Below are 57101 nucleotides of genomic sequence, written 5' to 3' on the forward strand. Positions count from 1 at the left end.
TTGATGCTGCGGTGGTTCCGGAAGTTGCTGCTAGCAAGGCACCGGGTTCCAAGGTTGCTGGTCACGCTAACGTGTTTGTTTTCCCAGAACTTGAAGCTGGCAACATTGGTTACAAGATTGCCCAACGGTTAGGCGGCTATGAAGCCGTTGGTCCGCTTTTGCAAGGAATGAACGCACCAGTGTCAGACTTGTCACGTGGCTGCAACGAAGAAGACGTTTATAAAGTTGCTATTGTGACTGCCGCACAAGCTGTTTAAATTGAATTTTTAAATTAAAAAATCTTGGAGCTGTCGGCAGCGTCATTGCCCCAGCTCCTTTTGAGTTAAGGAGCAGATATGACAGTTACAGTTAAAGTTTCAACACCAGAAGAGACCATGACGATCGGCCAACAAATTGCACCGTTATTGGCGCCAAAAGACATTATTTTGCTAGATGGCGACCTGGGTGCCGGTAAAACGACCTTTACCAAGGGCTTGGCAGCCGGATTAGGGATTAAGCGTAACGTTAAAAGTCCTACCTTCACCATTATTCGTGAATATCAAGACGGTCGGATTCCGCTGTATCACATGGACGTTTACCGACTGGAAGATGGCAGCGGCGATGAACTGGGACTAGAGGAATACTTCAATGGTGACGGTGTCAGCGTTGTGGAATGGTCAAAGTTTGTGGCCGATGAGCTGCCCGCTGATTATTTACGCATTGCCTTTAAGCGGTTAGATGATCTGGGTGAAAACCAGCGTGAATTAACGTTTGAGCCCCATGGTGAAAGATTTGTTGCCATGGTCAAACAATTACAGGAAAAACGTCATGGCAAATGAGCCGGAATTAACGCTTCGAAAAGCTCTGCCAACGGATGCACAGGCCACGTTAAAGTTACTCAAAATCCTCAAAACGGAATCGACCACTTTTGAAGATACCAGCGATGATGTTGATCCGGCGACTGAAAGTGAACAGATCAAACAAATTAGCAACTCCAATCAGCAGTTGTTGCTGTTAGCTATCTTAGATGGGAACCCAGTTGGATTGGTCACCATTTTGCCGACCTCGGCAAACGGAACCGGTGAAATTGGTGTCGCGGTTCTGAAACAGCATTGGCAAAAGGGCATTGGCCGGGAACTCATGTTAAGCGGCCTTGATTGGGCAGCTTTAGACAGTTCCTACGAAATTATTTCACTGACCGTGCAGGCACGTAATCAACGGGCTGTAAAACTCTATCAAGATATTGGGTTTCAGACCACGCAAAAATTACGGGTGACCACTTCAGCTGGTGAAGTAGTTGCAGCCTATGAAATGCAGTTAGCGGTGAAGTAGTTTTTTGAATTTAGCTGAAAATAAATAAGCCTAGTTACCATTTTTCTGGTAATTAGGCTTATTTTGGTGAAATCATTAGGCCAGTTTAATAAACGGTTTAATAGCTTCCTGACCAAAAGTATTGGTCTCTGACAGTAAAATGTTGGCGCAGGCTAAACTGTCGTCCAGTGCATTATGGTGGTGTTCCAGTGAAATACCTAATGCATCAGCCACGGTATTCAGCTTATGATCTGCCAGCGTGGGTAAAAATTGCCGGCTGGTTTTTACTGTGTCCAGTGTGAGGTAGGCTGGTGAAGTCATTCCGTAATGGTTTAGGGTTTGGCGCAGCACGCTGTTATCAAACTGCGCGTTGTGAGCGATCACCAGCTGTTCTGGTGTGAATAGCGATTGAATGTGCGGCCAGACCGTTGGAAAATCCGGTGCATCGGCAACGTCAGCTTCATGAATACCATGGATCTGGACGTTGCGCCAAAAAAAGTCAGTGTCAGGTTTGATCAGCGTGTAAAATTCATCGGCTACCTGACTGTTACGAACGATGGTCAGCGCCAAGGAACAAGCAGAATAGCGCTTGCCGTTAGCAGTTTCGAAATCCATTGCGACAAAGTTCAATAGTGCCACTCCTTTCAAGTCATTCAAATTATACGTGAAGGTCAGTGGTTGTCAAGACAATTGGACAGTGATCTGAACCGAAAATGGTGTCTTTAATGTCAGCAGAGGCTAACTTAGATTGGAGGGCATTACTAGTGACGAAGTAGTCGATCCGCCAGCCGGCGTTGCGATCACGGGCTTTGAACCGGTAACTCCACCACGAGTAACGGTCGGTGACATCGGGATAGAAATAACGGAAGGTGTCGGTGTAGCCACGTCCTAGTAACCGCGTGAAGGCTTCCCGTTCCTGATCAGTAAAACCAGCACTTTTATGGTTAGTTTTTGGATTACGAATATCAATTTCTTCGTGCGCCACGTTTAAGTCACCGCATAAAATGACCGGCTTCTTGGCGTTTAGCTGATCAAGGTAGTCTTGAAAGACGTCTTCCCAGCCCATGCGAAAATCAAGCCGTTTTAGACCTGTGCCCGAATTAGGCGTATAGCAGGTGACCAGGTAAAAATCCGTGTATTCTAGCGTGATCACACGGCCTTCATGGTCAAATTCATCGGTGCCAATATCGTAAGTGACGTTAATTGGATCATGTTTGGTAAAAATAGCGGTGCCTGAATAGCCTTTCCGGTCGGCAGAGTTAAAGTACTGGTGGTACCCGGGTAGCTCCAGCGTGAGCTGATCGGGTTGCATTTTCGTTTCTTGAACGCAGAAGAAGTCCGCGTCTAAGGTGTTAAAAGTAGTCATAAAATCATGCTTAACAGCGGCTCGTAGACCGTTGACGTTCCAACTGACAAATTTCACGGCAGTCAACATCCTTTCTTGATACATCATTTAATTCCATTTTAGCATTTTTCAGCGACTCTAGGCGATTGCCGGTTATGATTACAGGCGGGGAAAAGCCGGTACGAATCGAGCTAACCTTTTGTTTGTACCGGTTCGCATGGTATTATATTAATATGTAATTTAACGAAATCTGGGTATCACGAAAGGAACCTAACCATGAAGGCAAATATCATCACAACTTTTCCCCAGGTAAAGTTGCTGCAAAACGAACCTTTATCAAACTATACCAATACTAAAACGGGGGGCAAGGCGGACTACCTCGCTTTCCCAAAGAATTTAGATGAGATTCAAGCATTAATGCTTTATGCGCAAAAACAAGATCTGCCCATAACCGTGATTGGCAATGCTAGCAACTTGATCGTTAAGGATGGCGGTATTCGCGGCTTAGTCATGATCTTGACTGAGATGGATCAGATTACCGTTAAGGGTAATGACATCACTGCTGAGTCAGGTGCCTCGTTGATTGAAGTGACCAAGGTTGCGCAACAGGCTAGCTTAAGCGGGTTGGAATTTGCTGCTGGTATTCCGGGCAGTGTCGGCGGCGCGATTTTTATGAACGCCGGGGCTTACGGCGGTGAGATTAGTCTGGTAGCTGATTCTGTGACCGTTTTAACACCCAAAGCTCAGCTTAAAACCATTCCACGCGCTGATCTGGATTTTGCTTATCGCCATAGCCGCGTTCAGGATGAAGGCGATATTGTGATCAACGCGATTTTTAAATTGCAAGCTGGTGATCCAGCTCAGATTCAAGCTAAGATGGATGAGCTAAATGCCCGCCGAGCAGCCAAGCAGCCACTGGACTTGCCTTCCTGCGGCAGCGTCTTTAAACGGCCCACTGGTTATTTTGCCGGTAAGCTGATTCACGATGCTGGCCTGCAAGGTTATCAGTCTGGCGGGGCTCAGGTTTCCATGAAGCACGCTGGGTTTATCGTGAACGTTGACCATGCCACAGCGTCGGATTATCTCGCAGTCATCGCCCACGTTCAGGCAACGGTTTTAACCCAGGCTGGTGTTCATTTGGAAACAGAAGTCCGCATTATTGGTGAAGATCCCGTTTCGAATTAACGAAAGGAGATAGCTAGTTGCCGATAGTTGAAGCAGTTATTTTATTAGTTGTTTTAGTTTTAATTTCAAACGTCATCAGCCACTACCTCACCTTTATTCCCGTTAGTTTGATCCAAATTGCTTTGGGGTTAGTCATTGCTCTGTTTTGGGAAATTAAGATTCCGCTGGATACCGATTGGTTCTTGCTGTTATTTATTGCACCATTGCTATTTAATGATGGTCGGCGGTTTCCTAAACGAGAACTGTGGCAGCTTCGAGGACCCATTTTTGCAAACTCCATCTTATTGGTCTTCTTAACGACGATCGTGGGCGGTTATCTGATCTACCTGATGATTCCGCGATTGTCACTGTCAGTCAGTTTTGCGCTGGCAGCAATCCTATCGCCCACTGATCCGGTAGCGGTGCAGTCAATTTCTAAACGAGTGAAATTACCGGACCGGATTTTGCACCTGGTGAGTGGTGAAAGCTTGATCAACGATGCTTCAGGCTTGATCGCCTTTAAATACGCAGTGGCCGCAACCGTGACTGGTGTTTTCTCATTTGGTAACGCGGTTGGCGATTTCTTCTACATTAGTATCGTGGGGTTTCTAGCTGGTTTTGCTTTGATGTGGGTCATTGAATTCATGCGTGACTTTTTGAGGCGTCAAGGAATCAGTGACGTGGTGTTTAACACAGTGCTGCAGATCATGACGCCGTTTGTGATCTACGTGATCACAGAAGAGCTGTTCCATGCTTCTGGGGTGATTGCGGTGGTCACAGCTGGTGCCGTTTCACACGCACAGGAGAATCGCTTAGTTGAAGCTTCACCGGAATTGAAACTGGTCAGTGAGAAGACCTGGGATATTATCGTTTACCTCTTAAACGGTGTAGTGTTCTTGATCTTAGGTGATGAACTGCCAGTTGCGACTACGACGATCATTCACGATGTTCATTTTCATACGTTTCAAGCGGTTGCCTATTCCTTTGGCGCATGGGCGATTTTGCTGTTGATTCGGGTGATCTGGATCTACCTCTACCAAATGGTCAGTAAACCGCGCAAGCCGAGCTTCCGAGTGGCGTTGTTAGCCGGACTTTCCGGTGTTCGCGGTGCCGTAACCATGGCCGGGGTATTGTCGTTGCCGGCAGTAATTGCAACTGGTCAAGCATTCCCGCAACGAGCATTAGTCCTGTTTGTGGCAGCTGGCGTGATCATTATTAGTCTGGTAGCTGCTGTAGTCACGTTACCGTTAGTGGCACCGGATAATCCAGTACCGCTGCAGACGCGAGCCAGTTTTAACGATGAAGCGGATGAAGACGCTGAAGATGATGAAGGAGACGATCAGAACGGTGGCCAGCCCCATTCAATGAGTGAAGCCGAAGCGCGGATCTACATTATGCGACTGGCAATCAACGCTATTGAGGAACACCGGCGAATTAAAAATCAACGGGCCGCTTATGACCTGATCTTGGATTATCAGTTTATTATTCGCAGGTTAGAGTTGACCACTCGTGATGATGCACAGCGACAGCAAGTGATGGCGGATGAAATTGCGCTGCGGCAAGTTGGCTTAAAGGGTGAACAGTCGGCGCTAGATCGATTGGCTGACCATCAGCAGATTTCACCACAGGCTTATCGTTCGGCTAGTCGAGCGGTGGAACGGACGCTACGGCGAGTTACGCATCCCAATAGCCATCTGAACGTAGTTGTGTTCAGGAGCTGGTCGTCAACTTTTCACCGCACGCGACAATGGATCAAGGCGGCTGTTCATGGTTCACAGGGAAAGTCCACTGACAATGAATGGCAATTGATCGACCGTGAAAGTGCTAAAGCCGCGATCAAGGCATTATCCAAATATTTGGCAAAGGATGAAGTTGACTCGCAATCCTTAGATAAGCAGGCAATTTATCATTTAGTGGTTTTTTACCGCAACCGAATTGAACGGGCGCGTAAACATCAGCAGGTATCGCGATCAGATTATGCCAAGCAGCTTAATCGGTTAAGGGTGATTGCCCTTGGTGCAGAACGCACCGGGGTCCAGTCACTGCTTGAATCAGGAAATATTACTTGGCAGATGTCAGGTCATTTACGGCAGTATATCAATTACTCAGAAAACGTGCTGATGATGGCCACTAACGATGAGCTTGATTAATTGAAAGACTTGAATGATCTATTAAAAGGGTGCCACTAGCAACGGGATTGCTAATGACACCTTTTTTGAGTTTAAAATGATCATTTTTGCTGATCATGCTGCTCTAAGTTATCTTTGAGTGATTTATCCCGGTTAATGCCCTGCTCATTAGCCATTTGACTGTGATATGCCAAGTACACTAACCAGTAGGCGATGAGCTGAATCAGCGTCATTAAACCCACAAACACGAGCATGGTCGGTGTCCACATATGCAACAGACGACTGGTAATTAATTCAGGAGAAATAAAGAGGTAGACGGTGTGAATTCGCATAAACCGTCCCACGTAGATACCAACGGAGGACAGGAAAGTTAAGAGGAGAACTAGACCAGACTGCAACCATGAGTTACCCCTTAAGTAGCGCTGAGTAATGGTATTAGCGACGTAGTTAAGACTCCAAAATCCCAGAATGACGCAGAACAACACGCTGATCAGCAGGTAAGTAAAGTAGATCCACACGTGTAAGTTAAGCTGTAACAAGCCGTCAACACCGTAGGGATTAAGCAGTGACAGGTGGAAGAGATCGGTGAGCAGGTAGGGCGCGTTAGGGTAAAAGACTAACCATAAGAGGACCACTAGCCAGAAGAGCACACCGCTCCTGGGCCGTTCTGGGCTAAGGTGGAAACTGATTTCGATGGGTAAATAACCCAGGAAGGTATTTAAAACTAAAAAATTAAAAGGTTCATGTGCGAACTGCCACAGAAATAACAGCCACAGCACAACGAAAAGCCGGATTTGCCAGCGTGCGTGACCCGTCAAGAGATCATCCCTCCCTATTAAAATATTACTACTCAAATAATAACAGATTCCTTGAGTAGTCGCATGAATTTTCAAGTAGTTTACAAAATTCTTGAAGATTGAGTTTGCGGCAGGTTAGAAATATGCTGGTGACACCAAAAAATAGCGATTGGCGTGCTATAATATTATCTGAATAGATTTTTGGAGGGAAATTTTAAATGAATCTTGATTGGAGTAGCTTTTTGACGTGGCATAACATCGTAAACCTCCTCGATATTCTCGTCGTCTGGTTTGTTTTTTACGAGCTGATTATGCTGTTGCGAGGAACCAAAGCTGTTCAGCTGTTACGTGGTATTATCGTGATCGTTGTCGTCAAGATCATTGCGGTTTACGTAGGGTTTGGGACGGTTTCATGGTTAATGGACCAAGTGATTAATTGGGGTGTCATTGCCATGATCATTATTTTCCAGCCAGAAATTCGGCGTGGGTTGGAACACCTTGGCCGTGGGTCAGTGTTTGTCCGTAATCGGCAGGTCAATGAAGCTGAAAAGCAAATGATTGCCGCTTTGGATAAAGCCATTCAGTATATGTCCAAGCGTCGAATCGGTGCTTTAATGACGATTCAAATGGATACCGGTCTGGAAGACTATATCGAAACGGGAATTGAGTTGGACGCTAAGATCACCGGTGAACTGCTGATCAATATTTTTATTCCGAATACGCCGTTACACGATGGCGCGGTAATCATTCGGAATAATAAGGTTGCGGTAGCTGCTGCCTACCTACCGCTGTCTGACAGTAATCTGATCCCTAAGGAATTAGGAACCAGGCACCGTGCGGCAGTTGGTATTTCGGAAGTGACGGATGCCTTAACAATCGTTATTTCTGAGGAAACTGGTGAAGTTTCAATTACTAAGAATAACGAATTGTTACGTAACATGGATCAAAATGATTATTTGAAGTTCTTGAATAATGAATTGATCAAGGATCAGGAACCAGAACAACCGAGAAATCCACTGAATTGGCTAATTGATACATTCGGTCAATTCTTTAAAGGGGGTAATCGGCAATGAAGAAGATTTTCAACAGTCGCTGGACTTACCGATTGATTTCCCTTTTCTTAGCGGTTTGCTTGTTCCTGTACGTGAATAGTTCTAAGAGTACGACGAACCAGCAAATGAATAATACGGGTGGCACTAATTCCACAACGTTAACTGCCACGGAGCGAAAAACGGTTTCGGTTCAGCTCAGGTTGAACGTAGATTCCGATAAGTATTTCGTAACGGGTTATCCAGAAAAAGTTAAGGTTCATTTGCGTGGCCCAGCTGCCTTAGTTACAGCTACTGCCAATACGCAAAACTTTCGGGTCTTTGCGAATTTGACCGATCTTAAGGCTGGTGAGCATACGGTTAAGCTGAAACAGGATGGCTTGAACCGAGATATTGGGTACCAAATTGTACCAGCCAGCATTAAAGTTAACATTCAGCCACGGCAGACGGTTAACTTCCCTGTTAAGGTCCAGTATGATAACTCACGGATCGCTAAAAACTACGTCGCTGGCGATGCCACTAGTGACGTGACGAATGTCAAAGCAACTGGTCCTGAAAGTGAGATCGACCGGATCAGTAGGGTGGTCGCACAGCTTAATCTGACCCAGAATACCAGGAAGTCGGTCAACGGTGAAGCAGTCATCGAAGCCCTTGATAGGAATGGGCAGATGGTGAACGTGATTCTGACACCAGCGACGACACAGGTCAATCTGCCGGTTACGGCTAAGGGTCATTCCAAGAAAGTGCCACTGAACTTTAAGGCTAAAAATGCCAATAGTAATCAAACCTATAGTTTCAAGAGTGGTACCAAAACTATCCGGGTGTTTGGATCTGAGTCGGAATTAAATGCCATTTCGGCATTTGATGCGGATGTGGATGTTAGTGATGTTAAAAATCAAAAAACAAAAACAATTAGTTTAGATGCAGGCAGCAATAAAGTAACGGGAACGAATCCTACAAGCGTTACCGTAACGGTTGCAGCTGAAGCTAAATAAATAATTGGAAATGAGGAAAATTAAACATGAAGTATTTTGGAACTGATGGTGTACGTGGTATTGCGAATCAAGAATTGACGCCAGAACTTGCTTTTCGGCTTGGCCGAGCCGGCGGGTATGTATTGACTGAACACGCAACTGACCGCGATCAGCCGCAAGTGTTAGTTGCGCGTGATACCCGAATTTCGGGTCAGATGTTGGAAGAAGCCATTGTGGCCGGACTGTTATCAGTTGGAATCGAAGTTTTACGTCTAGGCGTCATTACGACTCCAGCCGTTGCCTACCTGGTTCGTACTCAGGGCGCCGATGCCGGTGTTATGCTGACAGCATCTCACAACCCAGTTGAAGATAACGGGATCAAGTTCTTTGGGGCTGATGGCTACAAGCTTTCCGATGATCTGGAAGACGAAATTGAAAAGTTACTTGACCAAAAAGATACCCTGCCAAGACCAGCAGCTAAAGGCTTAGGAACCGTTGAAGATTACCAGGAAGGCAGTCAAAAGTACATCCAGTTCTTGGAGCAGACCATTGATGATGACCTCTCTGGAATGCACATCGCGGTGGATTCAGCCGATGGTGCCACCAGTAATCTGGTTTCTAGATTATACGCTGATCTCGGTGCTGACTTTGACACGATCGCCACAACGCCGAATGGCCTAAACATTAACGATCAAGTTGGTTCAACCCATCCAGAACAGCTGCAGAAATTTACAGTTGAAAAGGGTGCGACCATCGGTTTAGCCTTTGATGGTGACGGTGACCGCTGCATTGCGGTTGATGAAAACGGCAATGTGATCAACGGTGATAAGATCATGTATATTTGTGGGAAATACATGTCGGAACACGGCCGGCTTAAAAAAGATACCATCGTAACTACCGTCATGAGTAATCTGGGTATGTATAAGGCTATGGAAGCCCACGGATTAACTAGTGTTAAAACTAAAGTTGGTGACCGTTACGTCGTTGAAGAAATGCTGGCTAACGGCTATAACCTGGGTGGCGAGCAATCCGGTCACATCGTCTTCCTAGACTTTAATACCACTGGTGATGGGATGCTGACGAGCTTGCAGTTACTTCATATTATGAAGGAAACTGGCAAGAAGCTCTCCGAATTAGCTGCTGACGTGCAGGATTACCCACAACAGCTGATCAACGTTAAAGTGGCTGACAAGAAGGCCGCTCTCAATAATCCAGCAATCAAGGCAATTATTGATACCGTTGAAAAAGAAATGTCCGGCGATGGCCGTGTATTAGTTCGCCCTAGTGGGACTGAACCGCTACTACGGGTCATGGCAGAAGCACCAACGCAAGAAGCAGTGGATGGTTACGTTAACCGCATTGTGGAAGTTGTGAAAAAAGAAGTTGGCATTGAATAATTTATGAAAATTAAAAACCGGTTTTCAAACAGATCCGTTTGAAAACCGGTTTTTTGGATTTTAGGTCAGTTCAGGTTAGTTTTCAATCTATACCACTTCTTACTTAAATGTTGACATCTAGCTTAAAAGACTGTAGAGTAGACACGTCAATAAATATATGGACTAATTTTATGTCTATACCAATTAAAATATTATGAAAATTAGAGGATGAAATCTTATGTGTGGAATTGTCGGTGTTACAGGCAGTGATAATGCAGTAAAAATCTTACTTGATGGTCTACAAAAGCTTGAATATCGTGGTTACGATTCAGCTGGTATTTATGTAAACGACCAAAATGGTCAGGATTACCTCGTGAAAGAAAAGGGTCGGATCGCTGACTTACGCCGTGAGGTTGGTCCTGATGTTCACGGGTCAACTGGTATTGGTCATACGCGTTGGGCAACTCATGGTGTGGTCAGTGTTGCTAACGCCCACCCACAAGTTTCACAAGATAACCGGTTCTACCTCGTTCACAACGGTGTGATCGATAACTTCCAAGAATTGAAGAGCGATTACCTGAGCGACGTACCATTTACCAGCCAGACTGATACTGAAGTGATGGTTCAGCTGGTCGACAAGTTTGCCGTTAAAGACGGCTTGAACGCACACGATGCTTTTATTAAAGCCTTAAGTCTATTAAAGGGTTCTTCGTATGCCTTCTTACTGATGGACCGTGAAGACCCAGAAACGTTATACGTTGCTAAAAATAAGAGTCCCTTACTGATTGGTGTCGGTGATGGTTTTAACGTTGTTTGTTCTGATGCGTTAGCTATGTTACGTGAGACCCATGACTTCCTCGAATTAATGGATGGCGAAGTTGTGACGATCAAGCCAAACGAAGTTAAGATTGAAGATCAAAAGGGTAACCCAGTTGAACGCAAGACGTTCCACGTTGATATGGATGCCAGCGAAACTGATAAGGGGACTTATCCATTCTACATGCTCAAAGAAATTGATGAACAGCCAAACGTGATGCGTCGGCTAGCACAGATTTATTTGTCTGAGACTGGCGAACCAGTGATCAGTGACAAATTACTAAACTCCATGAAACAAGCAGACCGCATCTACATCGTGGGTGCTGGTACCAGTTATCACGCCGGATTAGTGGGTAAGCGGTTATTTGAAAACCTGACGCAAACACCAACGGAAGTTCATATTTCATCAGAATTTGCTTACGAACAGCCGATCTTATCTAAAAAGCCATTCTTTATCTTCCTATCACAAAGTGGTGAAACGGCTGATTCACGTGAAGTGTTAGTGAATGTTAACGCCGGTGGCTACGAGAGCCTCACCATCACGAACGTGCAAAATTCAACGCTGTCACGTGAAGCAACGTATACGTTGTTGCTACATGCTGGTCCAGAAATTGCGGTGGCTTCAACTAAGGCTTATACCGCTCAGATTGCCATTGAAGCAATTTTAGCCAAGGCTTTGGGCGAAGCTGACAACCAGATCGTGGCACAGCGCTTTGACGTGCGTCACCAGTTAGGATTGGTTGCAACGGGGATGCAGGCACTGGTTGATGAAAAGAGCAAGATTGAAAAATTAGCCAAGGCCTCCTTCTTAAAGACGCCTAACGCCTTTTACATTGGCCGGGGCATCGATTGGAGCGTTTCTCTGGAAGCAGCCTTGAAGCTGAAGGAAATTTCTTACGTTCAAGCAGAAGGCTTTGCATCCGGTGAATTAAAGCACGGGACCATTGCGCTGATTGAAAAGGGGACACCAGTCATTGGAATTATTACCCAGGAAAAGACGGCTGGTTTGACTCGCTCAAACCTACAGGAAACCATGGCGCGTGGTGCCCAGATCCTGACGATCGTTTCCGAAAGCTTAGCTAAGCCTGGCGATACCCTGATTCTGCCAGACGTTGACCCATTGATGTCACCACTGCTTAGCGTGGTACCCACTCAGCTGATCGCTTATTATACGAGTCTCAACAAGGGCTTGGACGTTGATAAGCCACGGAACCTCGCCAAGAGTGTTACGGTGGAATAAGCGTTAAGTTAATTAATTTAAAAAGTAATGTCAAAACGCAGCTTGATCATCAGTCAAGCTGCGTTTTTATGTTCTTTGATAAGTGTCATCATAAGGGTCGTTTCATTTCAAATAAGTTATCAACCGTTCCGTAAGTCGCACCAGCTAGCCGGGCCAATGGATCGAGTCGCTGAGCGTTAACGTGAAAGGATTGAGGGTCTAAAACATCATCTGCAAAATAAAAGTCCGTGACTTCAAGGATGAACAGGTCGGTGATGATTTGATCGTTTTTGTCAGTAATCGGTACATACTGGTATAAGTTGGTTTCGAAGCGAACTTTGGGAGCAGTCAAAGCAGGGACTGAAATCGTTCGACTAGGGGTAGTAGTTAATGAGGTTAAATCCAGTTCACTTTGGTCAGCAGGTAAGCTGGCAGCCGTTTTGTTCATGTCGGCGGCTAATGATTGACTGACTAGATGCACGACGGCTTCTTGGTTATCCAAAAGATTAGTTGCGGTATCTTTGGGCTGTTGCTGTTTGCGACTAATCGACAGACTAATTAGGGGCAGTTTGCTAGCCAGGGCAGAGAAGAAGCTGAATGGCGCCACGTTAAGCGTCTGATCTGGCTTGGGTCCTAGCGTGGTGACCCAGGCAATTGGCCGGGGGACAATACTGCCGGATAGTAGTTTATAGCATTTAGCGGGTGTCAGTGATTCACGCGTGTAGTGATACATTAGAAAGACCTCCCAGATAGAATTTTCCTACATTATAACGCATTAGAAAGTGGGTGGTCTCAGTCCAGAATTGTGAAGTAAATAATTGGCTGGTTTTAAGCACATCCGTGGACGTTATCAGCGTAGCGTGATACAATCTCGCAGTAGGGAAAGAGGAGAAAGTACATGAAATTCACAAAAAAACGGAGTCAAAATAAGCAAGCGGAAGAAAAAAGGGACGCAACTTGGAATAAGTTTAAAGCTCAGCAGAATGAATTAGCGGCTAACAAACGCGGCGACCGGCGTCATAGTGGCCGTAAAGTTAATTATTAAGCTAATTCAGTCATTTTTCTTGCAATATTGGTCTAGATGACTTATTATTGGACTATACCAACAAAGGGAGTGGCTAATCATGTCAGAATCTATTGAAGCAAAAATGAATGTGATTATCGTTAAGGATCGTGCTGAAGGTGGCAAAAAGGGTTTCGAAGTCTTTGAAAATGCCTACCGGAACGGTGCTCAGGTATTTGGTTTAGCAACCGGCAGTACACCGGTAACAACTTATGAACAACTGACGAAGAGTGATCTTGATTTCAGTCAAATGACATCGGTTAATCTAGACGAATACGTTGGCTTAGCCCCTGATCATCCGCAGAGTTACCATTACTTCATGCAAAAGCATCTGTTTGACCAGAAGCCATTTGCTCAGTCATATGTTCCAGATGGTTTGAACAGTGATGCAGCAGCTGAAATGAAGCGTTATGATCAGATCATTGCTGATAATCCGATTGATCTGCAGATCTTAGGTTTAGGTCAAAACGGTCACATCGGTTTTAACGAACCTGGCACTGATCCGGCACTTGGCACCCATAAAGTGGCCTTAACCGAATCAACGATCAAAGCTAACTCACGTTTCTTTGACAATGAAGCTGAAGTACCACGTTACGCTTACTCAATGGGGATTGCATCGATCTTAAAGAGCAAGCACATCCTGTTGGAAGCTTATGGTCCTGAAAAGGCAGCGGCTGTTAAAGCGATGATCGAAGGCCCAGTTACTACGGATGTTCCTGCCAGTTTCTTACAGCGTCATGATCAAGTGACCATTATTATTGATGAAGCGGCGGCAAGTCAATTGAGCGAAGAATACTAATTTAATTTTAGAGAGAATTGAATCAAGCATGAGAGAGAAGAGCGGCGATAACGTCGATCTTCTTTTTATTACATAGCAACTTTGATAGTTTAATTGCAACCCTGAGTTTTGCCGGTTCAGCTTTACGGTTAGCTTTGATAGCGCTTGTGTTCACTTCTTATTCCCATTATAATAGGAATAAATTGTTGGATGTGAGGGGGACGTACACATGCGAAAACAATGGCTAGTAGGATTGTTCACTGTTGGTCTCGTCGTATGCGGATTAACTGGTGCGGGGCACACCAAGGCTGAAGCAAGCACGACAACTGATCACTTTATTAGTAGTATGTCATCACCGGTAAAAAAAGTGGCGACTAAGTATAGGTTGTATCCGTCTGTGATGATGGCTCAAGCAGCTTTGGAAAGCGGCTGGGGCACGAGTCAGCTTTCGATGACGGCAGACAATTATTTTGGAATCAAGGGTGCTTATAATGGGGCTTCTGTGACTATGAATACCGCAGAATATAATGCTGACGGTCAACTTTATTATACGGATGCGGCCTTTAAAAAATATCCGAGTGCGACAGCTTCAATGACGGATAATGCGCAGCTGTTACGCAACGGAATAGCTTGGAACCCGAATTATTATTCCGGAACTTGGCGGGAGAATGCACCGACTTATGCTGATGCTGCCAATGCTTTAACGGGGACTTATGCGACGGCTCCCAATTATGGCACTTCATTGATTAATTTAATTCAAGCCTATAATTTTAATGCTTTAGACAACACAACTACTTCAACTAAAAAAAGCAGCAGTGCGTCAGCGCATGCCACTGATGCAACCAAGGTCACTTACTATGTTGGTGCTGATAGTCAAACTGCACTATTAAGTTCGGCTTATAAGAAGTACAATCTTTATAATCATATTAAGGGTAGTAAATATAAGGCAACTTCATTTAGCTGGTCAAAAGTGGGTGGCTGGCAGGGCCGGCCCGTTTGGGTTGATGCTCGCGGTTACAAAGCCAGCACCAAAACTAACTGGTATCGCGTTCGGTTTAGTAAACAGACGACTTCCAAAAAGTATTGGATCTACTCAAAAGCCTTGCAGTTTCCTAAAACAACGTATGCTGCTTACAAAAAGACTGCCAGTTTAGTTAGTGGCAGTTACCCGGTTTACGATCACGTGTTTAATTCAACGTACATTGCCAAGCAGCTGACAACGACTAAGGCATTGATGAAGCATTCAGTAAAAATCGATAACAAAGCAACCCGCGTTCAAAACGGCGTGACCACTACTTGGTACCGAATTAACGGTGGTTCAACGAGTGGCTGGGTCACTTCTTTAGCCGTGAAAAAATAATTGAATAGTCTGTTTAAAGGCCTTGAAACCATTTTTGGTGAGGGGCTTTTTTTAAGAAATTAAGATTTTAATTTGTTATCAAAGATTAACTTGTGAATTTTTCAGGAACCGGTATAATGTTTTACGGTTTAGTATTTAGATGGGAGATTTAGTGAGATGAAACTCTGGAAAAAACTGACGATCATGCTGGTATCGGCACTTGGGCTTAGTGCTTTGACCACCGGAGTCGTGCGGGCAGATACCCACACTGCTTTTATTGATCAGATGAGTCAGCCGGTATTAAAAGTAAGCCGCCAGAATCATCTTTATGGTTCGGTGATGATGGCCCAAGCCGCTCTTGAAAGTAACTGGGGGACCAGTCAACTGTCAATTAATGCACATAACTACTTTGGTGTTAAGGGTAATTATGATGGTCATTCAGTGACCATGTCGACTTCGGAAGCCAACGCCAGCGGTTCGATGTACAATACGTTAGCCCAGTTTAAGGCTTATCCTTCTGCGCAGGCTTCGCTGAGGGATTATGCGGAAGTTCTGCGTGGTGGAACGACTTGGAATCCATTTCTGTATGAAGGCGCTTGGCGGGAAAATGCCAGTTCATATATGGCGGCGACTAACATTGTTGCCAAAAATTACGCGACCGATAAGAATTACGCTGATAAATTGAACCAAATTATCTTGGAATATGATCTGCATGACCGGTTTGACCGGTCCACTGCGAATAGCACGGATGCGGATACGAGTACCCGGTTGACACCTGGTGTGGACTATGCAAGCTATGTTGGAACGGCAACCGTTAAGCCTGGCACAATCAAGTTTTACAATAGTGTACCAACAGCGTCTGATAAGGCGAAGGTCGTTTCCACCGAGCAACTGGCCAATAAAAAGGTCAAAATTATGTCGCGTGGCATTGTTACTAAGGATCAGACCATCTGGTATCAGGTTAAAAGCGGTTCAATCACTGGCTGGATCCAAATTACCGATATTTTAGGCCTAAAGAACAGTTGATGACAAATGAACAAGACAGAAATCAGGTTCTCTGATATAATGACGTGCATGACGATATAAACCGAAAATCGATGTTAGGAAGAATTTAAAAAATGGCAACTGATTATAAAATTATGGTGCAAAACGTCACCAAAGAATATGATTTATTTAAGACTCAATCGGAAAAACTGCGGGCTTTCTTTGCGATAAACCGGAAGCCGGTACCGCATTTTTGGTCACTAATGGGAGTTTCTCTTAAGATTATGCCTGGTGAAACGTTAGGGCTAATTGGGGTCAACGGTTCTGGTAAGTCTACCTTATCCAACATTATTTCTGGCATCATTCCCCAAACTACTGGTTACGTGGATGTTCGTGGGGATACGTCCATTATTGCGATTGGTGCGGGTTTACGGGGTAATTTAACTGGCCTTGAAAACATTCGCTTAAAGGCGTTAATGCAAGGATTAACTAATGAAGAAATTGATGGTTTGATGGATGACATTGTCAGCTTTGCAGATATTGGCGATTTCTTGTATCAGCCCGTTAAGAGTTATTCTAGTGGTATGAAATCCCGGTTGGGGTTTTCCATTGCGGTCCATGTTAATCCCGATATTTTGATCATTGATGAAGCTTTATCAGTCGGCGATGATACTTTTTATCAGAAATGTGTGGATAAGATTGCCGAATTTAAAACTGAAGGTAAGACGATTATCTTTGTCAGTCACTCTTTGAAACAAGTTGAAATGCTCTGTGACCGGGTTGCTTGGATTCATTATGGTAACCTTAAAGAAATTGGCGATACCGAAACGGTGGTTACCGACTATCGTGAGTTCGTAAAGTGGTTTAAAGATCTAAATAAGAAAGAAAAGAAACAGTTCCAGTTAAAGATGAAAGAGGCCCAAAAAGAGTTCAATATTGATGATTTTCAAGCTTCTGTCGTAGAAGATCGAAAGCGGCAAAATCCGGCTGAACAAAACGTGGCTGCCAAAGTGAAGAAGGAATTTTATGGGTCGGTTATCAGCGAAAAGATGTCTTTGAGCAGTCGCCTGTTAACGTTATTAGTTCTGGTGCTACTGGTCTTTACGTGTTGGACCAATTTGTCTGGTCATTCCTTGACGGAAGTGATCTCGAACCCGGCGTCACTGACCCATGTTACGAGCCACGTTGATCATACGGGGAGTTTGCACAAATAAATTAGTTTTTAATTAAAAAATGCGAAACTTTCTAATTTAAAGTGTTATGATATAAATAACCATTTATTTACCCCCTGATTAGTTGTGAAACAAACAGGGATATCTCACATTTAGTGGTATTTTAGGGTTTTAACTGTTCAGTGAAACAGTTAAAGCCCTTTTTGTCGTGATTAATCAATAAATTTGGAATGGAATTAATCGGGAAAAGGTTGACAGCGCTTTCATTGTGCCTTATAGTGGTCTTTGTAAGGTATGAATTAATTACCTTCTAATCAATTCTCTTTCTCTCTTATGCCGCCACTATCTTAGATAGTGGCTTTTTTGTGTTATGGTATAATATGACAGTTAAAAGTGGAGGGAGAATCCGATTTTGAAGAGTCACGAAACATTTACACTTATTGAAGAAATTACCCGGCTGGATGGTACCAAGTACATGGAAATCAGTAACATGGTGCAAAATGGTCGAGCTGAATTGGCGGCTGAACGTGGGTTTATCAAACAGGTCCGTATTTTACAATTAAACATTCCGCATTCTCCACATGTTGAAGCATATGAGAAATACATTAACGAAAACTATGAGATGCCAACAGAAGCCATGGATCATTTCGAGGAGTGGGCGAAGCCGGAGAAGGTTCAGCAAGAAGTTGATATGGTCTTAAAAGAAAATCATATTGGTTAAAATTTGAGGAAAAAGTAATTGCACGTCATGTAAATTTATGGTATAAATGACTCATGGCGTTTTAATTGCCCCGTAGTTCAGCGGTAGAATAATTGACTGTTAATCAAGAGGTCGCTGGTTCGATCCCAGCCGGGGCAGTAATTTAAATAAGCGAATGGGTCGGTTGATTTAGCCCACATATTAAAAAAGCTGATTACCAGTAAGTAATACTGGTAATCAGCTTTTTTAATTGGTAAAGGGTTCACGTTGACGGATCTTGGACGTTATCAGCTTAATCTTCATTAGGCGTAATGCGGTTCAAAGTGATCTCAGATTTTTCGTGAACGTTTTGCAGCTGCAGTTCTTTTAAGTGTTCAAATAAAATGCCTTCACGTAAACCGCTGTTAGAAAAGGTAATGCGGTCAGAATCAAGATACCGCATCAATAAGGTCAATGGCGTTAATCCCCCGACAATAATGTCAGCTCGTTCTTTACTCAGCCCAGGGATCGCTTTTCGGCCTTCTAAGTCCTGACTGACAATTTTGGCAAAGGTTTCATCGACAGAATGCCGACTCAAACGGTAGCCGTGAATGTCCTCAAAATCGAGGATATTATTTGAGCGTCGGTTGATCTTGGCCATTGTCCGGTTACTGCCGCCCAGGCCGATAACGGGCAAATTTAACCCGTTACGCAGCCACCAGATACTGTTGTAGACATCGTTGACAAACGTCATGACTTTAAACAGGCTAGCGGCAGTGATTTGATCAGTCGGCAGGTATTCCTGAGTTAAATTAACACTGCCTAGGGGAATACTGATGAGGTGGCTGATGGCGCTATTTTGGACCAGCACAATTTCCGAACTGCCACCACCAGTATCCAAAATAACCGTGTTGGTTGCAGGAAGGGTTTCGCTGACCCCTAGATAATCATAATAGGCTTCCATAGTGCCCGGCAAAACGTCTAACTTAATGTTTAATTCCGATTCGACCCGTTTCAGAAACTTTTTTTGATTGACTGCTTGGCGAGTTGCCGCTGTCGCAACTGCTTTAAGCCGGACGTTGTTCATTTTAGAATAAACGGCCTTAAACTCGTGCAGGGCAGTCATGGTCCGTTCAATAGCTTCAGGCTGCAGAATCTTTTCTTTACCCATATTCTCAGATAGCCGGACGTATTCCTTCATTTGTTTGACGGTTTCATAGCTGCCATCATTATTAATCTCAGTAATTGTCATGCGAGCTGAGTTGGAACCTAGGTCAATCACCGCAAAGTTTTCCATTAGTCTGATTCACTCCCATCATCGTAATTCAGAGGATTCGGTTGATTTTCAGGACTTAACATGGGTTGAAATTCGGTTGGCGCAGTTGGTTTGGCGTCAGCTTGAGCGCGCTGGACACGCTGGGTAGCATCCTCAACGAAAGCCGTCTGAGATGCCAGCGGTACCAGTCCGCGCCGGTCAATGTGTTTATAGGAACCATCTGCCTGCAGGACCCGCGTTTTAACGTTATCTTGCCACATTGTGTCATAGATTTGGAGAACGCGAGCTGCTAGGTCTGGCTGTAGAATTGGGAAGAGTAGTTCCACGCGCCGGTTGAGGTTACGCGTCATTAAATCGGCACTGGAGAGGTAGACGCTTTTTTGACCGTCGATATCAAAACTATAGATGCGGCTGTGTTCCAAAAAGCGGCCCACGATGGAGTGTACGGTAATGTTATCGCTAACATCCGGAATACCGGTCTTGAGGCAGCAAATACCACGTACAATTAGATGAATGTGAACGCCGCAGTGTGACGCTTTGTATAAGGCTTCAATCATTTTCTGGTCTGACAGTGAGTTCATTTTCATCCGGACGGTGACTGGTGTTCCCTTCTTGGCTTCATCACCAGCTTGAGCTAACTTGTCGGAAATAAAGTCGCGAATGCCATCAGGACTGATGTGTAAGAGGTGGAAGTAGGGTGGCTTGGAGTAGCCAGAGAGCATATTAAAGATGTTAGTAGCATCGATGCCCATGTCATTATTCACCGTGAAGAGCCCCATATCGGTGTAGAAATGGGCGGTAACATCGTTATAGTTACCGGTTCCCATGTGCATATAGCGCCGAATGCCGCCTTGTTCGCGACGGACAACAAGGGATAGCTTACAGTGGGTCTTGAGTCCAATCAGGCCGTAAATGACGTGACAGCCCATTTTTTCCAGTTGTTTTGCCCAATGAACGTTGTTCTGTTCATCAAAACGGGCTTTGACTTCCACTAAAACGGTAACTTGCTTACCATTTTGGGCGGCACGGCCAAGGTAGCGAATGATCGGTGAATCGCCGGATACCCGGTAAAGTGTCATTTTAATGGCTAAAGTATCGGGATCGTTGGCAGCCTGCCGAATAAATTCAACCACTGAATCGAATTTATTATAGGGGTGCTGCATCAGCCAATCATGACTGCGGATCGCCGCAAAGATGTCATGGTTCGAATCCAGTTCTTTGGGCTGATAGGCGGTAAACTTACTGTACTTCAAGTCGTCGTGGTTGATGATCTGGCTGGTCAGCTTACCTAAGAAAGTCAGGTCAACTGGACCGCTGGTTTCGTAAACGGCGAAGTCAGGGGTCCCCAGCTCTTTGTTCAAGCGCTTTAACAGTTTCTTACTGATGGTGTTTTCAACTTCTAGGCGGATCACTTTGCCGTGTTCACGCAGCTTTAACTGCTGTTGGACTTCCTTTAACAGGTCGGACGTATCTTCTTCAGCAACGTCGAGATCCATGTCTCGGATGACCCGAAAAACAACGCTTTCCTTAACGTTATAGTTAACGAATAATTGACCAACGAAGGTCTTAATAATTTCTTCAATGAGAATGAAGGCATTTTCTTCGCCTGGCAGCCGGACCACCCGAGGGAAGACATCGGGAATCTGTAAGGTGGCGTACAGGCGGTCACCACCGTCACTTGGCGTCAGCTGAATGGCCAGATTAAGCGCATCGTTAGCGATAAAGGGAAATGGTCTGGAACTATCATCGGCCATTGGGGTCAATACCGGGTAGAGTTCATCGTGGAAGTAACTCTTGATGAATTGAAATTGTTCGGCCGTTAAATTAGTCGCTCGTTTAACGTGTACACCGATCTGCTGAACGGCCGGAATCAACGACCGGTTCAGTGTCGTATATTGTTTGATCAACATTTCGTGGGCTCGAACGTTGACAGCTCGTAGCTGTTCTTCGGCAGTCAGGCCAGAAGCATCGGGCTGGGGATACTTAACTGCGGCTAATTTTGCTAACGAGGCTACTCTAACCATAAAGAATTCATCGAGATTACTTTGGGTAATGCCCAAGAACTTTAAACGTTCAAGGAGCGGATTGCCCTTATCGCGCGATTCCTCTAATACCCGATCATTAAAATCGATCCAACTGAGCTCGCGGTTGGTAAAATACTTTGGGTTGCTGTAGTTTTTCTTATCACTCATTTTGCAGTCACACTCCTTTGCTTTAAGCGCGGTTTCAAGCCAAACGTTTCTTCAAAAAACTGACTCTTGTATAAAAATTCCCAGTTTTCAAACGATAAATTTTCATTGCTGTAAACGGTAATAATTAATTCTGGACTTTTAATGGAAACAGAAATTTGGCCAATCTTTTGCTGGCGATCATCATCTAGTGCATCGGCTAGACGTAGGATAGCGGCCAGTTTAGCAACTAAAAGCCGCTCACTGGTATCTAATTGCTGGAAATGACTTAAGTCCTCACTGGGGGTCGTGGCACTATGATAGCGCGCAATTGCCGCGATGATCTGCCGCTCGTGAACCGATAGGCCAATAATACTGGTATGGCGGATGATATAGTCGGAATGCAGATAGTGTTCATGGGCGTCAACATAGGCGCCAACATCGTGGAGAATCGAAGCCACTTGCAGTAACAAGCGATCTCGCGAAGTCAGTTGATGGACTGGTTTTAACTGGTCAAATAGGTGCAGAGCAAACTTCGTTACTAGTTGGCAATGAACGGGCTCTACTCGATAATGGTCAGCCATGTTGGTGGCAGCCGTGATTGTTTGATCGGAGAAATCATACTTGCTATAGCCTTCACGCACCGCCTGGTTAATTGCTAGTCCATCTAGTACGGTATTATGAGAAAAATGTAGGGTAGTGGCCTGTGTCAGATGAATTAATTTACGAATCAGGAGGATTTCTGGCAGCAGTAACGAAATATCGGTTTCTGCCACACCGTATTGTTCAATCAAAAACTGATCGGAAGCATCGATGACTTGATCAAAGATTGTCTCGAACTGTTCTGCTGTTAGCGTGTGGTGGTGAGCCTCTTTAAACGTCATCTGACTTAAAGGCATTGAACTCAGTAAAATGAGGTCACTCGGGCCGTCAATGGCTTCTTTGGGGAGGAGCCGCTTATAATCAGAGAGCTTACTATCAATATAATCACTAAGCACCTCGACAGAATTTGGCGCACTTTGACGCAAACTTTGCAGATCCTCGGCAATCCGGACGGGCCCCAGAGAGTAGTAGGTGGAATATAGAAATGATTGCTGGTTGAATTCAGTAATTGTTGTATTACCAGAATTAATGCCAACGAGATATTTCAAATTTTGTTTATTTGACAGTTTTTTTTGTTGCTGATCAACTAGTACTGCCTGATTGCGATAATAAGTCTCTTCACTGATCGATAGCCAATTTAACTTAATGCCAGTTTTTAAAAAGATCTGATCAGCAATAAAATCCGCGTTAATGGCTTTGGAAAGGGCTTCGCTCCCCCAAAGCTGAAAATTGGTCACTTGATAATCGTTCAGCAACTGCGAAAAGCCACGCAGTGCCGTAGTCATTTGATTGACCAGTTCAAATCGAATGGGTTGATGTCGGTATAAATCATCCCCAACCGGCAATTCTTTGTGGACCCGTTCGATCGTGTTAAGGCTTTTTAAATCAATGATGAGAAGTTCTAAACCCTGCACTGAGATAATCATTGTGCCAAAGTAGTGGGTTGTGTTTACCAAAAAAATCGCCTCCAAAATAAGATTTAATAAAAGACTTGGTTGTCCATGATCAACTGACTGATATGTTTTTCAGTTCGCTGGTTTTCTGGTGGCAACGTCATATAGTCGCCATACATCCGTGTTAAAATGTCATCGTAGGCGGTGGGGACATTGACCTGTAAGTATTCAAAGGGAACTTGAATTAAGTTACTGATCTCAGTACCAGAAAGGATTTCCCGATCATAGCTGTACTGAGAAGCTAAATTTTTATAGTAATTAGAATCGGTGTGCTCATATTGGCGCATGATGCTTTCTCGCTGACGTTTTAGCTCGTTTAAGTTTTCCAGCTTATCGGGCCCTGGGTCTGGTTTAAGCCGGCGTAACGGCGTATCGAGAAATCCGTAACCGGCCTTGACAATAATCCGGCTCTCTAGAAGCTTAAAACGAGTGATCTGGCTACGTCTTTGAGCTGGGTCGTCGGGAATCCGGTCGAAAGGAAAGATATCAATAAAAACGCCTTTACGTGCATTATTAGCATTTCCCTTTTCTTCAATATAAGTGTAACGATCCAGTAATTTCATATAGCTAAAGCCATAAGCTTCATCTGAATACGCGGTTTGCAAAAAGTAGTGATCATGGCGTAACTTTGCCGGTGCATACTTAGCAAACTGCTCATAATCGTGCCGGGTCATTCCAATATCCATATCGTCATCCCAGGGAATAAAGCCCTGATGACGAATGGCCCCTAATAGGGATCCGCCAATTAAGAAATAGTTGAGGGATAATGCATTGCAAAGCGAAATGATCTTTGCTAAATTACCCAATTCAACTTGGTGAATTTTTTTAACTAAATTAATATGTTTCACCCCCCCTTATTTTAAATTCAGTTTAATTTTACACTCTTTTGGAAGTTGATTAAACTCAGACGCCCATTAAATTTAGGTATTACTAATGATTTTGTTTATTGAAGATTGAGCATGAATATTAGATTAAAGGGCTGGTAGGTCCGGCAGTGTTACTGACGTATGGTAATTTACTGAGGTTAATGATAAGCTTATTATAATAAGAATTTTATTATGGTTAGGGTGAGAAAAAATGGAACGAGCACAGCTATTAGATGAATATATTGATGTGTACATGAAATCGCTTAAATATTTGGATTCCTTTGTGTCTGAGCCGGCAATGAAGTATCACTTGTCGTTCGAACAGTATTTGATCATGCATGATATTGCGCAGCAGTCGAACGTGACCTTAGCTCGAATCGCTGATAAGAGAGGGGTGACCCGCAGTGCTATTTCGCGGCAGATCAAAGTCTTATTAAAGTTAGACTATATTTACCAGCAGCGAGATGAAGCGGATCACCGGCGGCAGTTTTTACGCTTAACACCACGTGGTCAGCAGATCGAGGCGATATTAGCCAAAGCGGCTGTGAAACGGTTTGGTGGCTGGTTAGATATTTTCGGTGAAGACCGCGCCATGGACCTGCTGGAATTTATTCGTGAGTTTAGCCATGCAGCTAATTTAGAGAATAAATCACAAATGCCATAGGAAAAATATCAATGAAAAAGCACCATTTGGACGGTCAGATTAACGGCGGTTCAAATGGTGCTTATTTGGTTACTGGTCAAAACCAGCGACTACTTCAACGGTATAGTTATCACTTTTACTTAAAAGCTTAGATACCGGACAGCGACGTTCAGCTTGCTGGACAAAGTCGACTGCTAGCGCGTGGGAAATATGGGGGATATGAACGCAAGCGGTCACCAAAAACTCTAAGCCGTCAGTTCCCTTGACCATGCTGACGTGAACGTGAACTTCCGCCAAGTGGGGAAGGCCGTTTTCCTTCTCAATGGCTTCTAGTGTGGCTGACATACAGGTGCTTAGCGATAAGCCCAGCAATTGTTCTGGATTAGTGCCAGGAGCGTCCTTTAACGGATGGCTAACAGCGACAGCCAACCCATTAGGAACGTAGGCAACGCCATTGACACCATCATTATTAATGGCCTCTGTTTCATATTGATGAAGATAATGTTTTGTATCTGCCATTTAAAGTCCTCCTTTGCTTGTTATTTTAGAGGACTGATGAGGAAAGTGCAACGTTGTTCACTTAACTATACCAATTATGATATTTTTAATTAAAAGTTTCTGAGTGACCCTATGCAAATCATTGATTGATTAGTCATGTATCAGCATCCAGCACAATAAATCCTTTATAAAATTAATCTTAGCTTAATAAAATCATGATGTTATAACTAGACCATTCATTAACGATGAGCTATAATAATTGTGATGTTGGAGAGGTTTTGTAAGTCCTGAAGCTTTGGAGGTATCACGATGAATGTGATAAATTTTTCAGGCCACCCCGTGGTGCAAAGAGCCTTGGTAAAGCAATTTGATCAACAAGCTCAAGTGGTTGATGCTGAGACGATGACACGCTTTCGGTCGTTGGTACGAGCCGATACTGAACTGTTTGGGGAACAGCGCAGTACGCGGGAACAAACGGATATTTAATGATGTTGATTGGGACGATTAAAAATAAGCGAGATGACGAATTGTCGTCTCGCTTATTTATTGTCCAAAAGTCACCAATTTAGCGTCTTTACGGCTTGCATGAGTTGCCATCATGCCATTAATCGTGGTTTAATGACAATAAGCTGAGAGAGGGGCGATTCGTTTGTACAAAGTTATGGTAGTTTTACACGATGGTGATGACTACATCCGCATGAATAAGGTCTACTTTGAGACGATGCCGGTTGCTGGTCAATACATCATTCATTCAGATGGTCTGGCCTACGTGGTTGAAGAGGTCACGACTTTTGCTGGTTACGTGAGCAGCAAGGGTGCGACAACGATTCTGGTTGTCCATCAGGCGCCTAGAGAAGCTGCGGTTAACAAATTGTATGGCATTGACATTGAACGTGATCTCGATGACCCTGAATAAAACCATGCTTTAATTTGTAAGTCAGCATTTAAACTAAAATAGCCAGATGGCTCACGCTTTGATATGCGTGGTTACCTGGCTATATGTGGCTACGAGTTAAATTAACCGGTTGGTTTGCAGTGTAACAGCATAGTGATGTGCTTGCAGATAGCTGCGTTCGGCAGGATCAAATGGCTGCAGGTCTTTTTGAGCAATTGGCCGCAGGTGGTCAAAGTCAAAGTGCGGTGTTTTAAAGTCATTCATTGATGCGGTTTTCATGCAGAACACTTCCTTGTTTTAAGTTGTCATTATTATACCAGAAAGGCAGTTAAAAGCTATAAAAAGGATTCATTATTTTGATATTGATACGTATAATATACACATTGATATATCTATATTACCGATATTAAGCTATAAACGACTAGTGTGAGATACTAAATATACATTTAGTTTGAATATTATTTGGGAGTGCTGACCGAGATTTGCTGGGCTGATGGAACTGGTTCATACCGAATAAAAATAGCAGGATGGTGAGTAGCAGAACAAAGAGTTCAACCAAAATCTGTTTCATACGAAAGATCCTTTCCAACGAGGCATATCTGAGCGATGAGCAGTCAATAGCGAATATTGTATGCTAATAATAACACGACTCAACAGGGGATCCTAAACTGTAGGGCCATAATAAAACAGCCTGTCCACTAAGGTAATTAGTGAGCAGGCTGTATTTGGATACTGGAATTAAATCAAGTTTCGAGCGTAAACGTATTGCATCAGTGATCGCGTTTCAGTAAATTCGTCTTCATCATGTAAGACCACCGTGATCAGACGATCGTGACCGGATTTTTGACCAGTCCCAACAAAGCAGTAGCCGGCCAGGTTAGTAAACCCAGTTTTAAGGCCATCCACTTTTAAGGATGAATCATAGTACCGGCGTCCTGGCAATAGGTTGTTGTAGTTATAAAGCAGCTGACCGTCGACACGCATGCTGCCACGGCTGCTGTCAGATAAGACGGATGGGTAGTCAGTGATCAAGTGCTTGGCGATCAAAGCGACGTCTTTTGCTGAGACCATGTTCGCATTGCCACCGCTCATTGAGTAGCCGTAGCCACGCAGCGCAGATTGTTCCATACCATTAGCGGAAACAAATGACGCGTTACCTAAATGCCATTTTTTAGCTTGCGCATTCATCATACCAATAAATTGGTGGTTAGCGGATGGTGTTGAACCACCGGCAACCCACTGGCCAAGAGCGATGGCAGCGTTATTGGAAGATTCAATTAAAGCTGCTTGATAGAGCTGTCTAACGGTATAGGTATTATGGTTAAATTTGAAGCCGCCATAAGTGCTGGAAGCGCCCATTCGTTTCAAGCCGGAGTATGAAGTAGTCACCTTGGAATCCCAGGTCGAACCGGTATTAGTGACTTTTTGTTCAACTAAATAAAGGGTCATCAACTTGGAAATACTAGCGATGGGCCTTGGAGTATTCGCATTCTTAGACCAAACGACTTTATCAGTTTTGGCATTCATCGCAACGGCTGATCGCGCATATTTGAGTGAAAGCGGGGCTTGACCCTTGGTGAGATAACTGTGCCAAACGTAACCGGAAATGGTACCAGCACCGTTTTTAACGGCGTAATAAACGGCTTTAGTAGAACCGTGCTTTAAGGTGACTTGTTTAGTTGCATACCAAGTCGTGTTTGGATAACTGCTCAAATTAGCGAGTTTTTTGGTGTGGCTGATGTTGTAAACAGCCCCCTTGCTTGATGAACGGTGATAGGCTGTTTTAGCCATGTTGGTGCTGCTGGAGACACTGTAGCTGGCGGCAGAGGCTGCAGCCGGTTTGAGTGTCATTAGACTAAATAGACTTAATAGTGCGGCGATTGTCATTAAGACAAGGCGCGTAAAACGATGATCTGTTGTTGATGTCATAATTTCCTCCCTTTTCTTTACTTTCAACTTAGCATGATAGGGGGGCGTCTGACAACGGGGTAACCTGAATTGTAATTAAACTGTGTAGTTGTAGTCATTTGATTGTAATGGTCGTGAAATTAAATGGCGATTAATTTTTTCCTACCTAAATAAGTGTGTTGACAAATGCAGTGAAACTCATTAGTCTGAGTCATAGGCACTAAGTAAGCCCGTCATTGTTTGGCGGGCCTTGATTAGTTTATATAACAAGATTCCTATTTTTCAGGTAAGAAGGGATAACATGTCAAAGCTTCCAACGTATAATTCACAGCAGTGGGAAGAAGCCCGCGACGCTGTGATGCAAGAGTATCAAGACTTTGTTGATAAGTTGCGAGCTCAAGGGGTGGACTACACCATTAAAAACGCGCGTAAGTTGCTCATTTTTCAAGATTTAATTACTGAATGGCAACACCATATGCCAACCGTTATTTCGGATCTGGAAGAAAATACTTTTGCTCTGACGGTTTTTGATGAGCTTAAGAAACATCAAAAGTGTACTTTATTAGAACGTGCCTACAACGATATGTCATCGTGGTCAAACTTTAATCCACTGCCGCTCACACTGTGGCTCGAATTATCAGAAGATGAGACCATTACGGAGTTTTAATCGTTTAAGCTGCAGTCGTTTGGCTTTCTAAGTTGAGGTTAGTATGCTAAACTAGATACTGTAGTTTTATGGGGATGTTAAGGATTCGACAGGTATAGGTTGAGTCCGGACTGCGTTTCGTAGCGAGGTTCTACGTTAAAACCCTCACCTAATTTTTAACTGCAAATAACAGTTCAAAATCTCTTGCATTAGCTGCCTAATAAGCGCTAAGTAAGGATCCGCCTGATCTCGCCCATGGGTCTGATACGGGTCTCAAATTAAGTGGGCTTACGCTTGCGGCTCCCATCTGAAGTCGTCAGAAGAGATCAATCAGGTTAGCTGTTCATGTTTGGCCCTGACAGGCGGCGAATTGATCAGCGAACTTTAAATAGTCTGAATATAAACGTAGAGGTCTGGGTGGCGATATGCTTGGACGCGGGTTCGACTCCCGCCATCTCCACTAAATAAAAACACCATGATTTCCAATTCGTTGGAAGTCATGGTGTTTTTTTAATCACGTCTATAATTAGAGTAGTTGGAAATGCTTGAGGCCATTGATGATACCGTGGTCAATATTAGCAGTAGTGACAAATTCAGCCGCTTCTTTAACGGGCTGTAGACCGTTACCCATAGCCACCGTGTGATCAACAACGTCAAACATTGGCAAATCATTATTACCATCACCGAAGGCATAAGTGGGGATATCCTTAAACTCTGGCCGGGAGAGTAGGGTGCGAATCCCCGCTTTTTTGGAGACGCCAGGGCCAATGACATCAATACTGTACGGTGTTTGTCTAAAGAAGGTCAGTTCGTCCTTAAAGCTATCTCTGTAATCCTGGTCATTTTCATCCGTGGCGATGATCAGCATCATATGCACGGGATAGAGCTGCCAGAAAGTGGGATCAATAATGGGAATGGGACTATTGATGTAGTGATAGACTTTTTTGACGTTATCAATCATCCGGTTGATGCGGTCAGTCTGATTATTCAGGGTTGCGTAAGCATCATCGTGCTTTTTAACCAGCGCAGTCAGCCGCTTAATGACGTCCTTAGGGATTTCGGTAACATCGACTGGTTTGCCACGTAAGACGATATAGGCGCCGTTCGCAGAAACTAAAGTATCAATTTGAGTTTGTTGAATCACATTTTTAATTTCAAAAATGTTGCGGCCGGTTGCGATAACTGGTAAAACATCGTTGGCTTTGAGCTGTGCTACAGCTTTGATCACTTCAGGATCTAATTGGGTTTTATCGTTGAGTAAGGTACCATCTAGGTCAAAAAAGACGATTGCTTTTGTCATGAATCAGTTCACCTTTCCAGTTACTTTGTTATGTTGATTGTAGCACATTCTTATATTAGATTTGTGAAGAATAGTGCACTTCGAGTATAATAAGAACGATACTGATTAAGCACAGAAAGCAGTATGTAAAATGCTGCCATGATAGCCAGAAAAATGGACCAGATAATTGATACGACTAACGATGATAACGGTTACTAAAATGAGGGCAGCCGCGTGAACATTAAAATGAAATATCATCGATTGATGGGGGATTCAAAATGAAAATATTAATGATTGAAGATAATAAATCGGTATCTGAAATGATGCAAATGTTTTTTAAAAAAGAGGGCTGGGACGCTCACTTTGCGTATGACGGTGAGCAGGCAGTTCAGATGTTTAATGAAAGTCCGGATGAGTGGGACATGATCACGCTAGATCTTAATTTGCCCAAGCTGGATGGGATGCAAGTCAGTGCCGAAATCCGTAAGGTCTCACCAACTGTGCCCATTATTATGCTGACGGCGCGTGATTCTGAAAGCGACCAGGTACTGGGCTTAGAAATGGGTGCTGATGATTACGTCACTAAACCCTTTAGTCCGATCACGCTGATTGCACGTATTAAGGCATTAGATCGGCGCGCTAAAATTGGTGGGAAGATCACTGATCACGAGACCGTATCTGCTTCTGCAACCAAGGAAGAGGAAAAATTTGATATTGATACGGGCAAATTTCAGTTGAACAGTAAGACGCGGGAAGCCTATTTGAACGGCAAGCAGATCAATGATTTGACGCCTAAAGAATTTGACCTGTTACGGACATTGGCTCAAAAGCCGCGTCAGGTGTTCTCAAGAGAACAGTTGTTGCAATTGGTTTGGGACTACGAATATTACGGTGATGAACGCACGGTTGACGCCCACATTAAAAAATTACGGCAAAAGATTGAAAAAGTCGGGCCGCAAATTATTCAAACGGTATGGGGGGTTGGCTATAAGTTCGATGATACAGGAGCTGATGAGTCATGAAACTGGTCTACCAGCAATTACTAGCTTTATTATCAATGGTTGCCATTGTATTGGTGTTGCTGGGGCTTTCATTCAGCAGCATGACCAAGCAGTACGTTTATCAAAGTACGTGGACGAGTCTGGAAAAATACGCCAATAGTCTGGTCGAACAATCAGTGCGGGTTTCTTCGAGTAATCCGCAGCACGTTAAGTTTGATTCGGACTCGCTGCTCAACAGTGAGGTATTGCTACGTAATCAGTCCGTGTACTTTACTATTTATAACCGGGATAACACCGCGATTTTTCCCGATAATGTCTATATTCCAAAGATTAAGTCGAGCGACTGGCAAAAACTGCAGCAGGGGAAAATCGTGCAAAAGGTGATGGATCAACAGGCCCATCCGGCTAACGGGCAGGTCGAACCAGCCATGACCGATATTTTGAAACCCTATTTTTACACGGATCAAAATCACCACAAGCATTTAGTGGCAGTTGTCAAAGCCGGGGCCTATGTTTCCAATATCAATTCAAGCATTGCTAAGATCAATTCTAACTTAACTAAGGCGTTACTAACGGCCAGCTTTGTTGCCGTTCTGTTAGCTTTCTTGATTGCTCGCTATCTAACGTTGCGGATCAACCGGCTACGTAAGGCGACTAACCAAGTTGCCAATGGTAATTACGAGGTTCAGGTGCCAAGTAAAAATCGCGATGAAGTGGATGATCTCGCCAATGATTTTAACAATATGGCGCGTTCTTTGCAGGAATCAAAGGAAGAGATTCAACGTCAAGAAGAGCGCCGCAAGGAATTTATGGCGGATGCGGCGCACGAAATGCGCACGCCGCTGACGACCATTAATGGGCTGCTTGAAGGATTGGCCTACGATGCAATTCCCGAAGATAGCAAGGCGCAGAGCATTGATTTAATGAGAAATGAGACAAAACGTCTAATTCGTTTAGTTAATGAGAACCTGGACTACGAAAAAATTCGTAATAACCAGATTAATTTGAATAAACAGCAATTTAACGCAATCGACACGTTGAAACGCTTGGCAGAGCAGCTGGCACAAAAAGCGACGGCTAAAAACGACCAAATTAGCATTCAGGGTGGCGATGACATTGAGGTGTACGCGGACTATGACCGTTTCGTGCAGATCATGTTCAACATTACCCAAAACGCGATTCAATTCACTGAAAATGGTCAAATCACGATTTTGGCGCAACGTGGTTATCACGAAACGATCTTTAAGATCTCGGATACTGGGATCGGCATGACTAAAAAACAGCTCGCAAATATCTGGGAACGGTTCTATAAGGCAGATCCATCACGGACGAATACTAAGTATGGGGAGTCAGGTTTGGGCCTGGCCATCGTTCATCAGCTAGTATTATTGCATAATGGCAAAATCGAAGTGACAAGTAAGCCTGACCAAGGCACAACATTTACCGTTATTTTTCCGACAAAAACGCCCGAATAAAATGAATGTCAATTTAGAAAATGATTAAGAATGAAGGATTTTGTAGATAATCCTTTTTTTTTTGACAAAATTCTAGTACACTAATAAAGATGAAAAGAGAATAAAGCGCTTTCAAAAACGCTTTGGATTATGAAAAGAGAACGGAGTGAATTTCATGGCAATACTTATAGCTTTGATTCCCGCAATTTGTTGGGGGAGTATTGGATTAATTAGTGGTAAGCTGGGTGGTACTTCATACCAGCAGACCCTTGGAATGACGGTTGGGGCCTTACTTTTTGGGATTTTTAGTGTGTTTTATTTCCACCCGCATTTGACAAGTTTTGTTTGGTTAATCGGGATTGCTTCTGGGTTATTTTGGGCCGTTGGTCAATTCCAGCAATTTCAGTCGATGAAGGCCATCGGTATTTCGGTCACCGTACCCGTTTCAACTGGGATGCAATTAGTATGTACAACGTTGGCAGGTGTCCTTTTGTTCCATGAATGGACAACTACCAAAATGTTAGTTTTGGGAACCACAGCCATGATTGTTTTAATTATTGGGATCGTGTTCACTTCGCTACGAGACCGCGCCAACGTTTCTAGAGAAGGGTTCAATGCTGGCGCTGGTGCTCGTGCGCTGATCTTCTCCACAATTGGATACACGTTATACACGGTCATTGTTAACTCATCCGGTGTAGACTCCAAAGCAGTTTTCCTGCCGCAATCAGTTGGTATGGTAATTGGGGCCTTGCTCTTTGCCGCCCGCAACAAGCCATTTGGGAAACCAATGGTTAAAAACATTGGGACTGGTTTAGTTTGGGGTGTTGGTAACTTCTTCATGTTTATGTCAATTCCAGCTGTTGGGTTAGCCATCAGTTACTCATTGGCACAAAGCGGGATCATCATCTCAACCTTTGGTAGCATCTTGCTCTTAGGCGAGAAAAAGACCGGTCGCGAAATGGTGTACATTACGATTGGTTCGATCTTAGTTATCGTCGGCAGTGTCATTTTAGGAATGTTGAAATAGTAAAATTTCAGTCAGGTTTCGGCATAGTCCATTTATTTTTACTGCTAAATAGTTTATAATAGAGTCATCAAAATAAAAGTGAGGTACAGTTAGATGGCACACATTTCGTTTGATGTTTCAAAGCTCGATAAGTTTGTTCACGATAATGAACTTGGAGAAATGCAGGCGTTAGTTAACGCAGCGGATGAAGAACTCAGAACGGGTTCCGGCGCTGGCAGTGACTTTAGAGATTGGTTAACGTTGCCTAAGGACTACGACAAAGAAGAATTTGCGCGGATCAAGGCAGCTGCCAAGAAGATTCAATCAGATTCTAAAGTCTTAGTGGTTATTGGTATTGGCGGTTCATACTTAGGTGCCAAAATGGCAACTGATTTTCTGCATGAAACGTTCTATAACTACTTGCCAGATGACCAACGTGAAAATCCGCAGATCTTATTTGCCGGTAATTCACTGAGCCCATCGTACGTGCATGACTTAATTAAAGTGATTGGTGACCGTGACTTTTCAGTGAACGTTATTTCTAAATCAGGAACAACCACTGAACCGTCAATTGCCTTCCGAATCTTTAAGGAATTGTTAGTTAAGAAGTATGGTGCAGATGGTGCTAAATCCCGGATTTACGCCACAACTGACAAGAAGCGCGGTGCTTTGAAGCAGGAAGCGGATGCTGCTGGATACGAAACCTTTGTTATTCCTGATGGCGTTGGTGGCCGTTACTCAGTCTTGACTGCTGTTGGTTTGTTACCAATTGCTGCTTCTGGCGCAGATATCGATCAATTAATGACCGGTGCTGCCGATGCGATGGATGCCTATACTGATCCTGATCTGACCAAGAACGAAGCTTATCAGTACGCTGCTTACCGGAACATTTTATACCGGAAGGGCTTCACAACTGAACTCTTGGAAAACTACGAACCTAATATGCAGTACTTCGCCGAATGGTGGAAGCAATTAATGGGTGAATCAGAAGGGAAGAATGAAAAGGGAATTTATCCTTCATCAGCTAACTTCTCCACTGATTTGCATTCATTGGGTCAATACATTCAAGAAGGCCTCCGTAACTTAATGGAAACCGTTGTCTTCATTGACAAGCCAAACCATGATATTGATATTCCTAAGTCAGCTGAAAATCTTGATGGCTTGAAGTATCTTGAAGGCGAAACGATGCACTTTGCTAATACCAAGGCCTTTCAAGGTGTCACGTTAGCTCATACCGATGGGAATGTACCGAACATGGATATCCATATTCCTGATCAGTCAGCTTATACGTTAGGCTACTTGATCTACTTCTTTGAAGTTGCAGTTGCTATTTCAGGTTACTTAAACGGAATCAATCCATTCAACCAACCTGGTGTGGAAGCTTACAAGACCAACATGTTTGCTTTACTTGGCAAGCCTGGCTACGAAGAATTAGGTAAGAAGCTTAACAAGCGTCTTTAATTCAACGTTGATAATTAAGCATTAAAAAAATAAGTACGCTTCGAAAAGCAAAAACCGTCTTTGCGGTTAACGAAATGGGTAGTATCACCATTTTCAATGCTTTTCGGGGCGTACTTTTATTTAGATGAGATTAGATCCATAAAAAAAGCCCTTAAACACTGACATAACAGCATTTAAGAGCTTACTCATTCTACCAGATTGTTTCAAAATCACCCGCACGGGGATCGAACCCGTAACTCCGCCTTGAGAGGGCGATGTCTTAACCAATTTGACCAGCGGGCAATGGTTATGAATCTGACCTATTTAAATGGCTTAACACAATATACTAATTTACACGATTTCACGTTAAAAGTCAATATATCTGATTGAATATTCGTTAGTCTGCGTTAATCATGCATTTTCTCCGTAATTTTTCCAATTCTTATTGACAATATTTTTAAAAACCGTTAAACTATTATCTTGTCAGATACTTATTGGGTATTCGCCAAATGGTAAGGCAACGGACTCTGAATCCGTAAGTTACTGGTTCGAGCCCAGTATACCCAATCTTATTCATTCCGTTATTGTTGGTTTTAATTAATCAATGATAGCGGTTTTTTGTTTTCTAGATAGTAAAATTGAATTGGTTGAATGCCAGCCCATTTTGGAAATAGTCAATGAACCAATGATTAGTTAATTTTTTATGTTTTTTAGCTCGTGAATGACGATTTCTACTGATAATTTGCTAGTATAGTTTAAATAGCTTTTTGGTAAATGGAGGTTTTTTTGTGGTTTTTACTTGGGGCATTATTATTATTTTAGCGCTCGGTTTGATTTCAGGGTATCGCAGAGGCTTCGTGTCCGTTTTAATGTCGCTGATTGCTTACATTGTCGCGTGGATCGTTGCCGCTATCTTTAGTCAGACGCTGGCACAGTTTCTGTTCCACACGTTTACCTCTGTTAATACAGCAGTGCCGATGCCAAGAATGCTGTCAGGAATCGTGTTCACGGTGCTGTTTGGTCTTACGTATTCAGTGGTTCGCCATTTGGGTCGGGATTTGAATCTAATTACCCGACTACCAGTAATTCATACCGTTAATGCCTTAGCTGGAGCTGCCATCAACTTTATCGTACGATACCTGTTACTATTTTTAGTTTTGAACATTTTGCTGCTGTTTCCTAACCAATGGATTCAGACGCAGTATCAGACCTCACCAGTCGCGCAAAAGATTGTTAAACAAACACCGGTGATGTCAAAAGAGCTGATCAGATCTTGGCAACAGCATAATAATTAAATGATTTATCGAGAAAGGAAGAATGTCAAATGATGACAATGATCGTGTTAGGCCTCATTATCTTTTTTGGTTTACGAATTTTCCTCGGGCTTTTCGGATGGCTTTTTCGTATTTTGGGAATCCTGATTGTCGGTGGCCTGATCGTTGCTTTTGCGTCTTCTTTTATTGGCATTTTTGCGATTGTGGTCGTGGTACTGCTGGGAAGTTGGCTGTTCGGCGCTTTCTCAAATAATTAATGAAATTACAAAATCCCATGATTAGCCGTTTGCGACTGATCATGGGATTTTTTGTATGGCGCTATTCAAAAGAAAGGTCTAACAGGTACAGATTTTGCTGTTTTAAATGACTGGTGGTGACCCAGACTTCACGGTAATCAGGTTTAGATTGGGTGGTCAGCTCATAGAAATGATTGAGCAGATCGCCATATTCACCAACGAAGGAGTCCGCTAGTAAGTTCACGCTTAAGCGGTCACTAGGAAAATAAATTTCAGGATTAGAGACCTTTACACTGTCAGGAATACCGACCGTGACAGAATTAGCGTACTCCCGTGGCTTAAAAATCACCCGGTCTGGATGTCGCTGGACAAAGGTAAGGACGTTATAGATTGAATCAGAATTACTTGCCAAGGAACATTAACCTCTTTCCTTTTTCATGCATTAACGTGTATTGACATTGTAGCAGATGAGGCTTACTTGTCGCAAGACTTAGGGAGCGGTGGCGAGTGAGAGACGCTTGACACCCCTGCGGAATCAGCATACAATCTATTAAAAATCAATGAAAGCTACTACGGTTTTCTAATGTAAATATCTGATAAGGAGTGGTTCAATTGACAAAAGCACCAGCACCTTCTGAAATTGATTGGCAAAACTTAGGCTTTAATTATATGGATTTACCCTATCGTTTCTTAGCCCACTACAAAGATGGCCAATGGGACGATGGTCAGCTGACTGAGGATGCCACGTTACATATCAGTGAGGGGTCAACCGCACTGCATTATGGTCAGGCTGATTTTGAAGGTCTGAAAGCTTACCGGACTAAAAACGGCGACATTCAATTGTTCCGCCCAGACCGGAATGCTGCCCGGATGCAAAAGAGCTGTGAACGGTTATTAATGCCGCCATTTCCCACCGATAAATTTTTGGCAGCCGTTAAGTCAGTTGTTAAATCCAACGCCGACTATGTCCCACCGTATGGCACTGGCGGCACCCTTTATTTGCGGCCGTTGATGATTGGGGTTGGTGAAAACATTGGGGTTCATCCCGCACCAGAATACCTATTTACGATCTTTGCCATGCCCGTTGGTGCTTATTATAAGGGTGGCGTGAAGCCCACCAACTTTACGACGTCGTATTACGACCGGGCAGCGCCTCACGGTACCGGTCAGAGTAAGGTCGGCGGTAACTACGGCGGCAGTTTACTGCCCGGTAGCGAAGCTCATAAGGCCGGCTATTCAGATGTGATTTATCTTGATCCAGCAACCCATACCAAGATTGAAGAAGCTGGGTCAGCAAACTTCTTTGGTGTCACTAAGAACAACGAGTTTGTAACGCCGAAGTCCAATTCGATTCTACCAAGTATTACTAAGTATTCGTTACTGTACCTAGCAGAACACAACCTGGGGATGAAAGCCATCGAGGGCGACGTCTTTATTAACGATCTCGACCGCTTTGTTGAAGCTGGTGCGATGGGGACTGCCGCGGTGATTGCGCCGATTGGCGGTATCGAATATCAAGATCAGCTGCACGTCTTCTACAGTGAAACTGAGGTTGGCCCCGTGACGCAGAAACTGTATGACACGTTGACCGGGATTCAATTTGGTGACGTTAAAGCACCTGAAGGTTGGATTCAAAAAGTCGAAGTTTAAGTTTAGAAATTTAACAGATTGGTAAAGATAAGGCCAGTTAGCTCTCTGAGACTTGGGGAAGCTGCTGGCCTTATGCTATTCTAGGGAAAAAGAACGTAAGGGAGTTTTGAAGTCATGTATGAAAAAACGGTTGCAGCAATCACAGATCTCGTGAACGATGGCACGGTACCGGGCGTGAGCTATGCCTTTATTGATGGTTCTCAGGTCCGTAGAGGCTTGTATGGAGCGGAAGCCTTACTGCCTAGCTACGAGCCGTTAAAAGCCAATCAGCTCTACGATGTGGCCTCTCTAACGAAGGTGGTCGGCACCGTTAACGTCATTATGCAGTTGATCACTGCAGGTAAGCTGGCACTGACTGATCGCGTTTGCGATTATCTGCCGCAGTGGCAGGATAATCGGGTTACCGTTCGGCATTTGATCACCCATACTTCGGGGATCACCGGCTACATTCCCCACCGTAATAAACTTACGGCGGTGGAGTTACACACGGCGCTGCTGGGACTGCACGTGGGTGAGAACTTTGAACGCAAAATGGTGTATTCCGACATCAACTTTATTTTTCTGGGCTGGATTGCAGAGACCATTTTAGGAAAGCCGATTCAAACCCTCATTACCGAAATGGTCTTGCAGCCGTTAGGGATGAATGAGAGTACCTTTCAACCAACTGATTCAACGCGTTGCGTGCCCACCGAATGGTCAGCGACCCGTGGCCTGATTCGCGGTGCCGTTCATGATCCGAAAGCGTTTGTTTTAAAGGCTCACTGCGGTTCGGCCGGGTTATTTAGCACGTTAAATGATCTGGTAACCTTTGAACAGGCAATGTTGTCGGACAGCGACCTGCCCATGACGCAGCAGCAAAAGGCCACGTTATTAGCTGATCAAACACCGCTGCATCATCAAGGGCGGTCGTTTGGCTGGGCTTTGCTGCAGGTGAAGGGGCCAACGCCGCACCTGTGCATCTGGCACAGCGGCTACACGGGGACTTGTTTAGTGCTGGATCTGCAAACCCAGCAGGGAATGGTCTTTTTATCTAACCGAGTGCATCCCACAGCACCTAACGAAGCGTTTTTAGCCCGGAGAAACGCGATCATTGACGTTTATTTGGCTGAGAAGGCGAGTTACGTGTCAGCTGAAGTTAAAGCAGATTAACCAATGGCAATAAAAAACATCCTGTCTTATCAGCTATGATGACTGATAGGACAGGATGCTTTTAGTTTCTTAGTATTGATTAAAAAGTTGCTGGAACCGGTAGCGCTTCTTGTTCAGCAAAATCAGCATCGGGATAGCTGCGTTTGAGAGCAGCGACCAATAACCGTTTAGCTAAATTACCGTTGCGGGTCAAAATTGGGCCGTGGAAGTAAGAGCAGTAGACGTTCTTATAGATTGCACCTTCAGTGCCATCTTCGCCGTTGTTACCCTTACCTTGTACCACGTTACCCAGCGGACTTTCACCCTTACCTAAGAAGGTTCGGCCCTGGTGGTTTTCAAACCCATGATAAGTTTCACCGTTATCGGCATTTTTGATTACAATGTCACCGATAAACCGGTGATTATCCTGTGACAGGGTGTAGTGGTCAAGGGCGCCGATACCAGGGATCTTATCGCCCTTGGCATCCACGTAGTAGTGGCCTAAAAGCTGAAAACCACCGCAAATGGCAAGGACTGGACCACCATCTTCAATAAAGTCGGTGAGTTCTTTTTTCTTGGTTTGAATATCTTTTGAGACGATGACTTGTTCAAAGTCTTGACCACCGCCAAAGAAAGCCAGGTCATAATCGGCAGCTTTGAAGTCTTGGTCCAGACTAACCACCTTGACGTTTAACTTAACGTCCATCTGTTTAGCGTAGTAGTTCAATGCGAGGATGTTACCAACGTCCCCGTAAGTATTCATCAGGTCGCCATAAAGGTGAGCCACGTTTAATTCGTAGGTCATGCGCCCATTCCCTCCTTGATATAGCCCTGATCGGCTAATAATTTACGTAATTGTAACACAGCCGTGTAGGTTGCCAAAACATAAACGTGCTCGGTTGGCAAAGTCTTAATCTTTTCGACGACATCTTTGAGTTCTGGCACCACCGCGTGCTTATCATCTGGGACACCAGCGACTTTTAAACGGAAGGTGATGTCTTTATAGCGTTCACCACCGGTAATGTAGGCCGGAATGTTTAACGCTGGCAGTTTTTCAAAGTTACCGTCCCAGATCCAGCTGGTATCGATCCCATCCGCGTAGTTGGCGTTAAGCAGCCCCACAAATGAAAACGGCTTGCTGTCGGTAGCAATCATATCGAGGACCTGGTTTAAGCCAACCGGGTTCTTGACTAAGATCAAGGTGACCTGTTTACCATCTAGGTTGATCACTTCTTGGCGGCCAAAGACCTTCTTATCTTCGCTAAAGGCCGTGTCAATCTGTTCTGGTGTGACGCCTAGAAAACGACCAACGGCATAGGCAGCCAGAGCGTTATAGATGTTATACAGCCCACCAATTTCAATCTTCATGGTGTGGCCGTCAACTTCAAATTCTGAGCTAGTAGGGGTCAGGTTAGAGATCTGGGTAATCGCGTATTTTAATTCTGGACGTTCAAAGCCGCAGTTGGGGCAGAAGTACTTCCCTAGATTGCTATAAGTGAGGTAGCGGTAGTGCAAAATATGCTGACAGTTAGGACATAAAACGCCATCGGTATTTGGTTTAGCTTTAATATCTTTTTCGTCTTGCTGTTTGAATCCGTAATAAATGATCGGGTTCGGCAGGTTCTTGGAATGAAAAATCGGCGCGTCACCGTTAGCGATAATGGTGGCTTCCGGTGCCAGTGCCACCCCGTCAATAATTTTTTGATAGGTGGTGTAGATCTCACCGTAACGGTCCATTTGATCCCGGAAGATATTGGTGAAGACGAAAGCCTTTGGTTTGATATACTGGGTTACTTTGATAACGTTGGCTTCATCGACTTCCAGCACGGCAATCGGCCGGTCACCCTTCACTTTGGGTGCCCGCAGGAAAGTGGTCACGATGCCTTGCTCCATGTTGGAACCGGTGGGGTTGGTTAAAATGTGACTGTATTTTTGGTTCAAAACGCGCACGGTCAGCGCAGTCGTCAAGGTTTTACCATTGGTACCGGTAATGACGATGACGTCGTAGTTTTGTCCCAGATGTTTTAAGATCTCTGGGTCGATTTTAGTTGTGATTTTGCCAGGCAGTGAACTGCCGCCCTTCATAAACGTGTGCAGAAACCAGTATGAGGATCTGCCAGCGAAGGTAGCTACGGTACTTCGTAAAGTCATTATTTTTTCTCCTTGTCCTGCTGCACCCAATTCAGTAACAGCCGAAACGATTTATTTCGATTTAACTAAGCATATATTTTACCATGTTTCGCCTAAATAAGCGGTGAACTAGGGCTGATTTAATCAAAAAAGCGATTTCACTGGTGAATATCGTTGCCGGAGGGTGAATTTTAACGCCAAATCCGCTATAATAGATGAGAAATTTGCGAAGAGTGGGGAATGAGACCTTTGGCACAATTATTTTTTAAGTACGGGGCAATGAACAGCGGTAAAACCATTGAAATTTTGAAAGTGGCTCATAATTATGAGGAGCAAAATAAGCCGGTGATCATTATGACCAGCGGTAGAGACAGCCGTGACGGTGTCGGCATGGTTGCCAGCCGAATCGGGCTGAAACGCAAAGCCGTTCCAATCTTTCATGATGACGACATTTTTGAAATGGTCAAGAAGATCAACGCCAAAGCCAATTGTGTGCTGATCGACGAAGCTCAATTTTTGACTAAGGCACACGTGTTTGAATTAGCCAAGATCGTGGATGAACTGAAGATCCCCGTGATGGCATTTGGCCTGAAAAACGACTTTAAAAACGAGCTGTTTGAAGGGTCGAAATACCTCTTGTTATATGCTGACAAGCTTGAAGAAATGAAGACCATTTGCTGGTTTTGTGCTAAAAAGGCCACGATGAACTTACGCTTTCACGATAATAAACCGGTTTACGAAGGCGAGCAGATTCAGATTGGCGGCAACGAGTCATATTATCCCGTCTGCAGAAAACACTACTATAATCCACCAATGGATATGCTAGGCGAAGAATAGGAGAGTTATATAAAAATGGACGAAATGTTCGATAGATTACAAGCACTGGTCGACCGTTATGATGAACTTAACGAACTGATCAGTGATCCAGAAATTATTGCGGATACGCAACGCTTCATGAAATTATCTAAAGAAGAAGGCGAGCTTAGAGATACTGTCGAAGCTTACCGTAAGTACCAAAAAGTCACTGGTCAGATCGATGAAGATAATGAAATGCTTCACGAAAAACTGGACGATGACATGAGCAGCATGGTTAAAGACGAACTCAAAGAATTAGAAGATAAAAAAGCTAAGCTCGAAGAACAGATTCGGATCCTGCTGTTACCTAAGGATCCTAACGATGACAAGAACATCGTCATGGAAATCCACGGGGCTGCCGGTGGTGATGAAGCCAGTTTATTTGCGGCTGACCTGTTTGATATGTATTCCCGCTACGCTGAAAAGCAGGGCTGGAAGGTGGAAGTCGTTGATAAGAATGCGACCGAAGTTGGTGGTTTCAAGGAAATCGTTTTACTGATCAGCGGCGATAAGGTTTATTCCAAGCTGAAGTATGAATCTGGTGCCCACCGTGTTCAACGGGTGCCCGTAACTGAATCCGCTGGCCGGCTGCACACGTCCACTGCCACTGTGGGAGTCATGCCAGAAGCCGAAGATGTCGATATTGATATCGATCCCAAAGATATTCGGACCGATGTTTACCGGTCATCAGGGGCTGGTGGTCAACATATTAACAAGACCAGTTCGGCGGTGCGGATGACCCACTTGCCAACCGGGATCGTGGTTGCCATGCAAGATGAACGTTCGCAGCAGCAAAACCGGGCGAAAGCCATGAAAATCTTGCGGGCACGGGTCTACAACTACTACCACGAACAAGAAGAAAATGCTTACGATGAAAAGCGGAAGTCAGCCGTGGGTACTGGGGACCGTTCAGAACGAATTCGAACCTATAACTACCCGCAAAACCGGGTCACTGATCACCGTATTGGACTGACCTTAAACAAACTGGATAAGATTATGAATGGCGATTTGGATGACATCATCGCAGCTTTGATCATGTACGACCAAACGCAAAAGATGGAGCAGCTGAACCATGGCTAATCGCACCTACTATGAAGCCCTCAAATGGGCTTCTTTGTTTGTTCAGAAAAACCAGTTAGATGAATCGGCGGCAACGTATTTACTACAGGAACTCAGCCAGTTGGATCAGACTCATCTACTGATTAAATACCGCCAGCCCATGCCAGCTCAACTGGATAAGCAGTACGTGACCGCAATCAAGCAATACGTAAACGGGGTCCCACCACAGTACATTATTGGTACCGCGCCATTTTATGGTGAGCGCTTCGTGGTCAATGAAAACGTTCTGATTCCGCGGCAGGAGACCGAAGAGTTAGTTGAGTGGATTCTGTCGGCCAATCCGCAGACAGCTCTGTCGGTGCTGGATGTCGGTACAGGTAGCGGGGCAATCGGTCTCACGTTGAAAAAACAGCGGCCCAACTGGCAGGTAGTCCTCTCTGATCTGTCTGGGGGAGCGTTAAAGGTCGCTCAAGAAAATGCTGAGCGCTTAAACACCCCAGTAAAGACGGTTCAAGGCGACCTGCTAGAACCGCTGGCTGGTAGGCAGTTTGACGTGATCGTCAGCAATCCGCCCTACATTTCACGCAGCGAAGTGGCAGAAATGGATGCGGATGTGTTAAAGAGCGAACCTAACATGGCCCTGTTTGCCGACCATGACGGTCTGGCCATTTATGAACGCTTAGCCGATCAATTGAAGCAAGGCGTTGCCAGTGCCAAACAGGTCTTCTTGGAAATTGGCTTTCAGCAGGGTCAAACCGTTAGCCAAATCTTCAAGACCCGCTTTCCGGCTGCAGCGGTTACCGTACGGCAGGATATTGCCGGTCATGACCGGATGGTGCGAATCAGCTTTAATTAAACGCAGTCTTCTTTAATGAGAATAGGAGCAAAACATATGGAAACTAAAATTTTTAAACCAGATGAAGTCGAAGCGGCTGCTAAGCTGTTAAGACAGGGTGAATTAGTGGCTTTTCCGACTGAGACGGTTTACGGCTTGGGTGCAGATGCCACTAACGAACAGGCCGCCAGCAACGTGTACGCTGCTAAGGGCCGTCCCAGTGATAACCCGCTGATCGTTACCGTTTCTTCCATTGAAATGGTAGAACGTTACGCTCAGCCACTGTCTGATAAGGTGAAACAGTTAATGGCTCAGTTCTGGCCAGGTTCGTTGACTATCGTCTTACCGCTGAAGCCGGGTACGTTATCTAAGACAGTCACCGGTGGGCTGGATACCGCGGCCTTTCGGATGCCGCAAAACCAGGTCACCCTTAAGTTGATCGCCACGGCGGGGATTCCCATCGTGGGGCCTTCAGCCAATACGTCTGGTAAACCCAGCCCAACGCTGGCCAAGCACGTCTACCATGATCTAAACGGCAAAATCGCCGGTATCGTGGATGACGGTCCCACTAAAGTTGGTGTGGAGTCTACCATCATCGACATGTCAGTTGACGTGCCGACGATTTTGCGGCCGGGAGCCGTTACGGTGGCTGAACTGGAACAGGTTATCGGCGACGTTAAAGCTGATCACCACCATGTTGGCGCTAATGAAATCCCTAAGGCACCTGGTATGAAGTACAAACACTATGCGCCGAGTGCTCAGGTTGAGATCGTTGATCAGACCGCTGACTTTGCTGCGGCGATGCAGTGGGCCGCTCAGCAGGATGAAACGATTGGGGTCATGGCGACGGATGATGTACTGGCACAGTTATCGGTACCGCAAAACGTTGAGACCTATTCTCTGGGTCAGGACATTCAAAGTGCCACCCATTTGTTATTTGCCGGTCTGCGTCATTTTGATCTGGAATCCGAAGTCAAAGTGATCTTTACTGAAGGGTTTGCCAATACCGGATTAGGGGCAGCCTATATGAACCGGTTAGATAAATCAGCCGGTGGTATGCATTTTACGAAATAAACATGAACAATTAGAATAAGTAATTAGCATTTTGACGTGTTTTACGAACAAAAAATGTTAATTGCTTATTTTTGTTTGCCTTTTAATGCTTAGACCCTATCATTTCTGTGCTGAATTTGTTAAACTAAGACGTAATCAAATGTTAAGGAGCTGATCATGTGAATTATCAAGAACAAGACCCAGAGTTATGGCAAGCTATTAGTCAAGAACAGGATCGTCAACAGCATAATATTGAGTTAATTGCGTCGGAAAATATCGTTTCCCCAGCGGTCCGGGCGGCTCAAGGGTCCGTTTTGACCAACAAGTATTCAGAAGGGTATCCTTCCAAACGGTACTATGGCGGTAATGAATTCATTGACGTCGTTGAAAGTTTAGCCATCGAGCGTGCTAAGAAACTCTTTCATGCTGAATATGCGAACGTTCAACCGCATTCTGGCTCCCAAGCAAACCAAGCCACTTACGCAGCCTTTTTAAAGCCTGGTGACACTATCTTGGGCATGGGTCTAGACGCTGGTGGTCATTTGAGTCACGGCGCTAAGGTCAACTTCAGCGGTAAGCTTTATAACGCTTATAGCTATGGTTTAAACCCAGAAACTGAATTGTTAGATTATGACATGATCCGTGATCTGGCATTAAAGGTTAAGCCGAAAATGATCGTGGCGGGGGCTTCAGCTTACAGCCGGATCATCGACTGGCAAGCCTTCCGTAAGATTGCTGACGAAGTGGGCGCCTATTTAATGGTAGATATGGCACATATTGCGGGATTAGTCGCAGCTGGTCTGCACCCATCACCAGTGGGGATTGCCGATGTTGTGACGACCACGACGCACAAGACGCTACGTGGCCCTCGTGGCGGTCTGATCTTGTCACAAGCAAAGTATGGTAAGCAGATCAATTCAGCCGTCTTCCCTGGCACTCAAGGGGGACCCCTGGAACACGTGATTGCGGGTAAAGCAGTGACCTTTAAAGAGGATCTGCAGCCAGAATTTAAAGATTATGCAGCGCAGATCATTAAAAATGCTCAAGCTATGGCTGCAGTATTCAACGCGGCCGATAAGGTGCGGGTAGTTTCTGGCGGTACTGATAACCACCTGATGACGCTAGATGTCAGCCAAACTGACTTAAATGGTAAGCAAACCCAAGAATTATTAGACAGTGTGATGATCACAACTAATAAGGAATCGATTCCAAACGAAAAACTGAGCCCGTTTAAGACGTCTGGTATTCGTTTAGGGACCCCTGCTATTACAACTAGAGGGTTCAAGGAAGATGACGCAAAACAGGTTGCTAGATTGATCGTCACGGCGATTGAAAAGCATGACGATGAGGCGGCTTTGGAACAGGTTCGAAAAGATGTCCGCGCATTAACGGATGCACATCCAATCGATGCTTACGTTGCACCAATCAAATTTGATTAAAATCAGAATCAACTAAACTAGCAATACCGACAGCTCGCGGACCAGTGAATAGTGGTTAGCGAGCTGTTATGGTGCTATTTTTCAGTAAACCAGCAATTTTTTTACAGTCTTTTGAGATTTTGGTCACAAGAGTTCATTAGCATGGTACAATTAAAAGAAATACTAAAGGAGTGTCAAGTACATGGGCAAGTTTCAGGTTATGGATCATCCGCTGATTCAGCATAAATTAACAATTATTCGGGATAAGAATTGCGGAACGAAGGTCTTTCGTGAAGTTGTTGATGAGATCACCATGTTAATGGCGTATGATGTTGCACGTGATATGCCATTGAAGGATGTCGAAATCGAAACACCAATCGCTAAAACAACGTCTAAGACGCTAGCTGGTAAAAAGGTCGCTATCGTGCCAATTCTGCGTGCCGGGATTGGGATGGTCGACGGCATTATGAAGTTGATCCCAGCAGCTAAGGTTGGTCACATTGGGATGTATCGTGATGAGAAGACGCTGGAACCTCACGAATATTTTGTGAAGTTACCAGCTGATATCAATCAGCGACAGATTTTCGTGGTTGACCCAATGCTTGCTACTGGTGGTTCTTCAATTATGGCAATTGATGCCTTAAAGAAGCGTGGCGCAAGTAACATTAAGTTTGTTTGTTTAGTGGCAGCTCCAGAAGGGGTCAAGGCACTTCGCGCAAAGCACCCTGACGTTGATATTTATACCGCTGCTTTGGATGATCATCTAAACGAGAACGGCTACATCGTTCCCGGACTAGGTGATGCTGGCGACAGACTCTTTGGCACTAAGTAATTTTTTATAAACACGATAATAGCCAATTAATAGGAATCTGTCTGATAAATCGCGGATAGGTCAAATTAATTGGCTTTTTTTATCAGGTTATTTTACCGAATAGCTTTGTATTTTTATATGAACGGTGGTATTATTTTGTTTGTATTTGTAATGAAGATTTTTCATTTAAAGTACTACGTTCGAAGATTTGAAAATTAACTTGTTGATTAATGGGCGAGGTTCTTTCGAACTTCCAACGTTAACATAGTTTGAAAAGAGGTGATACTCTGTGGGAGATCCATCTTCAGTTGCAACCTTTCAATTTGGGGGACTAACGTTTAATGCCGCAAACATCTATTCGGGATTAATTGCGTTCGTGCTCGTTTTTTTGTTTGTATTTGCCCTTTCGCGACATATTACAATGAAACCAGGTAAGGGACAAAACATCCTTGAATGGTTAATTGATTTTACAAACGGCATTTTGAAGGGTTCTATTCCTGGAAATGAAACGGGCGCATTCGGCCTTTATGGGTTCACCTTGTTCCTATTTCTGTTCATTTCTAACCAACTTGGTTTGTTCTTGCAAATTGCTGTTGGTGGGAAGGACTTTGTTAGAAGTCCAACTTCTGACCCGATCGTGACCATGACATTCTCGCTTGCAACCTTAATGATTGCCCAGTTTGCCGGTGTAACGAAATATGGTTGGAAGAAACACTTCTCAGGTTACTTGCAACCGTTCGTTTTTTGGTTACCAATCAGTATCTTTGAGGAATTCACGAACTTCCTGACGTTAGGTCTACGTATTTTCGGTGTGATTTTCTCCGGTGAAATGTTGCTGAAGATTATCGGAGGCCTGGCCTTTTCACACGGAATTGCAACGATGATCGTCGCAATTCCACTAGAATTGGTTTGGCAAGGATTCTCAGCATTCCTTGGTGCCATTCAAGCTTACGTGTTTGTAACACTGTCAGCCGTTTACATTTCGAAGAAGACCGAAATTGGAGATTAAATTTATCTCTAACTGAAGCTTGAAGTTGCGGAGTAAACGACTTACAATATTCATCTACTATATTTACATCATTTTAAGGAGGAACTACAGATTATGGGAGCTATTGCAGCAGGTATTGCTATGGCCGGTGCCGCTATTGGTGGTGGTGTTGGTGACGGTCTTGTTATTTCTAAGATGCTAGAAGGTATGGCCCGCCAACCAGAATTATCTGGTCAATTACGGACTAACATGTTCATTGGTGTTGGGTTGGTTGAAGCCATGCCTATCATTGCCTTCGTTGTTGCCTTGCTTGTTATGAACAAGTAATGACGGACAACACGTTAAATTTAATTTTTAACAAAAGGAGGTGTCAATAGATGTTTTCGCATTTAGCCGTAGCTAGTAGTCTTGCAATTGGAGATATGCTTTTCTACGCGATTTGTTTCATCATATTGATGTGGTTGATCAAGATTGTTGCTTGGAAGCCAATCAATAAAATGATGCAAGACCGTGCTGATAAGATCTCTAACGATATTGATTCAGCCGAAAAGTCGCGTGATGATGCAGCCAAGCTTGCAAAGCAACGCCAAGACGCACTGGCTAACTCACGTCATGAAGCAACAGGTATTGTTGATTCAGCTAAGAAGCAGGGTCAGCAACAGCGCGATGGTATTTTAGCCGAAGCCCAAACTGATGCACAATCATTGAAGGATAACGCTAAGAAGGATATCGAGCAGGAGCGTCAAGATGCACTTGCTAGTGTGCGTAACGATGTGGCTGACTTATCTATTGAGATTGCTTCCAAGATCATTCAAAAAGAATTAAGCGCTGATGATCAAAAGGCATTGATTGATTCTTATATCGAAGGGTTGGGGAAGTAACATGAGTCTTGATAAGGTAACGGTAGCCAAGCGCTACTCCAAAGCACTGTTTGAGCTGCTTCAGAGCAACGGCCAGTTGGACGCTGATTATGAAGACCTCAAACAGCTTCGTAAAGTCTTCCAAGACAACCCACAATTGGGAAGTGCATTAACAGATAATAGTTTAGCGCTAGCTAAGCGGGAAGCCTTAGTCAAGCCGTTGTTAGACAGCACTGAAGGTACGATTCATAACTTGGTTCGGATGGTTTATGATTACGGTCGGATGGACGCAATGGTAGAAATCATTGATCAGTTCCAAAAGCTGTATGATGAACACAACCAAACCGTTTATGCAGATGTGACTACAGCGGTCGCCCTGGATGATAAGCAGCTTGACGCAATTAAGTCAGGTTATGCCAAACGGGTCGGCGCTAAGCAAGTCGTTTTGACGAGCAAAGTTGATACATCTATTATTGGCGGTGTGATTATTAAGTCTGCTGGAACGATCTTTGATGGTTCTATCAAGACGAAGATTCGCCGTTTGCGTCAAACATTATTAGTATAAGAGATCTTTAAAAAGGGGTGAAACCTGTATGAGCATTAAAGCTGAGGAAATCAGTGCTCTAATCAAACAACAATTAGCAAACTACCAAGACGAGATCTCTGTTGAAGAAACTGGTACCGTTACCTACGTTGGTGATGGTATCGCCAGAGCTCACGGACTTGAAAATGCGTTAGCTGGTGAGTTGCTCGAATTCGATAGCGGGGTTTATGGCATGGTCCAAAACCTTGAAAGTAACGATGTTGGTATCGTTGTCCTTGGTGATTTCACAAAGATCACTGAAGGCGACACAGTTAAGCGGACTGGCCGTATCATGGAAGTTCCCGTTGGGGATGCCATGATCGGACGGGTCGTTAACTCATTAGGTCAACCCGTTGATGGTAAGGGCGAAATCAAGACAGATAAAACCCGTCCTATCGAACGAAAAGCTCCCGGTGTCATGGAACGGAAGTCAGTTTTCCAACCACTTCAGACTGGTATGAAAGCCATTGACTCCTTAGTTCCAATTGGTCGTGGTCAACGTGAATTGATCATTGGTGACCGTAAGACAGGTAAAACCACTGTTGGTATCGATACGATCATTAACCAAAAGGGCCAAGATATGATTTGTATCTATGTTGCGATCGGCCAAAAGGAATCAACTGTTCGTAGTCAAGTAGAAACCTTACGTAAGTATGGTGCTATGGACTACACGATCGTTGTGACTGCCGGTCCTTCAGAACCTGCACCATTGCTTTACATCGCGCCATATGCCGGTGCCGCAATGGGTGAAGAGTTCATGTTTAACGGCAAGCATGTTTTGATCATCTATGATGACCTTTCCAAGCAAGCCGATGCTTATCGTGAACTGTCTTTGATTCTTCGTCGGCCACCAGGTCGTGAAGCTTATCCTGGGGATATTTTCTACACCCACTCACGTCTGCTCGAACGGGCTGCTAAGTTGAGTGATGATCTTGGTGGCGGTTCAATGACGGCGATGCCGATTGTTGAAACCAAAGCTGGGGACATTTCAGCTTATATTCCAACCAACGTTATTTCTATCACCGATGGTCAAATCTTCTTGGATAGCGATTCATTCTATTCAGGTGTTCGGCCAGCTATCGATGCCGGGACTTCAGTTTCTCGGGTTGGTGGTGATGCTCAAATCAAAGCGATGAAGAAAGTTGCTGGGACCCTTCGTTTGGACTTGGCTTCATACCATGAACTGGAATCATTTGCACAATTTGGTTCCGATCTGGATGCAGTTACCCAGGCTAAGCTGAACCGTGGTGCTCGGACCGTTGAAGTCTTGAAGCAGCCACTGCATTCTCCACTTCCAGTTGAAAAACAAGTTTTGATTCTGTATGCATTAACACACGGTTATCTTGATGACATTAAGTTGGATGATATTGCCAAATTCGAAAGTGACCTCTTCGACTTCTTCGATGCCTCACACGCTGATCTGCTTGAAACAATTGCTAAGACCGGTGATCTGCCAGACAACGATAAGATGGAAGCAGCCGTTGCTGAATTTGCCAAGACATTCCAGCCAGCAGATGATGACAAGAGTGAACCTGTGGCGAACAAATAAACTTGAGGAAGGATAGTGAGAGCTGATGGCTGAATCAATGAGCGATGTTCAACATCGTATTGCTTCAACAAAGAACACACGTCAGATTACTTCAGCGATGCAGATGGTTCAGACTTCTAAGTTGAACCAGATTCAAAAAGCTGCTGTCGGTTACCAAGACTACGTCAGCAAAGTCAAAGCTGTTGTGATGCATCTGGCAAAATCTCATCTATTGGATGATTCCTCGAGCGATTCGCAATCTGATCAGTCAGGTAAGACAGCATACTTAGTCATTACTTCTGACCGAGGCATGGTCGGCAGTTATAACAGTAATGTTATCCGTGAAACCAACGCATTCATTGCTAAGCATAGCGGTGACAAGGACCATTTGATCCTTGCCGTTGGTGGAACCGGTGCTGATTTCTATAAGAAGCGCGGCGAAAACGTGGCCTACGAATATCGTGGTGTCAGCGATGTGCCGACTTTTAATGAAGTTAGACAAATTGTCAAGACCGTAACCTCAATGTATGATAGTGGCGTTTTCAGTGAACTCTATGTTTGCTACAACCATTTCGTTAACCGAATCGTATCGCGGTTCCGTGGCGAAAAGATGTTGCCAGTGGACAGTGAAACACTGAGTGGTGATGAAGCTCAGGCTACAAAGACTGAAACTTTATCAGCAACTTACGATATGGAACCTTCTGAAAAGGAAGTATTGAAGGTTGTTTTACCACAGTATTCAGAAAGCCTCGTTTTCGGTGCGATTCTGGATGCTAAGACGTCTGAACACGCATCAAGTTCTAATGCTATGAAGTCGGCTTCAGATAATGCTGACGACCTCATTGCTGACCTTGAATTGCGATATAATCGTGCTCGCCAAGCAGCAATTACGACTGAAATTACTGAAATTACTGGTGGGCAAGAGGCATTGAATAATTAATGACGGGAGGAATTAACGAATAATGAGTTCTGGTAAAGTTGTTCAAGTTATCGGACCAGTTGTCGACGTTGAATTCCCGTTGGATGACAAACTCCCAGATATCAATACCGCGCTTCACATCAAAAAAGATGATGGCAGTTTTCTTGTTACCGAAGTTACCCTTGAATTAGGTGACGGGGTAATGAGAACGATTGCCATGGATGGTACTGATGGTCTTCGTCGTGGGATGGAAGTAGAAAACACTGAATCTTCCATTACCGTTCCAGTCGGCGATGACACACTTGGTCGAGTATTTAACGTCCTCGGGGATCCAATTGATGGCGGTCCCGAATTCGGCCCAGATGCTGAAAGAATGCCAATTCACCGTGACGCACCAAAGTACGATGAATTGAACCCAACTTCAGAGATTCTGGAAACCGGGATCAAAGTTATTGACTTGTTAGCACCTTATGTTCGTGGTGGTAAGATTGGATTGTTCGGTGGTGCCGGTGTTGGTAAAACCGTTTTGATTCAAGAGCTGATCCACAACATTGCACAAGGTCATAATGGTATTTCAGTCTTCACAGGTGTCGGTGAACGTACCCGTGAAGGTAATGATATGTACTACGAAATGAAAGGTTCAGGTGTTCTTGAAAAGACGGCCATGGTCTATGGTCAAATGAACGAGCCACCTGGTGCCCGTATGCGGGTTGCATTGACTGGTTTAACCATTGCGGAATACTTCCGTGATGTTAAGGGTCAAGATGTGCTGTTATTTATTGATAACATCTTCCGGTTTACCCAAGCCGGGATGGAAGTTTCAGCCTTACTTGGCCGGATTCCTTCAGCCGTTGGTTACCAACCTACGTTGGCGACTGAAATGGGTCAGTTGCAAGAACGTATTACTAGTACGAAGAAGGGGTCAATTACCTCTATTCAAGCTGTTTATGTTCCTGCCGATGATTATACCGACCCTGCTCCAGCAACGACTTTCGCCCATTTGGACGCTACCACCAACCTGGAACGTTCATTGACGCAACAAGGGATCTACCCAGCTGTGGACCCACTGGCTTCAACTTCAACTGCTCTTGACCCACAAGTTGTTGGTCAAGAACACTATGACGTGGCCACAGAAGTTCAACATGTTTTGCAACGTTACCGTGAACTTCAAGATATCATCTCAATTCTTGGGATGGATGAATTATCAGACGAAGAACAGACCATTGTTGGTCGTGCACGTCGGATCCAATTCTTCTTGTCACAAAGTTTCTCCGTTGCGGAACAATTTACCGGTACACCAGGGACTTATGTTTCAGTCGCTGATACCGTTAAAGGCTTTAAGGAAATTTTGGAAGGTAAGTATGATGATCTTCCAGAAGATGCTTTCCGTAACTGTGGACCAATTGAAGACGTTGTCGAAAAAGCCAAGAAGATGCAGGCTGACGTAAGCAAATAAGGAGGGGTTCTAATTGGCTGATGATCAATCAGTTTTAACCGTTAGTATCGTAACCCCCGATGGTAACGTCTATGATAACAAGCAGGCTAAGATGTTAGTCGTCAAGACCCAGCTTGGTGAACTTGGTATCATGGCCAACCACGTTCCTGTGATTGCTTCGTTAGCATTTGATGAAGCACGCATCCAATCTGACAGCAGTGAGAATCCGGATGAGATTGCCATTAACGGCGGTTTCGTTGAATTCTCAGACAATGTTGCAACCATTGTTGCTGACTCTGCGGAAAAACAAGGTGACATCGATGTTGACCGTGCTCAAAATGCCAAGAAACGGGCTGAAGCTCGGATTCAAAAGGCACATGAAGCACACGATAAAGATGAACTTGCACGTGCAGAAGTTGCACTTCGGCGGGCGATCAATCGAATTAACGTTGCTGGCAAGTAAAATTGCAAGCGAGGACGCTATTCCATTTATGGGTAGCGTCTTTTTTTGACCCTAAATGACTGTAAAAGAGGTCGCTGGTTATCATGAAATTGATAACCAGCGACCTCTTTTACAAAACTAATAGTTAGCTTAATTATTATCTAATGGTTTATATTTACCGCTTAGGAATAATTTTAACAGTCAGTTTAGCGAATCGGTTTAGTTTCAGTGCCGCACACAGTTAAACCAAACGAACTGCTTTTTGAATAAAATATTCCATAATTATATTAAAATAATAATGCGGTCAGCTGTTTGGGCTGTAATCCCTTAATGGGCGCTTGCTGTAGTTCTCGCGTCACGATTGGTGCCACGGTGGCTTCCTGATAGGTCTGACCGATCAGCGCGTGTTCAAAGTGCTGAAGGTCAATGTTACTGAAGAAATCACCAGTGATCTTTAGCGCTGTAAACCGGTTCTGTTTGTTCAAATTAAACGCGACACAGACCACGCCAATTCCTGTTAAATAGGTTTTATGAACGTGATCGAAGTGACGGCTATTAGCAGCCCAGACAGCGCTTTCATTAAACTGATCAGTCGCAATTTGCTGCAGGTGAGCTTCTTCAGCAGGCGTTAGCCGACCGGTCTTGGCATGGGTGATCGTGATCAGTGCCTGCTTTAACTGCTGTTTAAACGTCGCGGCGGTCCAAGTAGGTTGCTGTTCGATCAGGTTGACCGTTCGCTGATGCACTGATTGAATGTGTTTAGCCTTCTGTTTCACTGGATCAATCTTCAACGCTTGGGCCATCCAGTCCATGTTGGCATGAAACAGCAGGCTACCATGATGCAGCCGGTAGCCTGCTGTGAGATACTGCGCACTGCCAGAGACTTTGCGGCCGTCAACGATCAGATCGTTGCGGCTATCCATTTGAGCCTTGATACCAATGCGATTTAAAGCTTGCATGATCAGGCTTAGCCCAGAAGAGAAGTCAATGGCGTTATTATCGTTTGGTGTGATCAGGGTAAACTGACAGCCACCCTGGTCGTTGTAGATTGTACCGCCGCCAGACAGCCGTCTGACTGCGGTAATATGATGCGCCGTTATAAACGGGCGGTTAAGCTCGTTTTCAGCGGTTTGATACTTACCTAGCATGACGGTCGGTGTCGTTGACCACAGCATTAGAATCGGTTCAGAGGGCTGTTTTTCAGTCATTAAATAGTATTCTAAAGCGAAGTTGTGCCGCACATCAAGGCTGTCTACAGGTAAATAGATCATTTGCTCTCCACCGCTTCAAGTTCTTCCTTAGCTTTGTAAGAGCTCCGGACAAGTGGTGAGCTGGCAACGAATTTGAAGCCGCGTTTCATCGCTTGTTTGTAGTATTCTTGATAGCGTGACATTGGGACCCATTCGCGCAGGGTGTAGTTCTTTGGACCCGGCTGGACGTATTGGCCAATGGTTAAGAAGTCAACGTCAATGGCCCGTAGATCATCCATTAACTGGTAAACTTCTTCATCTTTTTCACCAAGACCCAGCATGATACCGGTCTTCACGTACATCGTCTTTGGTGCGTGCTTCTTGACGTAATCCAAAACGTGTAATGACGTATCGTAAGTGGCCCGGTTACGAACCAGAGGCGTTACCCGACGGACAGTTTCCATGTTGTGGTTAAACACATCAGGACCAGCCGCAATCACTTTATCGAGGCAGTCTTCACGGCCTTGGAAATCAGGGGTGAGGACTTCAATGGTGGTCTTGGGATTCAGCTTCTTAATGGCGTGGATCGTGCGAACAAATTGATCAGCACCTAAGTCTGGCAGATCATCGCGGTCAACACTGGTGATGACCACGTGAGTTAAACCAAGCTTTTTAGTAGCTTGTGCAACCCGCAGTGGTTCTAGCAGGTCAACGTCCTTTGGGTGGCCGTGGGGAATATCGCAAAAGCGGCAGGCACGGGTACAGTTAGGTCCTAAGATAATGAAGGAAGCTGAACCACTGCCGAAACATTCACCTAGGTTAGGGCAGTTCGCTTCAGCACAGACCGTGTTGAGCTTTAACCCCTTAAGCAGGTCGGTCATTTTATCAACTTTTTTTTGATCGTAAGTCACCTTTAACCAGTTTGGTTTTGCTGGCGCTTTGGTTGGCGTACTTGTTTGATGTTTTGTTGTCATATTTATATCCTCCTAAGCGACTTCGATAGTAGCAACTAGATCGCCGACTTTAGTTGTATCGCCGGTAGCTACTTCTTGAGCTTTCAAGGTACCGTCTTCTTGGCTTTCAACTTGGCTAATGGCCTTTTCAGTTTCGACCTCAAACAAAACGTCACCCGTTTTAACAGCGTCTCCAGGCTGCTTATCCCACTTACCGAAAAAGTACTCATCGGATTTAGGACTTAGTTTTGGCATATGAACTTCTTTAATCAAAATAATCATCTCCGTGATTGAATGATTTAACTTAACAAATTCAGACTAACATCATTCAATAAGATTGTGAAATTCACTAAATATTCTTGATAGTTAGCGCTTACAAATGCTTTTGTGATAGGGATTAAAGCCACTAATTCAGAAATTAATTGGAATATTTTATTTATTCTTAAAATGAATTAGAGAATATTCTCAAATGAATATTTAAGAATTGCAAAAATGAATTAATAGTGTACAATTTAATGTGAAAAGATTAACTTAGAAAATAGTGATAGATTTGGGATTTTTAATGTATACGTATTAAGAAAATAATTATTGTAACCATAACTAAAATATAAGTATGACAAACTAGAGTCTACCGTAAGTGGTTGCTTTGTAAAACGTAATATTACAAATGCAATAGAATAGGGGACAGCGTGCATGAAATATGCTATATTTTAGGGGTAATGCAGAAAGGAAAGTGAACCATGCAGACAATCGGTGCTCAGGCTCTGATGACCTTGATCAGTCATTTTGTTTTTATTTTTGTGGCTTTTTGGAGTATTCAAAAGCTACACATTGAGAATGTGATGCGGCTATACCCGAACCAAGCACGGGTACTGATCGTTTTGCTGTCGGTAACAGTAGGCTATACCTGCAGCGAATTTTTCTTGAACTTTATAGATAATGTT

60 protein-coding genes, 3 tRNA genes and 1 other RNA gene (2 of these 64 cut by a window edge) are annotated in these 57101 nt (G+C 44.3%); 45 read left to right on the forward strand and 19 right to left on the reverse strand.

Annotated elements, in window-relative coordinates; genetic code table 11:
- The 3 genes from pta to FFM73_RS00910 form a co-directional block, all read left to right on the forward strand.
- A protein-coding gene (gene pta / locus FFM73_RS00900; protein ID WP_137629916.1) for a phosphate acetyltransferase crosses the window boundary here: on the forward strand, positions 1-257 show its 3' end. 718 nt of this gene lie to the left of the window's left edge; only the last 257 of its 975 coding nucleotides appear in the window; its start codon lies off the left edge, out of view; its stop codon occupies positions 255-257.
- 78 nt (positions 258-335) lie between these two features.
- Positions 336-818 (forward strand): tRNA (adenosine(37)-N6)-threonylcarbamoyltransferase complex ATPase subunit type 1 TsaE, encoded by a 483-nt coding sequence (gene tsaE / locus FFM73_RS00905; protein WP_137629917.1) that lies wholly within the window; start codon positions 336-338, stop codon positions 816-818.
- Complete coding sequence (locus tag FFM73_RS00910; protein ID WP_171001143.1) at positions 808-1311, forward strand: GNAT family N-acetyltransferase; 504 nt, start codon at positions 808-810, stop codon at positions 1309-1311. The genes tsaE and FFM73_RS00910 overlap by 11 nt, the downstream gene beginning before the upstream one ends.
- 75 nt (positions 1312-1386) lie before the next feature.
- On the opposite strand, the gene FFM73_RS00915 is transcribed toward FFM73_RS00910, so the two are convergent.
- Positions 1387-1920 carry a 3'-5' exonuclease gene (locus tag FFM73_RS00915; RefSeq protein ID WP_054654125.1) on the reverse strand — a complete coding sequence of 178 codons (534 nt, stop codon included), beginning with the start codon at positions 1918-1920 and terminating at the stop codon, positions 1387-1389.
- Between the two features lie 28 nt (positions 1921-1948).
- Complete coding sequence (locus FFM73_RS00920; protein ID WP_137629919.1) at positions 1949-2713, reverse strand: exodeoxyribonuclease III; 765 nt, start codon at positions 2711-2713, stop codon at positions 1949-1951.
- Positions 2714-2911: 198 nt separating this feature from the next.
- Between FFM73_RS00920 and murB the strand changes: the two genes are divergently transcribed.
- On the forward strand, positions 2912-3820 hold the full coding sequence (gene murB / locus FFM73_RS00925) for a UDP-N-acetylmuramate dehydrogenase (RefSeq protein WP_137629920.1): 909 nt from the start codon (positions 2912-2914) through the stop codon (positions 3818-3820).
- Positions 3821-3837: 17 nt separating this feature from the next.
- Entirely contained in the window at positions 3838-5949 is a 2112-nt protein-coding gene (locus FFM73_RS00930) for a cation:proton antiporter (RefSeq protein ID WP_137629921.1), read from the forward strand.
- Between the two features lie 80 nt (positions 5950-6029).
- Here the strand turns inward: FFM73_RS00930 and FFM73_RS00935 are convergent, their stop codons facing one another.
- A complete protein-coding gene (locus FFM73_RS00935) occupies positions 6030-6746 on the reverse strand; it encodes a DUF1361 domain-containing protein (RefSeq protein ID WP_137629922.1) in 717 nt (238 codons plus the stop codon).
- Between the two features lie 197 nt (positions 6747-6943).
- Here FFM73_RS00935 and cdaA point away from each other — a divergent pair, with 197 nt between their 5' ends.
- From cdaA to glmS, 4 genes are all read left to right on the forward strand, one after another.
- A complete protein-coding gene (gene cdaA / locus FFM73_RS00940) occupies positions 6944-7798 on the forward strand; it encodes a diadenylate cyclase CdaA (RefSeq protein WP_137629923.1) in 855 nt (284 codons plus the stop codon).
- Positions 7795-8769 (forward strand): CdaR family protein, encoded by a 975-nt coding sequence (locus tag FFM73_RS00945; protein ID WP_137629924.1) that lies wholly within the window; start codon positions 7795-7797, stop codon positions 8767-8769. The genes cdaA and FFM73_RS00945 overlap by 4 nt, the downstream gene beginning before the upstream one ends.
- 26 nt (positions 8770-8795) lie before the next feature.
- Positions 8796-10145: a phosphoglucosamine mutase gene (glmM, locus tag FFM73_RS00950; protein WP_137629925.1), complete on the forward strand. Its 1350-nt coding sequence runs from the start codon at positions 8796-8798 to the stop codon at positions 10143-10145.
- A gap of 217 nt (positions 10146-10362) precedes the next feature.
- Positions 10363-12180: a glutamine--fructose-6-phosphate transaminase (isomerizing) gene (glmS, locus tag FFM73_RS00955; RefSeq protein WP_137629926.1), complete on the forward strand. Its 1818-nt coding sequence runs from the start codon at positions 10363-10365 to the stop codon at positions 12178-12180.
- A gap of 88 nt (positions 12181-12268) precedes the next feature.
- On the opposite strand, the gene FFM73_RS00960 is transcribed toward glmS, so the two are convergent.
- Complete coding sequence (locus tag FFM73_RS00960) at positions 12269-12892, reverse strand: flavin reductase family protein (protein WP_137629927.1); 624 nt, start codon at positions 12890-12892, stop codon at positions 12269-12271.
- Positions 12893-13057: 165 nt separating this feature from the next.
- On the opposite strand from FFM73_RS00960, the gene FFM73_RS12675 reads away from it, so the two are divergent.
- From FFM73_RS12675 to FFM73_RS00990, 7 genes are all read left to right on the forward strand, one after another.
- Positions 13058-13204, forward strand: coding sequence for a hypothetical protein (locus FFM73_RS12675; protein ID WP_171001144.1), 147 nt, complete (start codon positions 13058-13060; stop codon positions 13202-13204).
- 103 nt (positions 13205-13307) lie between these two features.
- The gene (locus FFM73_RS00965) at positions 13308-14021 is read left to right on the forward strand and encodes a glucosamine-6-phosphate deaminase (RefSeq protein ID WP_137629973.1); all 714 of its coding nucleotides are present in this window, start codon (positions 13308-13310) and stop codon (positions 14019-14021) included.
- 208 nt (positions 14022-14229) lie between these two features.
- Positions 14230-15360: a glucosaminidase domain-containing protein gene (locus tag FFM73_RS00970; protein WP_137629928.1), complete on the forward strand. Its 1131-nt coding sequence runs from the start codon at positions 14230-14232 to the stop codon at positions 15358-15360.
- 156 nt (positions 15361-15516) lie between these two features.
- Complete coding sequence (locus FFM73_RS00975) at positions 15517-16365, forward strand: glucosaminidase domain-containing protein (protein WP_137629929.1); 849 nt, start codon at positions 15517-15519, stop codon at positions 16363-16365.
- A gap of 92 nt (positions 16366-16457) precedes the next feature.
- On the forward strand, positions 16458-17537 hold the full coding sequence (locus FFM73_RS00980) for an ABC transporter ATP-binding protein (protein WP_137629930.1): 1080 nt from the start codon (positions 16458-16460) through the stop codon (positions 17535-17537).
- Between the two features lie 370 nt (positions 17538-17907).
- The gene (locus FFM73_RS00985; protein ID WP_137629931.1) at positions 17908-18216 is read left to right on the forward strand and encodes a hypothetical protein; all 309 of its coding nucleotides are present in this window, start codon (positions 17908-17910) and stop codon (positions 18214-18216) included.
- A gap of 66 nt (positions 18217-18282) precedes the next feature.
- Positions 18283-18354, forward strand: a tRNA-Asn gene (locus FFM73_RS00990).
- 133 nt (positions 18355-18487) lie between these two features.
- Here the strand turns inward: FFM73_RS00990 and ppx are convergent.
- From ppx to FFM73_RS01010, 4 genes are read right to left on the reverse strand one after another with little or no spacing between them, the layout of a single operon-like run.
- Complete coding sequence (gene ppx / locus FFM73_RS00995) at positions 18488-19471, reverse strand: exopolyphosphatase (RefSeq protein WP_137629932.1); 984 nt, start codon at positions 19469-19471, stop codon at positions 18488-18490.
- Positions 19471-21642 carry an RNA degradosome polyphosphate kinase gene (locus FFM73_RS01000; RefSeq protein ID WP_137629933.1) on the reverse strand — a complete coding sequence of 724 codons (2172 nt, stop codon included), beginning with the start codon at positions 21640-21642 and terminating at the stop codon, positions 19471-19473. Before FFM73_RS01000 ends, ppx begins: the two co-directional genes overlap by 1 nt.
- The gene (locus FFM73_RS01005) at positions 21639-23177 is read right to left on the reverse strand and encodes a Ppx/GppA phosphatase family protein (protein WP_444544405.1); all 1539 of its coding nucleotides are present in this window, start codon (positions 23175-23177) and stop codon (positions 21639-21641) included. Before FFM73_RS01005 ends, FFM73_RS01000 begins: the two co-directional genes overlap by 4 nt.
- Positions 23178-23200: 23 nt before the next feature.
- A complete protein-coding gene (locus FFM73_RS01010; RefSeq protein ID WP_137629975.1) occupies positions 23201-24013 on the reverse strand; it encodes a LicD family protein in 813 nt (270 codons plus the stop codon).
- 238 nt (positions 24014-24251) lie between these two features.
- On the opposite strand from FFM73_RS01010, the gene FFM73_RS01015 reads away from it, so the two are divergent.
- Positions 24252-24704, forward strand: a complete 453-nt coding sequence (locus FFM73_RS01015) for a MarR family winged helix-turn-helix transcriptional regulator (protein ID WP_137629934.1) — start codon at positions 24252-24254, stop codon at positions 24702-24704.
- A gap of 69 nt (positions 24705-24773) precedes the next feature.
- Here FFM73_RS01015 and FFM73_RS01020 read toward each other — a convergent pair whose 3' ends face one another.
- Positions 24774-25202 (reverse strand): OsmC family protein, encoded by a 429-nt coding sequence (locus tag FFM73_RS01020; protein WP_137629935.1) that lies wholly within the window; start codon positions 25200-25202, stop codon positions 24774-24776.
- A gap of 288 nt (positions 25203-25490) precedes the next feature.
- Here FFM73_RS01020 and FFM73_RS12680 point away from each other — a divergent pair, with 288 nt between their 5' ends.
- Positions 25491-25667, forward strand: a complete 177-nt coding sequence (locus tag FFM73_RS12680; protein WP_171001145.1) for a hypothetical protein — start codon at positions 25491-25493, stop codon at positions 25665-25667.
- Between the two features lie 163 nt (positions 25668-25830).
- Positions 25831-26097, forward strand: coding sequence for a hypothetical protein (locus FFM73_RS01025; protein ID WP_054654113.1), 267 nt, complete (start codon positions 25831-25833; stop codon positions 26095-26097).
- Positions 26098-26193: 96 nt separating this feature from the next.
- Here the strand turns inward: FFM73_RS01025 and FFM73_RS12685 are convergent, their stop codons facing one another.
- Together FFM73_RS12685 and FFM73_RS01030 are read right to left on the reverse strand one after the other, a co-directional pair.
- Positions 26194-26355, reverse strand: a complete 162-nt coding sequence (locus FFM73_RS12685; protein ID WP_171001146.1) for a hypothetical protein — start codon at positions 26353-26355, stop codon at positions 26194-26196.
- Between the two features lie 459 nt (positions 26356-26814).
- A complete protein-coding gene (locus FFM73_RS01030; RefSeq protein ID WP_373278613.1) occupies positions 26815-27927 on the reverse strand; it encodes a serine hydrolase in 1113 nt (370 codons plus the stop codon).
- 358 nt (positions 27928-28285) lie between these two features.
- Here FFM73_RS01030 and FFM73_RS01035 point away from each other — a divergent pair, with 358 nt between their 5' ends.
- A complete protein-coding gene (locus FFM73_RS01035; RefSeq protein WP_137629937.1) occupies positions 28286-28651 on the forward strand; it encodes a hypothetical protein in 366 nt (121 codons plus the stop codon).
- A 70-nt stretch (positions 28652-28721) separates the two neighbouring features.
- Positions 28722-29093, forward strand: a transfer-messenger RNA (tmRNA) gene (gene ssrA / locus FFM73_RS01040).
- Between the two features lie 63 nt (positions 29094-29156).
- Here ssrA and FFM73_RS01045 read toward each other — a convergent pair.
- Positions 29157-29930, reverse strand: coding sequence for a Cof-type HAD-IIB family hydrolase (locus FFM73_RS01045; RefSeq protein ID WP_137629938.1), 774 nt, complete (start codon positions 29928-29930; stop codon positions 29157-29159).
- 257 nt (positions 29931-30187) lie between these two features.
- Between FFM73_RS01045 and FFM73_RS01050 the strand changes: the two genes are divergently transcribed.
- The 4 genes from FFM73_RS01050 (at position 30188) to FFM73_RS01065 (ending at position 34831) form a co-directional block, all read left to right on the forward strand.
- Entirely contained in the window at positions 30188-30931 is a 744-nt protein-coding gene (locus tag FFM73_RS01050) for a winged helix-turn-helix domain-containing protein (RefSeq protein WP_137629939.1), read from the forward strand.
- The gene (locus FFM73_RS01055; RefSeq protein ID WP_137629940.1) at positions 30928-32385 is read left to right on the forward strand and encodes an ATP-binding protein; all 1458 of its coding nucleotides are present in this window, start codon (positions 30928-30930) and stop codon (positions 32383-32385) included. The genes FFM73_RS01050 and FFM73_RS01055 overlap by 4 nt, the downstream gene beginning before the upstream one ends.
- A gap of 154 nt (positions 32386-32539) precedes the next feature.
- Positions 32540-33391 (forward strand): GRP family sugar transporter, encoded by an 852-nt coding sequence (locus FFM73_RS01060; protein WP_137629941.1) that lies wholly within the window; start codon positions 32540-32542, stop codon positions 33389-33391.
- A gap of 93 nt (positions 33392-33484) precedes the next feature.
- Positions 33485-34831, forward strand: coding sequence for a glucose-6-phosphate isomerase (locus FFM73_RS01065; protein WP_137629942.1), 1347 nt, complete (start codon positions 33485-33487; stop codon positions 34829-34831).
- A 209-nt stretch (positions 34832-35040) separates the two neighbouring features.
- On the opposite strand, the gene FFM73_RS01070 is transcribed toward FFM73_RS01065, so the two are convergent.
- Positions 35041-35113: transfer RNA gene (locus tag FFM73_RS01070), tRNA-Glu, on the reverse strand.
- Between the two features lie 192 nt (positions 35114-35305).
- On the opposite strand from FFM73_RS01070, the gene FFM73_RS01075 reads away from it, so the two are divergent.
- The 3 genes from FFM73_RS01075 (at position 35306) to FFM73_RS01085 (ending at position 36341) form a co-directional block, all read left to right on the forward strand.
- Positions 35306-35377: transfer RNA gene (locus FFM73_RS01075), tRNA-Gln, on the forward strand.
- A gap of 221 nt (positions 35378-35598) precedes the next feature.
- Positions 35599-36105 carry a CvpA family protein gene (locus FFM73_RS01080; RefSeq protein WP_171001147.1) on the forward strand — a complete coding sequence of 169 codons (507 nt, stop codon included), beginning with the start codon at positions 35599-35601 and terminating at the stop codon, positions 36103-36105.
- A 29-nt stretch (positions 36106-36134) separates the two neighbouring features.
- Complete coding sequence (locus FFM73_RS01085) at positions 36135-36341, forward strand: hypothetical protein (RefSeq protein WP_137629944.1); 207 nt, start codon at positions 36135-36137, stop codon at positions 36339-36341.
- A gap of 61 nt (positions 36342-36402) precedes the next feature.
- Here the strand turns inward: FFM73_RS01085 and FFM73_RS01090 are convergent, their stop codons facing one another.
- On the reverse strand, positions 36403-36732 hold the full coding sequence (locus tag FFM73_RS01090) for a hypothetical protein (RefSeq protein ID WP_054654096.1): 330 nt from the start codon (positions 36730-36732) through the stop codon (positions 36403-36405).
- Between the two features lie 200 nt (positions 36733-36932).
- On the opposite strand from FFM73_RS01090, the gene FFM73_RS01095 reads away from it, so the two are divergent.
- Together FFM73_RS01095 and FFM73_RS01100 are read left to right on the forward strand one after the other, a co-directional pair.
- The gene (locus tag FFM73_RS01095) at positions 36933-37970 is read left to right on the forward strand and encodes a branched-chain amino acid aminotransferase (protein WP_137629945.1); all 1038 of its coding nucleotides are present in this window, start codon (positions 36933-36935) and stop codon (positions 37968-37970) included.
- A gap of 114 nt (positions 37971-38084) precedes the next feature.
- The gene (locus FFM73_RS01100; RefSeq protein WP_137629946.1) at positions 38085-39119 is read left to right on the forward strand and encodes a serine hydrolase domain-containing protein; all 1035 of its coding nucleotides are present in this window, start codon (positions 38085-38087) and stop codon (positions 39117-39119) included.
- A 79-nt stretch (positions 39120-39198) separates the two neighbouring features.
- Here FFM73_RS01100 and FFM73_RS01105 read toward each other — a convergent pair whose 3' ends face one another.
- Complete coding sequence (locus tag FFM73_RS01105) at positions 39199-39903, reverse strand: type 1 glutamine amidotransferase (RefSeq protein WP_137629947.1); 705 nt, start codon at positions 39901-39903, stop codon at positions 39199-39201.
- Entirely contained in the window at positions 39900-41249 is a 1350-nt protein-coding gene (locus FFM73_RS01110; RefSeq protein ID WP_137629948.1) for a Mur ligase family protein, read from the reverse strand. The genes FFM73_RS01105 and FFM73_RS01110 overlap by 4 nt, the downstream gene beginning before the upstream one ends.
- 228 nt (positions 41250-41477) lie before the next feature.
- On the opposite strand from FFM73_RS01110, the gene FFM73_RS01115 reads away from it, so the two are divergent.
- The 14 genes from FFM73_RS01115 (at position 41478) to FFM73_RS01180 (ending at position 54035) form a co-directional block, all read left to right on the forward strand.
- The gene (locus FFM73_RS01115; protein WP_137629949.1) at positions 41478-42065 is read left to right on the forward strand and encodes a thymidine kinase; all 588 of its coding nucleotides are present in this window, start codon (positions 41478-41480) and stop codon (positions 42063-42065) included.
- A gap of 15 nt (positions 42066-42080) precedes the next feature.
- The gene (gene prfA, locus FFM73_RS01120; RefSeq protein ID WP_089136525.1) at positions 42081-43163 is read left to right on the forward strand and encodes a peptide chain release factor 1; all 1083 of its coding nucleotides are present in this window, start codon (positions 42081-42083) and stop codon (positions 43161-43163) included.
- A complete protein-coding gene (prmC, locus tag FFM73_RS01125; RefSeq protein WP_137629950.1) occupies positions 43156-43998 on the forward strand; it encodes a peptide chain release factor N(5)-glutamine methyltransferase in 843 nt (280 codons plus the stop codon). Before prfA ends, prmC begins: the two co-directional genes overlap by 8 nt.
- A 36-nt stretch (positions 43999-44034) precedes the next feature.
- A complete protein-coding gene (locus FFM73_RS01130) occupies positions 44035-45051 on the forward strand; it encodes an L-threonylcarbamoyladenylate synthase (RefSeq protein ID WP_137629951.1) in 1017 nt (338 codons plus the stop codon).
- A 158-nt stretch (positions 45052-45209) separates the two neighbouring features.
- Entirely contained in the window at positions 45210-46469 is a 1260-nt protein-coding gene (gene glyA, locus FFM73_RS01135; RefSeq protein WP_137629952.1) for a serine hydroxymethyltransferase, read from the forward strand.
- Between the two features lie 181 nt (positions 46470-46650).
- Positions 46651-47280: a uracil phosphoribosyltransferase gene (gene upp, locus FFM73_RS01140; protein ID WP_137629953.1), complete on the forward strand. Its 630-nt coding sequence runs from the start codon at positions 46651-46653 to the stop codon at positions 47278-47280.
- A 268-nt stretch (positions 47281-47548) separates the two neighbouring features.
- The gene (gene atpB / locus FFM73_RS01145) at positions 47549-48268 is read left to right on the forward strand and encodes a F0F1 ATP synthase subunit A (protein ID WP_089136528.1); all 720 of its coding nucleotides are present in this window, start codon (positions 47549-47551) and stop codon (positions 48266-48268) included.
- Between the two features lie 93 nt (positions 48269-48361).
- Positions 48362-48574, forward strand: coding sequence for a F0F1 ATP synthase subunit C (gene atpE, locus FFM73_RS01150; protein ID WP_054654092.1), 213 nt, complete (start codon positions 48362-48364; stop codon positions 48572-48574).
- A gap of 50 nt (positions 48575-48624) precedes the next feature.
- Positions 48625-49128: a F0F1 ATP synthase subunit B gene (atpF, locus tag FFM73_RS01155; RefSeq protein WP_137629954.1), complete on the forward strand. Its 504-nt coding sequence runs from the start codon at positions 48625-48627 to the stop codon at positions 49126-49128.
- A gap of 1 nt (position 49129) precedes the next feature.
- A complete protein-coding gene (gene atpH / locus FFM73_RS01160; RefSeq protein ID WP_137629955.1) occupies positions 49130-49672 on the forward strand; it encodes an ATP synthase F1 subunit delta in 543 nt (180 codons plus the stop codon).
- Positions 49673-49700: 28 nt separating this feature from the next.
- On the forward strand, positions 49701-51239 hold the full coding sequence (gene atpA / locus FFM73_RS01165; protein ID WP_137629956.1) for a F0F1 ATP synthase subunit alpha: 1539 nt from the start codon (positions 49701-49703) through the stop codon (positions 51237-51239).
- A 25-nt stretch (positions 51240-51264) separates the two neighbouring features.
- The gene (locus tag FFM73_RS01170; RefSeq protein ID WP_137629957.1) at positions 51265-52158 is read left to right on the forward strand and encodes a F0F1 ATP synthase subunit gamma; all 894 of its coding nucleotides are present in this window, start codon (positions 51265-51267) and stop codon (positions 52156-52158) included.
- A gap of 22 nt (positions 52159-52180) precedes the next feature.
- Entirely contained in the window at positions 52181-53593 is a 1413-nt protein-coding gene (gene atpD / locus FFM73_RS01175; RefSeq protein ID WP_137629958.1) for a F0F1 ATP synthase subunit beta, read from the forward strand.
- Positions 53594-53606: 13 nt separating this feature from the next.
- On the forward strand, positions 53607-54035 hold the full coding sequence (locus FFM73_RS01180) for a F0F1 ATP synthase subunit epsilon (RefSeq protein WP_137629959.1): 429 nt from the start codon (positions 53607-53609) through the stop codon (positions 54033-54035).
- 266 nt (positions 54036-54301) lie between these two features.
- Here the strand turns inward: FFM73_RS01180 and lplA are convergent, their stop codons facing one another.
- From lplA to FFM73_RS01195, 3 genes are read right to left on the reverse strand one after another with little or no spacing between them, the layout of a single operon-like run.
- Positions 54302-55285: a lipoate--protein ligase gene (gene lplA / locus FFM73_RS01185; protein WP_137629960.1), complete on the reverse strand. Its 984-nt coding sequence runs from the start codon at positions 55283-55285 to the stop codon at positions 54302-54304.
- The gene (gene lipA, locus FFM73_RS01190) at positions 55282-56178 is read right to left on the reverse strand and encodes a lipoyl synthase (RefSeq protein WP_137629961.1); all 897 of its coding nucleotides are present in this window, start codon (positions 56176-56178) and stop codon (positions 55282-55284) included. The genes lplA and lipA overlap by 4 nt, the downstream gene beginning before the upstream one ends.
- A 12-nt stretch (positions 56179-56190) precedes the next feature.
- Positions 56191-56439, reverse strand: coding sequence for a lipoyl domain-containing protein (locus FFM73_RS01195; RefSeq protein WP_235874418.1), 249 nt, complete (start codon positions 56437-56439; stop codon positions 56191-56193).
- A gap of 458 nt (positions 56440-56897) precedes the next feature.
- Here FFM73_RS01195 and FFM73_RS01200 point away from each other — a divergent pair, with 458 nt between their 5' ends.
- On the forward strand, positions 56898-57101 hold the 5' portion of the coding sequence (locus FFM73_RS01200; RefSeq protein WP_054654082.1) for a DUF1146 family protein. The gene runs 27 nt beyond the window's last position; only the first 204 of its 231 coding nucleotides appear in the window; it begins with the start codon at positions 56898-56900; the stop codon falls past the right edge of the window.

The organism is Secundilactobacillus hailunensis, assembly GCF_005405185.1.
Taxonomy (GTDB): Bacteria; Bacillota; Bacilli; order Lactobacillales; family Lactobacillaceae; genus Secundilactobacillus; species Secundilactobacillus hailunensis.

What these genes read in the sequence shown, in the direction of transcription:
- FFM73_RS01055 (WP_137629940.1), top strand. Translation starts at nt 30,928, where the DNA reads ATGAAACTGGTCTACCAGCAATTACTAGCTTTATTATCAATGGTTGCC.
- FFM73_RS00975 (WP_137629929.1), top strand. Translation starts at nt 15,517, where the DNA reads ATGAAACTCTGGAAAAAACTGACGATCATGCTGGTATCGGCACTTGGG.
- FFM73_RS01035 (WP_137629937.1), top strand. Translation starts at nt 28,286, where the DNA reads ATGTCAAAGCTTCCAACGTATAATTCACAGCAGTGGGAAGAAGCCCGC.
- FFM73_RS01065 (WP_137629942.1), top strand. Translation starts at nt 33,485, where the DNA reads ATGGCACACATTTCGTTTGATGTTTCAAAGCTCGATAAGTTTGTTCAC.
- prmC (WP_137629950.1), top strand. Translation starts at nt 43,156, where the DNA reads ATGGCTAATCGCACCTACTATGAAGCCCTCAAATGGGCTTCTTTGTTT.
- FFM73_RS01100 (WP_137629946.1), top strand. Translation starts at nt 38,085, where the DNA reads ATGTATGAAAAAACGGTTGCAGCAATCACAGATCTCGTGAACGATGGC.
- FFM73_RS01015 (WP_137629934.1), top strand. Translation starts at nt 24,252, where the DNA reads ATGGAACGAGCACAGCTATTAGATGAATATATTGATGTGTACATGAAA.
- ppx (WP_137629932.1), bottom strand. Translation starts at nt 19,471, where the DNA reads ATGGAAAACTTTGCGGTGATTGACCTAGGTTCCAACTCAGCTCGCATG.
- atpE (WP_054654092.1), top strand. Translation starts at nt 48,362, where the DNA reads ATGGGAGCTATTGCAGCAGGTATTGCTATGGCCGGTGCCGCTATTGGT.
- murB (WP_137629920.1), top strand. Translation starts at nt 2,912, where the DNA reads ATGAAGGCAAATATCATCACAACTTTTCCCCAGGTAAAGTTGCTGCAA.
- FFM73_RS00910 (WP_171001143.1), top strand. Translation starts at nt 808, where the DNA reads ATGGCAAATGAGCCGGAATTAACGCTTCGAAAAGCTCTGCCAACGGAT.
- FFM73_RS01195 (WP_235874418.1), bottom strand. Translation starts at nt 56,439, where the DNA reads ATGATTATTTTGATTAAAGAAGTTCATATGCCAAAACTAAGTCCTAAA.
- FFM73_RS01085 (WP_137629944.1), top strand. Translation starts at nt 36,135, where the DNA reads ATGATGACAATGATCGTGTTAGGCCTCATTATCTTTTTTGGTTTACGA.
- FFM73_RS12680 (WP_171001145.1), top strand. Translation starts at nt 25,491, where the DNA reads ATGAATGTGATAAATTTTTCAGGCCACCCCGTGGTGCAAAGAGCCTTG.
- FFM73_RS01020 (WP_137629935.1), bottom strand. Translation starts at nt 25,202, where the DNA reads ATGGCAGATACAAAACATTATCTTCATCAATATGAAACAGAGGCCATT.
- FFM73_RS01170 (WP_137629957.1), top strand. Translation starts at nt 51,265, where the DNA reads ATGGCTGAATCAATGAGCGATGTTCAACATCGTATTGCTTCAACAAAG.
- atpD (WP_137629958.1), top strand. Translation starts at nt 52,181, where the DNA reads ATGAGTTCTGGTAAAGTTGTTCAAGTTATCGGACCAGTTGTCGACGTT.
- FFM73_RS00945 (WP_137629924.1), top strand. Translation starts at nt 7,795, where the DNA reads ATGAAGAAGATTTTCAACAGTCGCTGGACTTACCGATTGATTTCCCTT.
- lplA (WP_137629960.1), bottom strand. Translation starts at nt 55,285, where the DNA reads ATGATCTATTTACCTGTAGACAGCCTTGATGTGCGGCACAACTTCGCT.
- atpA (WP_137629956.1), top strand. Translation starts at nt 49,701, where the DNA reads ATGAGCATTAAAGCTGAGGAAATCAGTGCTCTAATCAAACAACAATTA.
- FFM73_RS01045 (WP_137629938.1), bottom strand. Translation starts at nt 29,930, where the DNA reads ATGACAAAAGCAATCGTCTTTTTTGACCTAGATGGTACCTTACTCAAC.
- FFM73_RS12675 (WP_171001144.1), top strand. Translation starts at nt 13,058, where the DNA reads ATGAAATTCACAAAAAAACGGAGTCAAAATAAGCAAGCGGAAGAAAAA.
- atpH (WP_137629955.1), top strand. Translation starts at nt 49,130, where the DNA reads ATGAGTCTTGATAAGGTAACGGTAGCCAAGCGCTACTCCAAAGCACTG.
- FFM73_RS00970 (WP_137629928.1), top strand. Translation starts at nt 14,230, where the DNA reads ATGCGAAAACAATGGCTAGTAGGATTGTTCACTGTTGGTCTCGTCGTA.
- lipA (WP_137629961.1), bottom strand. Translation starts at nt 56,178, where the DNA reads ATGACAACAAAACATCAAACAAGTACGCCAACCAAAGCGCCAGCAAAA.
- FFM73_RS01050 (WP_137629939.1), top strand. Translation starts at nt 30,188, where the DNA reads ATGAAAATATTAATGATTGAAGATAATAAATCGGTATCTGAAATGATG.
- glmM (WP_137629925.1), top strand. Translation starts at nt 8,796, where the DNA reads ATGAAGTATTTTGGAACTGATGGTGTACGTGGTATTGCGAATCAAGAA.
- cdaA (WP_137629923.1), top strand. Translation starts at nt 6,944, where the DNA reads ATGAATCTTGATTGGAGTAGCTTTTTGACGTGGCATAACATCGTAAAC.
- FFM73_RS01030 (WP_373278613.1), bottom strand. Translation starts at nt 27,927, where the DNA reads ATGACACTCAAACCGGCTGCAGCCTCTGCCGCCAGCTACAGTGTCTCC.
- FFM73_RS01130 (WP_137629951.1), top strand. Translation starts at nt 44,035, where the DNA reads ATGGAAACTAAAATTTTTAAACCAGATGAAGTCGAAGCGGCTGCTAAG.
- tsaE (WP_137629917.1), top strand. Translation starts at nt 336, where the DNA reads ATGACAGTTACAGTTAAAGTTTCAACACCAGAAGAGACCATGACGATC.
- FFM73_RS01110 (WP_137629948.1), bottom strand. Translation starts at nt 41,249, where the DNA reads ATGACTTTACGAAGTACCGTAGCTACCTTCGCTGGCAGATCCTCATAC.
- upp (WP_137629953.1), top strand. Translation starts at nt 46,651, where the DNA reads ATGGGCAAGTTTCAGGTTATGGATCATCCGCTGATTCAGCATAAATTA.
- FFM73_RS00980 (WP_137629930.1), top strand. Translation starts at nt 16,458, where the DNA reads ATGGCAACTGATTATAAAATTATGGTGCAAAACGTCACCAAAGAATAT.
- FFM73_RS01105 (WP_137629947.1), bottom strand. Translation starts at nt 39,903, where the DNA reads ATGACCTACGAATTAAACGTGGCTCACCTTTATGGCGACCTGATGAAT.
- prfA (WP_089136525.1), top strand. Translation starts at nt 42,081, where the DNA reads ATGGACGAAATGTTCGATAGATTACAAGCACTGGTCGACCGTTATGAT.
- atpF (WP_137629954.1), top strand. Translation starts at nt 48,625, where the DNA reads ATGTTTTCGCATTTAGCCGTAGCTAGTAGTCTTGCAATTGGAGATATG.
- FFM73_RS01000 (WP_137629933.1), bottom strand. Translation starts at nt 21,642, where the DNA reads ATGAGTGATAAGAAAAACTACAGCAACCCAAAGTATTTTACCAACCGC.
- FFM73_RS12685 (WP_171001146.1), bottom strand. Translation starts at nt 26,355, where the DNA reads ATGAAAACCGCATCAATGAATGACTTTAAAACACCGCACTTTGACTTT.
- glmS (WP_137629926.1), top strand. Translation starts at nt 10,363, where the DNA reads ATGTGTGGAATTGTCGGTGTTACAGGCAGTGATAATGCAGTAAAAATC.
- FFM73_RS00965 (WP_137629973.1), top strand. Translation starts at nt 13,308, where the DNA reads ATGAATGTGATTATCGTTAAGGATCGTGCTGAAGGTGGCAAAAAGGGT.
- FFM73_RS00960 (WP_137629927.1), bottom strand. Translation starts at nt 12,892, where the DNA reads ATGTATCACTACACGCGTGAATCACTGACACCCGCTAAATGCTATAAA.
- FFM73_RS01060 (WP_137629941.1), top strand. Translation starts at nt 32,540, where the DNA reads ATGGCAATACTTATAGCTTTGATTCCCGCAATTTGTTGGGGGAGTATT.